The sequence below is a fragment of the Spirillospora sp. NPDC047279 genome (assembly GCF_040643285.1).
Lineage (GTDB): Bacteria > Actinomycetota > Actinomycetes > Streptosporangiales > Streptosporangiaceae > Spirillospora.
Window position 1 is genome coordinate 168762 of the sequence record NZ_JBEYUA010000002.1, and the last position, 55861, is coordinate 224622.

Here is a 55861-nt window from a genome sequence, read left to right on the forward strand (position 1 = left end):
GTTCGGGCGAGGGCCCGGTCACCCACTCCGAGCAGGCCAACTACGCGGCGACGGTGCTCTCGTCCTGCCCGCCGAACGCCCGCCGCGACATCTACCGGATCGACGCGCAGCCCGGCGAGCCCAAGCTGTCCGAGCCGCACATGCCCGGCACCGCCGAGCACGTGATCATCGGCGCCGGCCGGGCGCTGGTCGGCCCGCCGGACGAGCCGGTCGAGCTCGGCCCCGGCGACTACTGCAGCTATCCCGGCGACGAGGCGCACCTCTTCGAGGCGCTCGAACCCGACACCCGCGCGATGATCATCATGGAGCACATCTGACGGCCGGCGGCGCGGCGGTCACTCGGTGCGCAGGGCGACGACCGGATCCAGCCGGCCCGCGCGCCGCGCCGGCACGACGCCGAAGAAGATCCCGACCCCGGCCGACACCACGAACGCCAGCACCGGCGACCACCACGTGACGGCGGCGGGCACCGGCGACAACGCCGAGATCGTGACGGAGAGGCCGACTCCCAGCAGGATGCCGGCCGTGCCGCCGAGCGTGGTCAGCAGCACCGCCTCCACCAGGAACTGCGCGAGGATGTCGCGCTGCTTGGCGCCGAGCGCCTTGCGCAGGCCGATCTCCCGGGTCCGCTCGCGCACGCTCACCAGCATGATGTTGGAGACGCCGACCCCGCCCACCAGCAGCGAGATCGCGGCGATCGCCGCCAGCACGCCGGTCAGGGCGCCGAGCACGGTCCCGATCGTGCCGAGCAGCTGCGTCTGCGTGATCGCCGAGAAACGTTCGCCCGGGTACTTGCGCTGCAGCGCGTCCACGACCTCCTTCTGGAGCCGCGGGATGTCCTCGCTGCTCGACGCCCTGATCGCGAGGAAGTCGACGCGGTCGACGCCGAACAGCCGCTGCGCGGTGGTGACCGGCACGTGCACCTCCGCGTCGCGGGTCTGGCCGAACGTCTGGCCCTGCTCCTCGAAGACCCCGACGACGCGGAAGCGGGTGCCGGTCGCGATCGAGATCTGGCGGCCGACCGGGTCGACGTCGCCGAAGAGCCGCCGGGCGATGTCCGAGCCGAGCACCACGACCCTGCGGCGGGTCTCGACGTCGGTGTGGCTGAGGTACCGGCCGCGGCGCAGCGGCCGGTCGAAGACGTTCTGCACGTTCTCGTTGGCGCCGACGACGCTGGAGAACGTCTGGTTCCGCCCGGCCCGCACGGTCTCGCCGGAGTTGAGCGCGACCGCGATCTGGCCCTCGTCACCGGTCACCCGGCCCAGGTAGTCGACGTCCTCCAGCTGGAGCCGGCTGATCGTGGGCGGGGTGCCGAACGTGAACTCCCCCGGCGCCACGAAGATGATGTTGGACCCGAGGCCCTCGATCTCGCTCTCGACGAGGTTGCGGGCCCCGCTCCCGATCGCGACCAGCACGACCACGGCGGCCACCCCGACCACCACGCCGAACATCGTCAGCGCGCTGCGCAGCCGGTTGACCCGCAGCGCCTCCAGCGCCACCCGGAACGACTCGCCGAGCCTCATGAGACGTCGCGCTCGATCAGGCCGTCGCGGATGTGGATCTGGCGGCGGGCCCGCCCGGCCACGTCCGGCTCGTGGGTGACGAGCACGACGGCCACGCCCTGCTCGGCGTTGAGCCGTTCCAGCAGGTTCATCACCTCGTGGCCGGTACGGGTGTCGAGGTTGCCGGTGGGCTCGTCGGCCAGGACCACGCCGGGGTCGCCGACCAGCGCCCGCGCGATCGCCACCCGCTGCTGCTCGCCGCCCGACAGCTGCCCCGGCCGGTGTTCGAGCCGGTGCTCCAGGCCCACCGTGGTGAGCGCGTCGGTCGCGCGGCGCCGCCGCTCGCCGCGCGAGACCCCGCGGTAGACGAGCGGCAGCGCCACGTTCTCCCGCGCGCTCGTCCTGGCCAGCAGGTGGAACGACTGGAACACGAAGCCGATGTGGGTGTTGCGCAGGTCGGCGAGCTCGGTCTCGGACAGCTTGGCGACGTCCCGGCCGCCGATGCGCAGCAGCCCGCCGGTCGGCCTGTCGAGGCAGCCGAGCAGGTGCATGAGCGTCGACTTACCCGAGCCGGACGGCCCCAGGACGGCGACGAACTCCCCCGGGTCGATGCGGACGGTGACCCCGCGCAGCGCGGGCACCTCGACGCCCTCCATCCGGTACGTGCGGACGACGTCGACCGCTTCGAGCGCCGCCGCGGGGCGGCCGGGGCCGGGCGGGGTGTCCGCGGGGGCGGGGGACGTCACGTGGACAGCTCCTGGCCCTGCTCGACCGAGTCGGCGCCACGGACGACGATCTGCTCGCCCTCCTTCAGGCCGCGGGTGACCTCGACCGAGGTGTCGCCCTGCGCGCCGAGGCGCACCACGCGCCGCTCGGCCTTGCCGCCGACGACGGCCCACACCACCGAGTCGCGCCCGCTGCTCACGATCGCGGCGGACGGGACCGACAGCACGCCGGTGACCTCGCGCACCCGGAGCTTGACGACCGCGCTCATGCCCGGCTTGGGCATGGGCGCGCGGCCGCCGCCCGAGAGCGTGCCCTCCTTGAGCACGAGGGTGACCTTGTAGGTGACCCCGCCGCCGGTCGACTCCTTGGGCGTCACCCCGACGCCGGTGACCTCCGCGGAGTAGGCGCCACCCGGCACGGCGTCGAACTCCACGTCGGCGTCCACGCCCTCCTTGACCTGAAGGACGTCGGTCTCGTCGACGTCGGCCGAGAGGGAGAGCCGCGACACGTCGGTGACGGTGACCACCGCGTCGCCGCCGGAGACGGGCGCGCCGGTGGCGATCGAGGACGCGTCCTTGGCACCGCCGCCTCCCAGGCCGCCCAGCGCGGCCAGGCCGGACGCCGCACCGCCGCCGCCCGCGCCCGCGGCGCCGCCCTGGCCCGCGAGCTGGGGCAGCCGGCTCGCCAGGTCGCCCAGGCCGCCGCTGCCGCCGGCCGGTCCGCCGAGACCGGCGACACCGTCGAACGGGGCCTTGATCGTGAGACCGGCGACTGTGCGCTCGGCGGCCCGTACCGCCGCTCTCGTCTGCACACGCTGCGCCTCGGTGATGGACGAGAACGCGTCGCCGACGCTGCCGAGACCGGCGTTGAGCCGGGAGACGGCGTCACGGGCCGCCGCGGCGGCCATCCGGTACTCGCCCTCGGCCCTGGTGATGCCCGCGAGCACGAGGGCGCGCTGCTTCAGGTCGGGGATCCTCATCGCGACCCGGCGGGCGGCGGTGAAGCCCTGCCGCGCGTTCCGGTCGGTACGGCGCTGGAACGTCGACATGTCGAGGGCGGCGGGCATGTCGACCCCGCCGCCGGCGGCCAGGGACGCGTCCGCCTCACGCGCCTGGGCCAGCTGTTCCCTGGCCACCGGTGAGCTGATCTTGGCCAGCACCTCGCCCTCGCGCACCTGGTCGCCGTCCCCCACGTACAGGCGGGAGATCGTGCCCTCCGCGGGCGCGCGCGACGTGGCGGCGGCCCGCGCCGCGACCGTCCCCGGGGCCTCCACGACCTCGGTCACGTCGCCGCGGGTCACCCGGCCCACCCGGACCCGGTCCGAGTCGTCGTCGCCGCTGCACGCGCTGAGGAGGGCGGCGGCGAGGACGGCGGCCAGGGCCGCGGGGAGGTAACGCCGCACTGACATGCGCGTCATCGTAGGAGCGCCGCCACGCCGCCGTAAGGCCCTCACCACCGGCCGTCCCGAAGGCTGGCCTGTCCCGGCCAACCCGTGAGACTTGCGTCACCACGCCGGGACGGAGACCCCGCGCTCGGGAACGCCCGGGAGAAGGACTCCGCGCTCAGACGGAGGCCGAGTGCGCGGAGCCGGCCGAGTCCCCGCGCCTGGATCCCCTCTTCACGGTGAAGAAGCCGATCAGCGCGGCCACCGAGGCGATCCCCTCACCCAGGGCGCTGAGGGTCTTCTCCCCGTACCAGACCGGCTCGTGCATGTTCGGGATCGGGCCCAGGTCGCCCACGTCCACGTAGTAGTAGAGGACGAGGGCGCCGACCGCGCTGGCCGCCACCAGGAAGGCGATCGCGTAGGTCACCCGGTTGGCGATGACGAGCACGAGGACGCCCGCCACCGCGGCGGCGATGGCCTGGGCCTGGAAGAGCAGCTGGCCGTCGATGCCGTCGCTCCCGACCGACTTCATGTCGGGGGCGAACCGCCAGTGGACGATGGCGTCGACGGCCAGTCCGGCGGCGACGAGCAGGCGGAGAATGATTTGCATACCTACTACACGGCCACAGACCCCTTGAAGGATCAACCGATAAGGGCAAGTTGTCGCCGGTCTTTTCGCCAAGAAACGGACGTAGGGCAATCCGCCCGCCATCCGCCGGTCATCCGCCCGCGAGCTCCCGGCCGCGGTCGCGGGCGGCCTCGATGGCCTCCAGGACCGCCGCGCGCACGCCGTGCTTCTCCAGCTCGCGGATCGCCGCGATCGTCGTGCCGCCCGGCGACGTCACGGCCTCGCGCAACAGCACCGGGTGCTCGCCCGAGTCGCGCAGCATGACCGCGGCGCCGACGGCCGACTGGATCACCATCTCCAGCGCGGCGGCCCGCGGCATGCCGAGCAGGATGCCCGCGTCCACCATCGCCTCGACGAGGTAGTAGAAGTACGCCGGGCCGCTGCCGGAGAGCGCGGTGGCGCCGTCCTGGAGCGACTCGGGGATGCGCAGCACCTTGCCGACCGGGCTCAGCAGCTCCTCGGCCAGCTTGAGGTGCTCCTCGCCCGCGTGCGACCCGGCCGAGATGACGCTCATCGCCTCGTCCACGTGCACCGGGGTGTTGGACATGACCCGGACGACGGGGACGTCCGCGGGCAGGCGGTCCTCGACGAACCCGGTGGTGATGCCGGCCGCCATGGAGATCACCAGCCGGCCCGCCGGGACGTGCCGGCCGACCTCGTCCAGCAGGACGCCCATGTCCTGCGGCTTGACCGCCAGGATGAGCACGTCGGCGGTGGTGGCCGCCTCGACGTTCGTCACGATCTCGATGCCGTACCGCTCGCGCAGCAGCGCGCCGCGCTCCTCGCGCCGGGCGGTGGCCATCAGCTCGGCCGGACGGCGCCCGGCCCGGAGGACCCCGGACAGCAGGGCCTCGCCCATCTTGCCGGCACCCAGAATCGCGATCATTTTGTACACCTAAGTCAGGGGACGTGCGGGGTCCCCAGCCTATCGGCGCGCGCGGCTACGACTTGCTGACCAGCGAACGCATGAAGAACCCGAGGTTGGCGGGGCGCTCGGCCAGGCGGCGCATGAAGTAGCCGTACCACTCGCTCCCGTAGGCGACGTAGACCCGCATCTGCGCGCCGGCGGCCGCCAGGCGGCGCTGCTCCTGCGGGCGGATGCCGTAGAGCATCTGGTATTCGAAGGTGTCGGCGTCCCGCTCGTTGAGGACGGCGAGCGCACCGGCGATGTCGATGAGGCGCGGGTCGTGGGTGGCCAGCATCGGGTAGCCCTTGCCTGCCATCAGCACCTTCATGCAGCGCACGTAGGACTTGTCGACCTCGTTCTTGTCGCCGAAGGCCACGTCCTCCGGCGCCGCGTAGGCGCCCTTGCACAGCCGTACGCGGGAACCCTCGAACGCCAGCTCGGCGCAGTACTCCTCGGCACGCCGCAGGTAGGCCTGGATGACCGCCCCGGTGTCGGGGAAGTCGCGGCGCAGCTCCTGGAGGATCCGCAACGTGGAGTCGACCGTGGTGTGGTCCTCCATGTCGAGCGTGACCGTGGTGCTCGCCTGGCGCGCGGCCGTGCAGATGCGGCGGGCGTTCTCCAGGGCGAGGTCCTCGTCGAACGCCTGGCCGAGGGCGGTGAGCTTGACCGAGGCCTCGGCGCGGGTGCCGAGCCCGGCGGCGGCCAGCCGGTCGAGCAGCTCGACGTAGCCCTTGACGGTCTGCTCGGCCTGCCCGGCGTCGAGCGTGTCCTCCCCGAGCACGTCCAGGGTGACGAGCAGACCCTCACCGGTCAGCTCCTCGGTGGCGCGCAGGGCGTCGTCGACGGTCTCGCCCGCCACGAACCGGTGCACGACGTCGCGCGTGAAAGGCGCGGTCTCCACAAGTTTGCGCACGCCGCCACTGCGCGACGCGACCAGCAGGCCCTGACGAAGCACTTCGATCCCCTTCTCCGGCAGACGACTCTGGCTGCCTTCCCACAGCCCCCCGCCCAACCGCCCTGTCAACGGACGAGCTGCGCTCGGACTGCCTTCTCCAGGTTAATGCCCGGGAGAAGATGGACGATCACGCAGGTCCGGGGGCTGAAAGGATCAAGAAACGGTGCCGACGCGGTTCACTCCGCCGTACTTGCTGACGTAGCCGGCCATCTCCGCGGTCTTGACGGCCTTGAACAACGCTGACGCCTTGACCGGGTCGAGGAGCACCACGCTCTGTTTGGCGCGCTGCGCGCTGCCCTTGTTGGGCGCGGTGATGAACGCGACGTCGGACGGCCGGATGTTGCGCAGGCTGAGGGCCAGCGACCGCAGCTTGGCCGCGTTCACCCCGTCGTCCACGCTGATCGACTTGGTGAACGCCGACAGGAAGCGGTCCAGCTTGAACGGGTTGGAGATGGTCCCGCCGTCGGCGGCCGTCTTGGCCAGCGCGCCGAGGAACGCCTGCTGCCGCTTGATCCGGTCGAAGTCGCCGTTGGGCAGGTTGTAGCGCTGGCGCACGAACAGCAGCGCCTTCTCGCCGTCCAGCTTCTGCCGGCCCGCCTGCCAGCTGACCTTGCGCGCCGGGTCGTACACGCTCTGCTTGATGTCGACCTCGACGCCGCCGAGCGCGTCGGTCATCGCCTTGAAGCCCTCGAAGTCGATGGCGCCGAAGTGGTCGACCCGGGCGCCGGTGAGCTTCTCGACCGTCTCGATCAGCAGCGGCGGGCCGCCGTAGGAGAACGCGGCGTTGATCTTCTGGTTGCCGTAGCCGGGGATGGCCACCCACGAGTCACGGGGGAAGGACACGATGTAGGCCTTGCTCCGGTCGGCCGGCAGGTGCAGGAGCATGATCGTGTCGGAGCGCTGCTGCCCCGGCTTCCAGACCCCGCCGCCGGAGCCGGTCGTGCCCATCTCCGCGCGGGTGTCGGAGCCGACCAGGAGCCAGTTCTCCGTGCCGGTGACGTTGGCGCCGGGGCGGTTCTTGCCGGACGGCATCACGCCGGGGATCCGGTCGATGTTGCCGTTGTAGGACGACTGCCGCTGCCAGATCAGCCCGCCGATGCCCGCCACGACCAGCAGCACGAAGACGAGCACGGCGGCCAGCACGCGCGGCCAGCGCTTCTTGCGCTTGCGCGGCTCGTCACCCCAGAACGCGTCCGCGGCGGACGCCGACGCGGACCCGCCGGGCTCGTCGTCCGGCCCGCCGGGACCACCCGGGCCACCGGCTCCGCCGGAACCACCGGAACCACCGCCCGGCCCGCCGGGTCCGCCGAACCCGCCGCCCTGCCCGGCCCCGGGGTCGGAGCCCGGCCGGGGCGGCCCGGTCTCCAGCCCGACGCCCGACCCCGTGTCGGCCCTGCCCGGCGCGTCCTGGCCGGGGCCGCCCGGCTCGTAGCGGCCGGCCGGCGCGTAGGGATCACCGGCCCCGCTCCTGGAGGGTTGCGACGCCTGGGGACCAGCGGGGTCGTGGGGGCTCATGGCGCCGGAGGTTATCAGCCACTTGGAGTTGTTTTAGCCAAGGTCAGAAGGTTCCGTCGTCACGGGGTGCGGCGGCGGAGGGTGGCGGCGCCGAGCACCAGGGCCAGCACCGCGAACCCGGCGATGACCCCCAGGTCCCGGACGAGGTCGCTGGTGACCTCGACGTTCGCGGTCACCTGCTTCATCGCGTCCACCGTGTAGGACAGCGGCAGGACGTTCGAGATCGCCTCCAGCCAGCCGACCATCTGGTCGCGCGGGATGAAGAGGCCGCACAGCAGCAGCTGCGGCAGCACGAACGCCGGCATGAGCTGGACCGCCTGGAACTCGGTCCGGGCGAACGCGCTGGAGAACAGGCCGAGCGCCACGCCGAGCACCGAGCAGAGCAGCGCCGCCAGGACCAGGGCCCAGAGGGAGCCCCTCAGGTCGAGGCCGAGCCAGGTGAGCGAGATGGCCAGCACGACGCCGACCTGGACCAGGGCGATGAGGCTGAACGCCAGCGCGTAGCCGAGGAGCAGGTCGAGCTTGCCGGTCGGCATGGTCATCAGGCGTTCCAGCGTGCCGCTCGTGCGCTCGCGGAGGGTGGCCACCGAGGTCACCACGAACATGATCACGAACGGGAAGATGCCGAGCAGCAGCGGGCCGACCCGGTCGAAGAGGAGGGGCTCGTCGAACACGTACCGCAGCAGGATCATCAGCAGCGTCGGCACGCCGACGATCAGCCCGATCGTGCGGTGGTCGTGCTTCAGCTGGGTCAGGATGCGCCGCGTCGTCGCCAGCGTGATCGTGAGGTTCATGCCCGCGCCCCTTCCCGTTCGGTGATCAGCTGGAGGAAGGCCTTCTCCAGGTCCTGGACGCCGGTGCGGGCGCGCAGCCCGTCCGGGGTGTCGTCGGCGAGGATCTCGCCCTCGCGCATCAGCAGCAGCCGGTCGGTGCGCCCCGCCTCGTCCATGACGTGGCTGGAGACCAGGAGCGTGGTGCCGCGTTCGGCGAGCCCGCGGAACAGCCGCCACAACTCCTCGCGCAGCACCGGGTCGAGGCCCACGGTCGGCTCGTCCAGCACCAGCAGCTCCGGCTCGCCCAGCAGCGCCACGGCCAGGTTGGCGCGGTTGTGCTGGCCGCCGGACAACGTCGCGACGACCTGGTCACGGTGCGCGGTGAGGCCCACCTCGTCGATGACCCGGTCGGCGTCGCCCTTGGGCGCCCCCAGGACGGCGGCGAAGTAGCGCAGGTTCTCGTGCACGCTCAGGTCGTCGTACACGGCCGGGCTCTGGGTGGCGTAGCCGACCCGGCGGCGCAGCCCCGCGCTCCCGGCGGGTTCGCCGAGCACGGTCACCGTGCCGCTCCTGACGATCTGCACGCCGACGACGGCGCGCATCAGCGTCGTCTTGCCGCAGCCGCTCGGGCCGAGGAGCCCCACGACCGAGCCGGGCGGGACGTCGAACGTGATCCCGTGCACCACCTCACGGCCGCCTCGTACCACCGTCAGGTCGTGCACGCTCACCGCTGCCGGACCAGAACTCATCATGTGTTGAATTTATCCCCGCGGCAGGCGCGCGTCAACGCCCGTGACGGCTCGACGGCGCCGGAACGGCTGGAACGCGGGACGGAACGCGTTGACCGCGGAACGGGGCGGGAACGGGGCGGGAACGGGGCGCGGAACGGGGCGCGGGCGTCAGCCCAGGTAGCCCTGGAGGGTGGGCGCGAGCATCGCGACCAGCTCGTCGTGCGTGGCCGAGGCGAGCGGCTCGACCTCCAGCACGTAGCGCAGGATCATCACGCCGATCATCTGGCCGGCGGCGGCCTGGACCCTGATCAGCGGGATGTCGTTCAGGCCCGCCGCGCGTGCGAAGAGCGCGCTGGTCACGAACTCGCGCATCATCGCGGCGGCACGTTCGTTGGTCATCGCCGAACGCAACATCGCCAGGATGGGCGCGCGGCGCTCCGGGTCCTCCCAGACGGTGAGGAACACCCTGACCATCGACTCGCCCAGCGTGTCGTGCGGCGCCGCGAGGATGCGCGGCAACAGCTCGGCCGGGTCGACCGGGAACCGCATCGCCGCGATGAACACGCCCTCCTTGTTGCCGAAGAAGTGGTGCACCAGGGCCGGGTCGACCCCGGCGGCGCGGGCGATGGCGCGCAGCGAGGCGCCGTCGTAGCCCTTGTCGGCGAACAGCTCGCGGGCCGAGCCGAGGATGGCCTCGCGGGTCTCGGTCGGCCCGGGCCTGCGCCCCGGCGGCCGCCGCGTGGCCTCGGTCACCGCGCGCCCCGGCGGCTGACCTCCCCGCCCGAGGTGACCTCCCAGGTGCGGTCGGCGGCGGCGAGGTGGAGCCGGGCGAACGCGAGCGCCTCGGCGAGGTCCTCCATACGTTCGGCACGGGTGGCGGCGCGCCGGGTGTTGACCTCCAGCACGACGTGGCCGCGGAAGCCCTCGTCGGCCAGCTTCTCCAGCATCGGCCCGCACGGCTGGCCGCCGCGGCCCGGCACCAGGTGCTCGTCCTTGTTGGTGACGCCGACGCCGTCGGCGAGGTGCAGGTGGCGCAGCCGGTCGCCGAGCAGCTCGGCCATCGCGATCGCGTCCGAGCCGGAGACGGCCGTGTGGGACAGGTCCAGCGTCACGAACGGGTAGTCCTGGTCGACGGGGCTCCAGTCGGGGAGGTACAGGCCCGCCTCGGCGCCGCGCGCCTTGAGGGGGAACATGTTCTCGACCGCGAAGAGGACGTCGGTCTCCTCCTGCATGCGGGCGAGGCCCTCGACGAAGTCGCGAGCGTACTCGCGCTGCCAGCGGAACGGCGGGTGGACCACGACCACGTCGGCGCCGAGCTCCTCGGCGACCTCCTTGGACCGCACGAGCTTGCCCCACGGCTCGCGGCCCCACACCCGCTGGGTGAGGAGCAGGCACGGCGCGTGGATCGACTTGATGGGCACCTGGTGGTAGTCCGACAGCCGGCGCAGCACGTTGAGGTCCTGCGAGGAGGCGTCGGTGGAGACCATGACCTCGATGCCGTCGTACCCCAGCAACGCCGCGATCTCGAAGGCGCTCGGCACCTTCTCCGGGTAGACCGACGCGGTGGACAGCGTGATCGGCGCGTCCGGCACGCGAATGCCCGGTGGAACGGCGCCGTTGTGCTGCGGGGTCAAGGCTTCCTCGCCAGATGGTCGCTCGGCAGTCTTCACCGAAAGCCTATGCGTTGGAAGCCGTGGCGAAACCGTCGGCCCCGAGTGATCCTCCTTGCGCCGCGGGCCCGCGCGGCGGCCCGCGGCGCGGCGCTGGCTACGCTCTGTTCTCGTGGTCGAGATCGCGTCCGGCGCCGTGCCCAGCCCCAACATCTGGAACTCCCCGCGGGTCTACGAGATCGAGAACCGCGCCGTCGACCCGGACGGCGCGCTCGAGTCGGCGATGCGCGCCATCAGGCCGTGGGACGGCGCCACCGTGCTCGACCTCGGCTGCGGCACCGGTTTCCACCTGCCGCTCTTCGCGCGCGACGCGGCCCGGGTGATCGGTGTCGAGCCGCACGCGGGTCTCGCGGCGGCGGCGCGGCGGCGGGTGGCGGACGTGCCGAACGTGACGGTGCGTGTGGGCGCGGCGCAGGCGCTGCCACTTCCGGCCGCCTCGGTCGACGTGGTCCACGTTCGCTGGGCGTACTTCTTCGGCCCCGGCTGCGAGCCGGGGCTGGCCGAGCTCGACCGGGTGGTGCGGCGCGGCGGCGCGGTCTTCGTCATCGACAACGACGCGACCCGGTCGACGTTCGGCGGCTGGTTCCGGCGCGGGCTCCCGTCGTACGACCCGGCGGCGGTCGAACGGTTCTGGACACGGCGCGGCTATGGCCGCGAGCCCTTGATGATCCGGTGGTCGTTCGAGAGCCGCGACGACCTGGCGGCGGTGTTGCGCATCGAGTTCCCCGAGGAGCTGGCGGCCGAGTTCCTGCGCGAGCACGAGGGCCTCGAGGTCGACTACGCGGTCAACCTGTGGTGGCGGTACGCCTGAGGGTGGGCACTCCCCCGCAAGTTACTGACTAGTCGGTCACATTCGGTCCCGAGGTATGGCCCCCTACTGAATCGTCGTACAACAATGGCGCCCGAACCGACGATCGTGCCCCCAGGAGGTCGGGACCATGGGCCGTGCCATCCGGACGAGCCGCAACATCCTCGGTGCCGCCGCGCTCACCGCCGGCGTTGCCGGAATCGGCCTGGCCGGCCAGCGCCGCGCCGTACGCCGCATGCAGGTGCGCCCCGACGCGCACGCCGGTGAGCCGTTCGGCTCACTGCGGGGGCGCCCGGTGCCGGTCCGCGCCGAGGACGGCACCCGCCTGTACGCCGAGATCGACGGGGACGACCGCACCGACCTGGCGATCGTCTTCTCGCACGGCTGGACCCTCACCCAGGACTCCTGGCACTTCCAGCGCCGCGCCCTGCGCGGCCTCGGCCGGCTCGTCTTCTGGGACCAGCGCGGCCACGGCCGGTCCGACGGCGGCGACCGCGTCGGCAACGACCTGGACCAGCTCGGCCACGACCTGGCGGCCGTCATCGAGCAGACCGTGCCCGCCGAGACCCCGGTCGTCCTGATCGGCCACTCCATGGGCGGCATGACCATCCAGCGGTACGCCGACGCCTACCCGGAGGCGATGGGCCGCAAGGTCCAGGCCGTCGGCCTGCTGAACACCTCGTCCGGCGGCCTGGGCGAGGTCACGCTCGGCCTCCCGGCCCTCCTGGCCCGGTCGACCCAGCGCGTCATGCCCCGCGCGCTGCGCGCCGCCGGGGCGGGCTCGGGCCTCATCGAGAAGGTCAGGCACCTGGGCAAGGAGGGCACGCTGCTGTTCCTCGACCAGTTCGTCTTCGGCCCCGGCGCGAGCCCGGCGACGGTCGCGTTCACCGAGGAGATGCTGGCCGACACCCGGATGGACGCGCTCATCGACTTCTTCCACTCGATGATCTCGTACGAGGTGATCAGCGAGTGCGCCGAGCTCGGCAAGGTCGACACCCTGGTCCTCGGCGCCGAGAACGACATGCTGACCCCGGTCGGGCACAGCCTCAAGATCGCCGCCTGCGTGGAGTCCGCCCGCCTGGAGGTCATCCCCACGGCCGGCCACATGGCCATGCTCGAACGCCCCAGCGTCGTCTCCGACCACCTCGGCGACCTGATCGAACGCGCCCGGAAGACCTCCGCCGCCGCCTGACGGCCGCCCTCGACCGCCCGCGCGCCCGGCCGCCCGCTCGGCCGCGCCCGGCCGCCCGCTCGGCCGCGCCCGGCCGCCCGCTCGGCGAACGTGCGCGCCGACCGCGTTCTGTCACTGGTGAGCCCTACTGTTGCTCGTCATGGCGAAGGCGAAGACGGCTAAGGCCTCGTACCGGTGCTCGGAGTGCGGCTGGCAGACCAGCAAGTGGGTCGGCCGCTGCGGTGAGTGCCAGCAGTGGGGCACGGTCACCGACGCGGGCTCGGCGACCCCCACGCGGGTGGTGGCGGCCGGGGCCGTCAGTTCCCCGGCCAGGCCGATCGGCGAGGTCGACGTGCGGTCGGCGCAGGCCAAGCCCACCGGCCTCGACGAGCTCGACCGGGTGCTGGGCGGCGGCGTCGTGCCCGGCGCGGTGGTGCTGCTGGCGGGCGAGCCGGGCATCGGCAAGTCGACCCTGCTGCTCGAGGTCGCCGCGCTGGCCTCGCAGGCGCCGCCGGTCCCCGGCCAACGTTCGGGAGGCAACGGCGCCACCGCCGCCTCCCACGTGCTGTACGTGACGGGCGAGGAGTCGGCCGAGCAGGTGCGCCTGCGCGCCGACCGGGTGGGCGCCATCACCGACCACCTCTACCTGGCCGCCGAGACCGAGCTGTCGGCCGTCCTCGGGCACGTCGACGCGGTCGAGCCCAAGATGATGGTGGTCGACTCGATCCAGACCATCGGCACGTCCGAGGTCGACGGCGCGCCCGGCGGCGTCACCCAGATCCGCGAGGTCACCGCCAACCTGATCCGGGTCGCCAAGGAGCGCGGGATCACCGTCATCCTGGTCGGCCACGTCACCAAGGACGGCGCGATCGCCGGCCCGCGCCTCCTGGAGCACCTGGTCGACGTGGTGCTCTACTTCGAGGGCGACCGGCACAGCCGGCTCCGCATGATCCGCGCCGTGAAGAACCGCTACGGCCCGACCGACGAGCTGGGCTGCTTCGACCTGTCCGAGCTGGGCATCGTCGGCCTGCCCGACCCCAGCGGCCTCTTCCTGACCCGCCGCGAGGAGCCGGTGCCCGGCACCTGCGTCACCGTCACGCTCGAAGGCCGCCGCCCCCTCGTGGCCGAGGTCCAGGCCCTGGTCGCCAAGTCCCAGCTGCCCTCCCCCCGCCGCGCCACCTCCGGCCTCGACACCCCGCGCGTCGCGATGGTGCTGGCCGTGCTGGCCCAGCGCTGCAAGATCTCCATGCACGAGCAGGACGTCTACGTCTCCACGGTCGGCGGCGTCCGGTTGACCGAGACCTCGGTCGACCTGGCCCTCGCGCTGGCCGTGGCGGGCTCCACCGCCGAGCAGGCCCTGTCCCCCTCCCTGATCGCCCTGGGCGAGGTCGGCCTGGCGGGCGAGGTGCGCATCGTCCCCGGCGTTCAGCGCCGTCTCGCGGAGGCGGCGAGGCTCGGTTTCAAGCACGCGATCGTCCCGCGCGGCGCGCTCTCCCTGGGCGACGGATCCCCGCTGAAAAAGGCGGATCCCCAGCTCACGAGCCATGAGGGTATGAAGGTGATGGAGGTCGACGACCTCCAGCAGGCGCTCCGGGTGGCCTTCACCGCTCCCTGAGACACCACAGGCCCCGGGACACGGGCCTTTACGGCGTCATTAACAGGGGTCCCGCCAGAGTATTACTTCGCAGGCATCACGCTTGCTACCAGGGGAGGAACCGGCGCTCGGAGCTCCTCGGTAAACTGACGCCGTCCAGCGACCTCCGGGGGCCAGGTGCCAACTTACGACAAGGGTCATGACGAACGACGCCGTGCCACGCTCGCCGCGGTGGCCCCGGGCACGTCGATCCGCGACGGCCTGGAGCGCATTCTGCGGGGGCACACCGGCGGCCTGATCGTGCTCGGATACGACCGGCTGGTCGAGTCCCTGTGCACCGGCGGCTTCGAGCTCGACGTCGAGTTCTCCGCCACCCGCCTGCGCGAGCTGGCCAAGATGGACGGCGCGATCGTGATCGACAACACCCGCAACCGCATCGTGCGGGCCGCCGTCCACCTCGTGCCCGACTCCAGCCTGCCCACCGAGGAGTCCGGCACCCGCCACCGGACGGCCGAGCGGGTGGCCCGGCAGACCCGCCAGCCGGTGATCTCGGTGAGCCAGTCGATGAACATCATCGCGCTCTACCTCGACGGCATCCGCTACGTCATGGAGGACTCGGCGGCGATCCTGTCCAAGGCCAACCAGGCCCTGGCGACCCTCGAGCGTTACAAGCTCCGGCTCGACGAGGTCTCCGGCACGCTCTCCGCCCTGGAGATCGAGGACCTCGTCACCGTCCGCGACGTGTCGGCCGTCGTCCAGCGCCTGGAGATGGTCCGCCGCATCGCCGACGAGATCGAGGGCTACGTGGTCGAGCTGGGCACCGACGGCCGGCTGCTCTCCCTGCAGCTGGACGAGCTGGTGTCCGGCGTCGACGTCGACCGCGAGCTGATCGTCCGCGACTACCCGTCGCCCTCCGACGCCCCGGTCCGCAGCGTCACCGACGTGCTGTCCGCCCTCGACCTGCTGTCGGCCAACGAGCTCCTGGACCTGTCCACGGTCGCCGAGGTGATGGGCTTCGCCGGCTCGGACGCCCTCGACCTGCCGGTCAGCCCCAAGGGCTACCGGCTGCTGGCCAAGGTCCCGCGCCTCCCCGGCCTGGTCGTCGAGCGCCTCGTCGAGCACTTCGGCGGCCTGCAGAAGCTCCTGGCCGCCAGCATCGACGACCTCCAGGCCGTCGGCGGCGTCGGCGAGTCCCGGGCCCGCAGCGTCCGCGAGGGCCTCTCCCGGCTGGCCGAGTCGTCGATCCTGGAACGCTACGTCTGACCGGTACGCCGGGCGCCCCCGCGTTCCTGGAACGCCCCAGGCGGGGCGGCGGGCTCAGCGGGGGCGGCGGGCTCAGCGGAGGCGGAAGACCTGCCGCTTGACCTTGATCTTGTCAGCCGCCTTGATCGAGGCCACGTAGGTCCCGGGGAGCGCGCCGACGCGCCGGCCCTCGCACTTGCCGGTGGACCGTTTCCGGTCCCACGTGACGGTGCCCACGTACGGGATGCCGCGGCGCAACATCTGGATCGACGAGCCGCTGCCCTGATCGCAGGCGGCCGACGACCAGACGCGGTCGGACCCCGACGTCACCCGCACGTCCAGCGACCTGGACCCGACGTCGAACGTGCAGGCGCGCCCGCCCGTGTTGACGACGGTCAGCTGGACCTGCGGCATGTCGCCCTTGGCGTAGGTGTCGCGGGTCATCGTCATGTTGACGACGACGTCGCCCTCCTCGCAGGCGTCGCCGTCCTTCTTGGGGGCCGTCGGGGTGGTGGTGACCTTGGCCGTCACGGTGACCGTGGGGGTCGCGGCCGGCAGGCTGGGGACCGCCGCGCTCGGCGACGCCGACGGGCTCGCCGACCCCACCGCCGCCGCGTTCTTCAGCGGCTGCTTCTGCTCGCCTCCACCGGCGGTGCACGCCCAGGCCACCAGGCCGACGGTGCCGAGCACCCCGCCGAGTGCGATGACGCGCCGCCGCCAGTACTGGTCCAGGCCCAAGCCCTCAGGATCACGCTCGGTATCCGTACCCATACGGGAAGTATGCATTCTTTGATCTTCGTTGGCGTGGCGACCCGCCGGGCCCGATAGGTTCACTCCCGATGGACACCGCCTACACCGACCCGATCCTCGCCTGGTACGGGGCGAACGCCCGGGATCTGCCCTGGCGCGCCCCCGGCGCGACCCCCTGGGGCGTCCTGGTGAGCGAGATCATGCTTCAGCAGACGCCGGTCGTCCGCGTCCTGCCCGTGTGGCACGAGTGGACGACCCGCTGGCCCGCCCCCGCCGACCTGGCCGCCGAACCCTCCGGCGAGGCGGTCCGCGCGTGGGGCCGCCTGGGCTACCCGCGCCGCGCGCTGCGCCTGCACGGCAGCGCCCAGGCCATCGTCGAACGCCACGGCGGCGAGGTGCCCTCGTCCCACGAGGAGCTCCTCGCCCTCCCCGGCATCGGCTCCTACACGGCCGCGGCCGTCGCCAGCTTCGCGTTCCGGCAGCGGCACGCCGTGCTCGACACCAACGTGCGCCGCGTGCTCGCGCGTCTCCTGTCGGGCGTGGAGTATCCGCCGAAGTCGCAGACCAGGGCCGAGGTCGTCCAGGCCGAGGCGCTCCTCCCGCTGGACCCGCCCACCGCCGCGACGTGGTCGGTCGCCGTCATGGAGCTGGGCGCCCTGGTCTGCACGGCCCGTTCGCCGCGCTGCGTCGACTGCCCTGTGCTCGAGAAATGTGCCTGGCAGCTGAACGGCCGCCCCGCCTACGACGGCCCGCCCCGGCGCGGTCAGACGTACGCGGGCACCGACCGGCAGTGCCGCGGCCGCCTCCTCGCCGTCCTCCGCCAGTCCGACGGCCCGGTGGAGAAGCCCGCCCTGGACATCGTCTGGTCGGACGCACCCCAACGCGAACGCGCCCTCGACACCCTCATCGCCGACGGCCTGGTCGACCCCCTGGACGACGGCCGCTACGCCCTGCCCCGCTAGGGCGCGACGTCCCCCGGCCGCTCTCCGGTCAGCTTGCCCTCAACGCGGGGCCGTGGCGTGTCGTCCACGGCGACGCAGATCCCGTAGACCCGGTCGCGGCTCGTCCAGCCGTTCACGCGTCCCCGGTTGTTGCTGATCTGCACCCGCCCCCGGGCGGCGTCGACGGCCGAGACCAGATGCAGGTAGACCGTCCCGGCGACCTTGGCGAGCACGATGTCGCCGACCTCGACCTTCGCCGCGTCCACCGGCGCGACGTCGACGACGTCACGACTATGGATCAGCGGAACCATCGACGACCCCGTGGGCCGGAACCGCACCGTGGCGCCCCCCGCCACCCGAGCCGCGACCGCATCCATCTTCCCCATCACGAGCATGATCCGCGCGCTCCCGCCCACCGTCCACCGATTTTCAGAAGGACTCCCCCTCCGGTCCGGCTTGCTCGGTGAGCACCGGGGCCATGGCCCCGGCCAGCGCCTCCTGACTCGGCAACGTGGCCCGCACGTCCACCGGCAACGTCTCCGTGGCGAAGGTCCCTACCGACATCGGGGAACCCACACGGTTGAGCGAGAACTCGACCGTGACCTCGCTTCGCTCGGCGACCAGCAGGATCCCGATCGTCTCCCCGTCGTACTCGGGATGCCGCAGCCGGGCGTCGACGACGCTGAGATAGAAGTTCAGCTTGCCCACGTACTCGGGCTTGAACTTCCCGATCTTCAACTCGATGACGACGAACCGCCGGATCCTGACGTTGTAGAAGAGCATGTCGACGAAGTACTCCTCGCCGTCCACCAGCAGGCAGTACTGGCAGCCCATGAACGCGTAACCCGCACCCATCTCCTGGAGGAAGCGGGCGATGTTGGCCAGGATCCGCGACTCCAGCTCCCGTTCGGTGTTCGGCACGCTGTTGTCGAGGAAGTCGAGCACCCATGGATCGCGAGCCAGCTCCCGGACGTCGTCTCGTTCCTCCGGGGGGACCGTTCTCTCGAACGTGGCCGCCGAGGCGCCGACCCGCTCGTGCAGCCGCGATCTGATCCGATCGACGAGGAAGCCCCGCGACCACCCTTCCGCCACGATCCGGCGCACGTAGAAGTCCCTGACCTGCTGGTCCTTGACACGGTCGATCAGCACGGTGATGTGGCCCCAGGGAATTTGCCCAACAGGCTGTTGGACAAAGTCCGGCCAAGCCAGAGCGAACGCGCGCATGTAGTGCAGGTTGGCCCGCGAGAGGCCCTTGACCTGGGGGTTCGCGGTCCGAAGGTCGACCGAGAGACGGTCGATGACCTTCGCGCCCCATCCCTCACCGGCCTGGCGATGGAGGATGTGGCGGCCGATGTGCCAGTAGAGCGCGATCATCTCGGTGTTGACCGCGAGCGCGGTCCGGGCACGAGCGGCTGCGATCTCGCGCTTGATGTCGTCGAGCAGGTCGAAGTACCCGGCGGGTACCGGAACCGCGGCGGAGATGATCTCTTCGTGACCAGTCATGTACCGAAAGTAGCGACATCGCAAAGTGTGCGAACGGTTTTCACTCGAACTCATGGCCCAGTGAAATCAAACGCATGTGCCGGGGTCGGCCTTGGGCCAGGTGACGACCTCGAACCAGACGACCTTGCCGCCGTCCGCGTGATACGCGCCGTGGTCATCGGCCTGATGAGCGACGATGAACAACCCGCGCCCGCCCTCGTCCCACTCCTGCGCGGATCCCGGCGCCACCGGCATCCGCGCACAGGAGTCGCGCACCTCGACGCGCAGCCGCTCCGCTGTACGGGTGAGGCACAGCGTCAGCGTGGCGCCGCCCGCGTGCTGGACGACGTTCGTGACGATCTCACTCGTGCACAGCTCCAGCCGATCCACGATCTCCGCGTCCAGCCCGAGCGCACGAGCGGTGAGCAGGAGTTCGTGCCGCGCCTGCGGCGCCGCCTCCGGCCGGTTGACGAGCCACACCTTCTTGAGCGGAGCCGGGAGCACGCTGGACATGCCTGAGTCCCTCCACACGAGTCGACCACGGGTTCTACCGATTCCCGATCAGCGTGTCACCGCTCGATTACGCTGTGGTGGCCAACGACCCGTACACCGGAGTTGTGCAATGCCGACAGCACGCGAGCTCGACCCCTACGCCTCCCTCGCCGCGTTCTTCGGCGCCGAGGTCCGCCGCCTGCGCGAGCGCCTCGGCTGGACGCAGGAACGTCTGGCCGCCGAGCTCGGCTGGTCGCTGTCCACGGTCGCCAGCGTGGAGACCGCCCGCCGCAACCCGCCCGACGGGTTCCCCGAGAAGGCCGACCTCGTCTACGGCCTCCCCGAAGTCCTCACCCACCTCGCCGAACTCGTCCGCTCACAACCCCGTTGGTTCGAGCACTATGTCGATCTGGAGACCAAGGCGAAGCGGATCAGCATGTGGTCAACGCACCTGGTTCCTGGCCTGTTTCAGACCGAGGAGTACGCCCGCGCGCTTCTGGTTGCGGGGCGCCCCATGGATCCTTCGCCGGTCGTGGAGGCGCGGCTGGCCGAGAGGATGAAGCGGCAGCGGATCCTTGATCGCCAAGATCCACCCATGGTCTCGGTCATATTGCACGAGGCAGCTGTGAAACAGCCTGTCCGGAGTGTCGAAGTCACGCGTGCCCAGCTTCAACAGTTGCGCGGGCTGGCTCGACGCCCCAACATCCGTATCCAGGTGCTTCCGTTCGCGGTCGGGGAGCATGCCGGAATCGACGGCGCGTTCACAATCTTCGAGTTCTCGGACGAGCCGCCAGTCGGCTACGCGCTCTGCCGGGACAGTGGCCGCATGATCGAACGAACCGATGAGTTCGAGTGGGTCTCGCTCAACTACGATCAGCTCAAGGCTGAAGCCCTCTCGCCTGAGGCCTCGATCGGAATGATCACAGGAGCGATGAGTGACATATGGATGGATCGGAACCTCTGACTCTCCAATGGCGGAAGGCGCGGCGTAGCGGCTCCACAGGAGAGTGCGTCGAGACCGCCCGCAGCTCCGACCGCGTGTTCGTTCGCGACAGCAAGGATCCGGACGGGCCTCGGCTCGGGTTCGATCGGGGCGCGTGGCGGGCGTTCACTGAGCGGATCAAGTTCGACGGGGCGGCCGGGCGCTGAGCGGGGCGGGCGCCTTGGTGGCGGCCCGGCTTAATTGCGTGGCATCGCCGGATGCTCGTGGCCTACGGTTCGACGGTGCGTGATCTCTTGCTGCTTCCCAAGGCCCACCTGCACGTTCACCTCGAGAGCACGGTCCGGTGGACGACGCTCCACGAGATCGGCACGGCGAACGGCGTCGAGATTCCCGGGCATCTGCGCGACGGTTACGTCTTCGGCGGCTTCGCCGACTTCTTCGCGCAGAACGAGCTCGTCCGCAACTGCCTGCTCACCCCGGACGACTTCCGGCGCATCGCGTACGAGTACTGCGCGGACGAGGCGGCGCAGGGCACCCGTTACGCCGAGCTCTCGTTCACCGCGGCGGCCCATGGCGAGCGCCTCGGCGACCTGTCCATGCCCCTGGCCGCCGTGATCGAGGGCCTGGACCAGGGGCGTGCGGACTTCGGGATCGAGGTCCGGCTGCTGCTCGACCACTCGCGCCGCCGTTCCGTCGAGCGGGCCTGGCGCACGCTCGACCTGGCGAAGCGGTACGAGGAGGTCGTGGCCGTCGGGCTCGCGGGCGACGAGGCGTTCGCGGGCGACCCGTTCACCGAGGTCTTCGCGGCGGCGCGGGACGCCGGGCTGCACGTCGTCCACCACGCGGGCGAGGCGGAGGGCGCCGCGAGCATCCGGCAGGCGATCACCGCGGGCCGCACCGAGCGGCTCGGGCACGGCGTGCGCGTGCTGGACGACCCGGACCTGGTCGCCGAGGTCCGCGATCGCGGCATCCCGCTGGAGGTCTGCCCGTCGTCCAACGTGGCGCTCGGCTTCGCGCCCTCGCTGGCCGAGCACGCGCTCCCCCGGCTCCGGGAGGCCGGACTCAAGATCACCATCAATACCGACATCCCGGTCATGATCGGCACTCCGCTCGCGGGTGAGTACGCGCGGGTCCGCGACACGTTCGGGTATGACGACGACGTGCTGGCGGGGTTCGCCCGCGCCGGAGCGGACGCCTCGTTCGCGCCGGACGCCACGAAGACCCGGCTGCACGCGGAGATCGACGCCTGGCTGGAGCGATGAGTTTCCGGTAGGGGCCTGGTCTCTCCGGTGAGACCTGTTCCCGGACGGAAGGACGGCCCATGTTGCTCGAAGGCAAGAACGCAGTGATCTACGGCGGCGGCGGATCGATCGGCGGCGCGGCGGCCCGCGCGTTCGCCGCCGAAGGGGCCCGCGTGTTCCTCGCCGGCCGCACCGCGGCCACGCTGGAGCGGGTGGCCGGGGACATCCGCGCGGCCGGCGGCGAGGCCGAGACCGCCGAGGTCGACGCGCTGGACGAACGCGCGGTCGACGAGCACGCGGACGCCGTCGCGGCGAAGGCCGGGAGCCTCGACGTCTCGTTCAACGTCATCCAGCATGGCGACGTGCAGGGCACCCCGTTCGCCGAGATGTCGCTCGCCGACTACGAGCGGCCGGTGATCACCGCCCTCCGGACCACGTTCCTGACCGTGCGGGCCGCCGTCCGCCACATGAAGCGGCAGGGGTCGGGAGTGATCCTGGCGTTCGGCGGCTCGGGCGACCCGGTGCGCGACTACCACGTCGGCGGCCTGCAGACCGCGTTCGAGGTGATCGAGGCGATGCGCCGCCAGGTGTCGGCCGAGCTCGGCCGCGACGGCGTGCGCTTCGTGACCCTGCGGACCGGCGGCGTCCCCGAGACCATCCCGGCGGGCTTCGAGGGCCGGGACGCGCTCATCGAGAGCCTGACGGAGCCGACGATGCTCGGCCGCACCGCCACCCTGGAGGACGTCGGCCAGGTGGCCGCGTTCGTCGCCTCCGACCGTGCCCGCACCATGACCGCCGCCACGGTCAACGTCAGCTGCGGCGCCCTGATCGACTACTGACCGCTCGGGTGCGTCGTTCCCGCGCGGATCTCGCGCAGGAACGGGTCGTCGTCCTCTCGCCACTCGCGCGCCGAACGGACCACGGGGTGCACGGGGAGCCCCAGCCGCGCGGTGGCCTCCTGCGCCGCGTCGAAGGCCCGGGCCGGCGAGAGGTCGCCGATGATCAGCACCTCCACGTCGCCGGGCGGCGGCCCGCCGACGCCCTCGTACCGCTCGGCCCAGGCGCCGAACAACCACACGCCCACCACGCCCGGCAGCCGCGCGAACTCCTCGTCCACCACCGCCTTCGGCCCGAAGGTGTGCATGAGGAGCGTCGCCAGCGGCTCGTACAGCGGCGTGTCCGTGTCCCTGCGCACCATCCGGCCCGCCGTCGTCCGCCGCAGCACCAGCAGCCCCGCCCGTGCCAGCCGGTCGACCTCGCGCACCACGGACCCGAGATCGGTCCGGAGCATGACGGCCAGATCGAGCATCGTCGTCTCCCGCTCCGGGCCCAGCAGGAGCCGGGCCAGCAGCTCACCCTGCAACCGCGATCGGAAGATCGGTAGCTGCGGAGGCGCAGGGGTCCTCATGTCCTGGAGGAAGAGTTGCGCCACATCGGAGTGGAGGATCGGCCCGCGCCGCCGCCCTCGCCGGAAGTCCGCCGCCGACCCCATCAGATTCGAACGCATATTCGAATCCTACTGTGTGGGTCCGACAGAAAACAGGTCGCCGAAAGCCCCCGCCGCCGGTTACGTTCCCGCGTATGAAGCGGAGCCCGCAGGAGAAGAAGCGGCTGAGTTACCGCAAGGACCGGCGCAACCTCTACGGCGAGAACGACAAGGCGTCGCGCAAGAACCTGCCGCGCAGCCGCGCGCGGCGACACCGCGCCGAACGCCACCGCGCGTCCCAGACCCTGGACATGGCCCGTGGCACCCCCGACGCGGAGGCCGCGGACGCCGCCGAGCAACGCCTCGCCGGCCGGCGCTCCCAGCACTGGCGGTGGCGCAAGGTCGCCGACCACCCGCTCGGCGAGGCCGTGGAGTTCCACCTCGAACGCCGCGTCGAACGCGGCAACGCCGCCCCCGAGCAGGCCGACGAGCGCATCCGCCGCATCCGCCGCCGGCGGCGCTGACCTCTGCGCACCGGGCGTTCACCCGCCTGCTCGATGTCGCGAGCCGCACCGTCCGAGGCCCGCCGTCACACGCCGCACCGCCACATGCCCGGCCGACCGCGCTGGGCCGTCCCCATGCTTAGCCATCCGCGGCGGGCCGTCATCTGCCCGGCCGTCCGCGCCTCGGCCTGTTACTCCACGACGACCGCGGCCGCGGCCTCGCGAGCCAGGCGTTCCGCGGTCCGCGATGCCTCGGCGGGGGCGTCGAGGCCGCGGGGAGGCGTGTAGACGAGCCAGATCAGAACGTTCGCCCTGCGAACGGAGATCTGGATCTGGGTCACGGTGGCCCGGGTCTTCCCTTGAGCCGAGACGAGCATCACGGCCTCGTCTCCGGCGTCCGGCACGGCCCTCGCGCCCTCGGCGCCCGGGGTCGGCCCGCCCGGACCATCCAGGAATCTTCCCTTGGCCTGTTCGATACCGCCGTCCCGGCCGACCGCGTATTCGTACCGGCTGTACCGGAGCGTCAGCCCATCGCCCCACTCGCACCCGCTCTCATCGGCCGACGATGAACGCTCCGGAGACGACCGCGGGAACGCGGAGCGAGCGACGGGTCCCGACACCGCGCACGCGTCGGGGAGCGTGCGGGCTTCCGGGCGGCCGGGCCACACGGGGTGATGCCAGAGCGGGTCGACCGCCACGAGGACGAACGCCCACACCCCGATGAACAGCGCGCGTGTCACCACCCACCGGCCGGTGAGCGAGCCGGGCCCGCGTTCCGCCGTGACGCCCGCGCGCCGGGCGAGGCCGGCCACGGCGGCGTCGAACGCCGGGTCCCTCCCCAGCCGGGATCGGACCGGAGCGCCCAGGAGCATCGAGGACCCGTCGTCGCGGACGGCCTCCACGGACTCCGTCCACACGTTCCGGCGCACCCGCAGCGCCGTGATCTCTGTCCACGCCGCCGCCTTCCTGTCGGCCACGTCGCGCTTGGTGCGCAACCCCCGGGCGTCGATCCGCACCTCGCCGAGCAGCAGCGGCAGTGGCGCGCCCAGGGCCGCGAACGCCACGAAGGCGACGCAGATGCCGGGCGCGAGCGCCCCCTTCACGAAGACCAGGACCGCCAGCGCGCCCAGAAGGGCGCCCACGGCGATCTGAACGGCCGCGAGGTTCCTGAGCGAGCGTCGCGGTCTGAGGACGGTGACGGGCGTCTCAGGGGCCGCCGCCGGGGCATCGTCGGGCGGCCGCGGCACGGCGCGTGCGCCCTTCGCTCCACCGCCGCGCTCCGACCCGCCGCCGTCCGGCGAACCACCGCCGTTCATCGACCCTCACCGCCGTCCATCGAGCCCGCCGGTCCGGAAGGCTCGATGATCGTAGTGCCCGGCCATCTCCGCGTCCCCGGGAACGCGGAAGGGCCCGCACCGGGTGGTGCGGGCCCTTGCCGGGCGGACTCTGCCCCTGGACGGATCCTCGGCGGATCAGTCCTTGTTGAAGTTGACCGCGCCCTCGATGGGCGGCGGGCTGTCCGGCACGCCGGTCGGCTTCGGCACGCCCTTGAACGTGAACTTGGCCTCCTCGCCGGTGCCCTCGGTACCGACGATCACGATCTGACCGGCCTTGAGCTCGTTGTAGAGGATCTTCTCGGACAGGTTGTCCTCGATCTCCCGCTGGATGGTCCGGCGCAGCGGCCGGGCGCCCAGGACGGGGTCGTAACCCCGCTCGGCCAGCAGGTCCTTGGCCTCCTGCTTGAGCTCCAGGCCCATGTCGCGGTCCTTCAGCCGCTCGTCCACCTTCGCGATCATGAGATCCACGATCTCGATGATCTCCGTCGGGGTGAGCTGGTGGAAGACCACCGTGTCGTCGACGCGGTTGAGGAACTCGGGACGGAAGTGCTGCTTGAGCTCCTCCGAGACCTTGGCCTTCATCCGCTCGTAGTTGCCCTGGTCGTCGTTCGAACGGGCGAAGCCCATCGAGACGCCCTTGGAGATGTCCTTCGAACCGAGGTTCGTCGTCATGATGATGACGGTGTTCTTGAAGTCCACGACCCGGCCCTGGGCGTCGGTCAGCCGACCGTCCTCCAGGATCTGCAGCAGCGAGTTGAAGATGTCCGGGTGGGCCTTCTCGATCTCGTCGAACAGCACGACGGAGAAAGGCTTGCGGCGCACCTTCTCGGTGAGCTGGCCGCCCTCCTCGTAACCGACGTATCCGGGCGGGGACCCGAACAGACGCGAGACGGTGTGCTTCTCCATGAACTCGCTCATGTCGAGCTGGATGAGCGCGTCCTCGTCACCGAAGAGGAACTCGGCGAGCGTCTTGGAGAGCTCGGTCTTACCGACACCGGAGGGGCCGGCGAAGATGAACGAACCGCCGGGGCGCTTCGGGTCCTTCAGGCCGGCGCGGGTCCGCCGAATGGACTGCGAGAGCGCCCTGATGGCGTCCTCCTGCCCGATGACCCGCTTGTGCAGCTCGTCCTCCATGCGGAGCAGACGCGTGGTCTCCTCCTCGGTGAGCTTGAAGACCGGAATGCCGGTGGCGGTGGCGAGGACCTCGGCGATCAGTTCCTCGGTCACCTCGGCGACGACGTCCATGTCGCCGGCCTTCCATTCCTTCTCGCGCTGCGCCTTCTGCGCGAGAAGCTGCTTTTCGGAGTCGCGGAGCGCGGCGGCCTTCTCGAAGTCCTGCGCGTCGATCGCGGACTCCTTCTCGCGCCGCACGTCGGCGATCTTCTCGTCGTACTCGCGCAGGTCCGGCGGCGCGGTCATCCGGCGGATGCGCATCCGCGAACCGGCCTCGTCGATGAGGTCGATCGCCTTGTCCGGCAGGAACCGGTCGCTGATGTAGCGGTCGGCCAGCTGCGCGGCGGCCACGAGGGCGCTGTCGGTGATCGAGACGCGGTGGTGCGCCTCGTACCGGTCGCGCAGGCCCTTGAGGATCTCGATGGTGTGCGACAGGGACGGCTCGGCGACCTGGATCGGCTGGAAGCGTCGCTCGAGCGCGGCGTCCTTCTCCAGGTGCTTGCGGTATTCGTCCAGCGTCGTGGCGCCGATGGTCTGGAGCTCGCCGCGGGCCAGCATCGGCTTGAGGATGCTGGCGGCGTCGATCGCGCCCTCGGCGGCGCCCGCGCCGACGAGGGTGTGGAGCTCGTCGATGAACAGGATGATGTCGCCGCGGGTGCGGATCTCCTTGAGCACCTTCTTGAGGCGCTCCTCGAAGTCACCGCGGTAGCGGGAGCCGGCGACCAGCGCGCCCAGGTCGAGCGTGTAGAGCTGCTTGTCCTTGAGCGTCTCGGGCACCTCGCCCTTGACGATCTTCTGGGCGAGGCCCTCGACGACGGCGGTCTTGCCGACGCCCGGCTCGCCGACCAGCACCGGGTTGTTCTTGGTGCGGCGGGACAGCACCTGCATGACCCGCTCGATCTCCTTGTCCCGGCCGATGACCGGGTCGAGCTTGCCCTCGCGGGCGGCCTGCGTGAGGTTGCGGCCGAACTGGTCCAGCACAAGGGAGGTGGAAGGCGCCGACTCGGTCGGCCCGCCGGAGGCGGCCGGCTCCTTGCCCTGGTAGCCGTGCAGCAACTGGATGACCTGCTGGCGGACCCGGTTGAGGTCCGCGCCCAGCTTGACCAGGACCTGGGCCGCCACGCCCTCGCCCTCACGGATCAAACCCAGCAGGATGTGCTCAGTGCCGATGTAGTTGTGGCCCAGCTGCAACGCCTCACGCAGCGACAGCTCAAGGACCTTCTTGGCACGCGGAGTGAACGGGATGTGGCCCGACGGCGCCTGCTGACCCTGGCCGATGATCTCTTCGACCTGCTGGCGCACCGCCTCGAGGCTGATCCCCAGGCTCTCCAAAGCCTTGGCAGCGACACCCTCGCCCTCGTGGATCAGACCCAGGAGGATGTGCTCGGTGCCGATGTAGTTGTGGTTGAGCATCCTGGCCTCTTCTTGAGCCAGAACGACAACCCGCCGCGCACGGTCGGTGAACCTCTCGAACATCTCGTCGCTCCTCACAGAGCGGTAGGGCAGAGTCCGGAACGTCCGAACCTGTCCTTCCGCATGCTAGCCCGCCCCGAGGAGGCCAACCCGGTGCACTCCCACCAGGAGACGTTCCCCAGCTAAGCGCTGTTCATCCTCATCCAACTACCCCATCGGTGCGTCATGTTCCCGCTACGCCGCAAGCGAACGGGGCTTTTCAGCAGGTCGTTCGCGCAGCGAGCCGTTCGATGCCGCACAACGCGCGGATTAGCCGACTGAGGCCTGTCTACCTCGTCGCGAGCGGCGCAACCCACAGAACGCTACGCCACAAGCGAACGGCCCGCCCCGAGTGTGCCGGAGCGGGCCGCCGAAGCGAGGTGTGTCAGTGAGCCGCCTCGTACTGCTCGACCACGTTCTGCGGGATGCGACCGCGCTCGTTGACCTTGATGCCGCGCTGCTTGGCCCAGGCGCGGATGTCGGCACTCCGCTCGCGACTGGACGCGCCGCGGGGGCGGCGGCGACGAACGGTGCCGGCCTTACGCGACTTCTCCACGAACGGCTGCAGAGAATCCCGCAGCTTCTTTGCGTTGGCGCTACTGAGATCGATCTCGTAGGAGGCGCCGTCGAGCGAGAACGCCACGGTCTCGTCCGCCTCGCCACCGTCGAGGTCATCGACGAGAAGCACCTGAACCTTCTGTGCCATGGGGACAGACCTTTCAGCTGGAGCAAACTGCATTCGGTTGACAAAGATATACCGCGATGTTGGCCGATGACAATTCAACACTCGCGATGAAGTTTCCTTCCCTGGGCGGTAACTCATCGTAATCAAGGTCGCCCAATCCGCCATCCGCCGGATAGCACTGCCCGCCACGGCGCGCGGCGGTCGGCAGGTGCATGAATTGTCCGGCCTCCGCGCCGGGATGTTTTCGAGGGTGACGGGGGTCACCGTGGGCCACCTGACCTGGGCCATCGATCTTGCATTCCTACTGGACGGACATTCCGAGGTGGCCGGTTCGGGGAGAGAAATACTCCCGGGGGGCGCTTAACGGGCAGGGCAACACCGATCCCGGAGCCATCGTTTAACCCCCACGTAACGGTACTTACCGGCACGCTGCGGCACCGAATCACCTCCACCGGGTGATCAGGACCGTACACCTGATGTGGATAGATTCCGGTGTGGACCGTGCCGACGAAATCCTTTGCCGTCCGCGCGCGCAAGGGCCGCCGCGCCCCGCGGCACGGATCGCATCCCTATATCAGCGGAAAAGTCCTCAATACCGTCACACCGCGCGTACCAGTCGACGTCAGCGACCGGACCCCGCGCCGCCCGCGCGTTTCACCACGAGAGTGCCCACCAGCCGCTCGTGCAGCGCCTGGCGCCGTTCCCCCTCGTACATTGCCGCCGCGTTCACGACCCAGAACAGACCGGCCAGTACGCCCAGGATGGGGACGGGCTGGACGGCGATGGGCACCGTGTACACCGCCGTTCGTGGCAGTGACCGCCACCATCCGACAGGTCCCCCGGAATCCATTCGCACGACCTGGACGCCGGCGAAGCGCTTGCCGAGAGTCCGCCCCAGGACGGCGAGCTGAACCCACTCATAAAGAAAGAGGCACGCCGCGATCGCCGGCGGCAGCGCGATCTCGGCTTCCCGCTCCGGCAGAACGGCGCCGACGACCATCACTACTGGCAGACCGACAAGAAGCGTGTCGACGATCCGGGCGAGCAACCGCTGCCCCGGCTCCGCCAGTTCGCCCGGCGGCCCGGAAACGGTGGACGCACCTTCTTCAGGGCCGCCTGGCGGCTCTTCTGGCGCGGGCACGGTGGACTTTCGGGCCTTCAGGCCTCGAACTCGGCGGTCTGGTCATACTCCGCGTACTGGCCCCGTTCGTCGATGACGACGGTGCCCGCAAGACGGTCGTGCAGGGACTGGTGCAGTGGCTGGTCCCAGATCGCCCACAGATAGGCCATCCACGCGCCCGCCCAGACGAGGAGCATCCCGTATGCGAAGTACTCCCAGAACATCACCGCGAGCGCCAGGAACGCGAAGACGCCGATCTGATAGGCGACATTGTTGATGGCCGAACGCCAGACCGCCTGGTACGTGGTCAGCGCCTCGCCCGCCGGCCGCACCTGCACGACGCCCAGCCCCATGATGCGCTTGCCGAGCGTGCGCCCCCACATCGACAGTTGCGCGGCCTCATAAAGGAAAGGCAACACCGACAACACCGTGAACAAGGTGAAGAGGATCGGCCAGTTCCAGACGCCGCCCTCGGTGTTGGCCTTGTCCCCGGCCGTGTCGAGCCCGATCACCCCGAGCGTGATCGGCAGGATGAGCGCGAAGCCGAAGACGGCCACCAGCGTGAAGTCGATGAGCCGGGCCCCGGCGCGCCGCGCGATCGGCGCCAGCGGGAGCTCGGCGGCGTCCGCCGTGTCGTCGTAATGCGGCTCGGACGGCTGCCACTGCTGCTGACCCTGCCACTGCTGCTGCCACTGCTGCTGCGGGGGCTGCCCGCCCTGCCACTGGGAAGGCGCCTGACCTCCCTGCCAGTGCTGCCCAGGGCCCGACTGCGGGTAGGGCCGCCCGCGGTGGGGGGGTTCACTCATCGGTCAGTCCTCCAGGCGAAGCAACATCCGGGTATTTCCCAACGTATTCGGCTTGACCCGGTCCAGGTCCAGAAACTCGGCCACACCGTCGTCATAAGAGCGCAGAAGTTCTTCGTACACCTCGGGCGAGACCGGCGTACCCAAGATCGGCTGGAACCCGTGCCGCGCGAAGAAGTCCACCTCGAAGGTAAGACAGAACACCCGTTCCACGCCCAGTTCCCGCGCGGTCTCCAGGAGCTTGGCGACGATGCGGTGACCGATCCCCCGCCCGCCGTGTCCCTTGTCGACCGCGACGGAACGGACCTCGGCCAGGTCGTCCCAGATCACGTGCAGGGCACCGCACCCGATGACGGCGTCGGCCTGGAGGTCCTCGGCGACCCAGAACTCCTGCACGTCCTCGTACAACTTCACGGTGGTCTTCTTGAGCAGGCGGCGCCCCGGCCCCGAGTACATGTCGACGAGGCGCCTGATGTGCCGGACGTCGGCGGTGCGGGCACGCCTGATCACTACTTCCACAAACAGGCGACATTATCGAACGTCCGGCCTTTACCTGTGGTGGACGTCCCCTTACCGTAGGTAGCTTCCCGGGGTGACTAGATAAAAGAGACCACACCCCCGCCCCGAAGGTGATGTAAGGCACATCCCCACCCCTGTGACATCAGGTGATCACTCTGTGGCGCCTGTGATTTCGCATGTTCTGGTTGGCATCGGGGTCCGACTCCGTTAGTGTCCTGCGCTGACATCGGCCACCGTCACGGCGGCCGAACCGCCGAGTCCACGGGCCGCAAGCCAGCGTCCCGAGGAGCCGGGGACCCACTTTCGGAGGGTTCCGGGGGATCACCCCGGTGCCCGTTACCGACTGGGGTGAATCCGCAGAGCGCGACCATCGCGCCGATCCGCGGAAGGGCTGCTCCGGCCCGAACCCGTCAGCTAACTCGGTAGGCGGACGAGGAGAGGAGAATTAGTGGAGCCATTGCGCCCTGCATCCTTTTCACGCTCGGTTCGCGGCAGGCGGGGTGCTCGATTCCGCGCCCTCGCCGTCACCGGGATGCTCGTCGGCGTGTCGCTGACGGCCCCGCCGGCGCACGCCGACCCCGAGCCGTCCACCAAGGAGCTGCGCTCGCAGGCCCACAAGCTCGCCGACCAGCTCGAGCAGCTGACCGAGCAGTACAACGGCCTCCGCGTGAAGCTCCAGCAGTCGCAGCGCGCCGCCAAGGTCGCCGCCGACAACGCCAAGCGCCAGGAGAAGGCGCTCGAGGGCGTGCGCGAGAAGGTCGGCAGCCTGGCCGCCACGAGCTACATGCAGGGCGGCGCCGACCCCACGGTCTCGTTCGTCGCCTCGCAGGACCCGCAGCGCCTCCTCGACCAGGCTGCCACCCTGCACTACTTCGCCACCCAGGACGGCACCCGCGTCCAGGGCCTCATGCAGGCGATGCAGGCCGCCCAGCGCGCCCGCAAGGCGGCGGAACAACGCGCCAAGCAGGTCTCCCAGCTCCGGACCCAGCTGGACTCCCAGCGCAAGAAGGTCACCGACCTCTACGAGAAGGTCCGCGGCCGCCTGGTCAAGCGCGACCCCACCGAGCTCGCCAAGCTCCCCGTCGTCGGCACCGGCAAGGGCGCCCAGGCCCTCCGCTACGCGATGGGCAAGCTCGGCCGTCCGTACGTCTGGGGCGCCGCGGGCCCGACCTCGTTCGACTGCTCGGGCCTCACCATGTGGGCCTACAAGCAGGTCGGCATCAGCCTCCCGCACTACACCGGCAGCCAGTGGAACGCGGGCACCCACATCTCCCGCGAGCAGCTCCAGCCGGGCGACCTCGTCTTCTTCTACGCCGACCTGCACCACATGGGCATGTACGTCGGCGACGGCAAGATGCTCCACGCCCCGCAGACCGGCGACGTCGTCAAGATCGTCCCGATGTCGGGCCGTCCCTACGCCGGCGCCGTCCGCGTCGCCTGACCGCTCCCAGGAACGCTCTCGACAACCCGCCACACGCCCGAGGAAAGCCGCCGCCATCCCCGCACATCTCCTGCGCCCTCAAAGCGCATCAGGGGCGCTGCCTGACGCACGCCGCCCCATGAACGAACGCGTCGGGGCCGAGCCCAGGTGGACTCGGCCCCGACGACATGAAGCCGCTAGAGACGTGATACCGATCAAGACACCTACATGTGGACGGGAGCGCGTAGGCGTTGGGGGGTCGGGGACGAGAAGGGTGCGGCGGCTTCCCCCGGGAGCGCCGCGCGGCGGGCGAGCCGGAGCTTCGTCCGCGGCGACGTCTGATGCAGGGACCTACCTGTCAGAACGTCGCCGCTGCGGGGATGGACGTAGCTCGTCTCGAACTGCTCAGATGAGTTGCCTTCGGGCCGCCCACACCACGGCCTCGATAGGGGTGTTGACCTCGAGCCGATCGCAGATCGTGCGCAGACGCCGCCTCAACGTCCGCGCGCTCAGCTCGAGTTTGCGTGCCGCCACATCGGCTGTGACACCGCTGGCGATCTGCGCGAGCAACCTGATCTCCTCCTCGCTCAGTCGCAGATCGTCGGTGCCACGACGTGCGAGTGTGGCCTGTTCCACTCCGTCCTCCCTCGTCCGTGGTGATGACCGCGGGGATGCAGCCGTCCGCTGCACAGGCACGGGTAGGCCTCTTACGCGTTGGGTTGCGTGGGTCCGGAGCCTCCGGACTTAGATCATCTGTTTCCTATCCATCTCGCATGCTTGGCCGGAGGTGGCCGATGGGTCGGTTGCGGGGCGTCGAGCGGGAACTCCGGGTGACGATTCACTCGTTGGCCAACCGAACGCGGGCACCCCGTCAGGGAGGTCTGGTTCCGGGACGGGCCATGATCGCCAGCCATCTCGAGCCCATCCCTTCTCGCCCGATTTCGTCGACCCCGTGCCAACGATGATCGTGAATCGTTTCAAGCTACGCTTCGGCTCGGAACGCTAGGCGGCCGGATCCGGCCCGTCAAGCGCCGATTGAGTACCTTGTGTGCTTGTATGGCCACCATGCGTGATGGTTTTCACGGGGGTCCGCAAGGGGGAGCTCAATAACCTGCGAAAACAGCCCCGGGGTCGACGAGGAGTGAGTTGCCGCCCACCAGCATTCGGGAAGTCGCGAGGCGTGCCGGAGTCTCAGTTGGGACCGTTTCGAATGTCCTAAACCGGCCAGACCTCGTGGCCGAAGCCACCCGTGACCGCGTTCGCGCGGCGATCGAGGAGCTCGGATTCGTCCGCAACGAGTCCGCCCGGCGGCTCCGGCAGGGGCCGGAAGAGCCGGTCCCGCGCCGTGCCCGCGCATTCGGAATCGTCGTCGAGGACCTCACCAATCCGTACGCGACCGACGTCGCCCGCGGCGCCGAGATGGCGCTCAACGAGGCCGGCCATGACGCTCTGTGGTTGACCAACGATCACTCGCGCGACAAGGAACGCCGCATCATCGAGTTGCTCGAGGAGCAGCGCGCCGCCGGCGTGCTGATCATCCCGGTCGGGCTCGGCCCGGACGAGATCGCCCGGATGCGCGCCGCGGGCATGACGGTCGTGCTGCTCGACCATGCGGCACCGGACGTCTGCTTCGCCCAGGTCGACCATGTGGCCGGCGGTGACATCGCCGCCGCGCACCTGCTCGGCCTCGGCCGCGAGCGGCTGGCGTTCGTGACCGGGCTCCCCGAGCCGACCCCGTGCGTCGAACGCCGCAACGGCGCCGCCCGCACGCTGGCCAAGGCCGGCGGTGGCGAGCTGATCACGCTCACCCAGGAGGCGCTCACCCCGACCGAGGGCCAGGCCGCGGTGCAGCGGCTCATGGACCTGCCGGAGATGCCGGACGGCGTTTTCTGCGCCAACGACCTGCTGGCCATCGGCCTGATCAACGAGCTGGTGCGGCTCGGCGTGCGGGTGCCCGACGACGTCGCCGTGATCGGCTACGACGACATCGAGCTGGCCAGCAGCGCCGCCGTTCCGCTGACCACGATCCGCCAGCCCCGCCAGGAGCTGGGGTTCGAGGCGGCCGAGCTGGCACTGGCCGAGGCCGCGGAGGGCGAACGGCACCGGCACCGCCAGGTGGTGCTCACCCCGGACGTGGTCATCCGCGATTCCGCCTGAGCCATTGACACGGCGTACAAGACCGGGATGACCTTGGCTCATGGACGCCCCGGCCATTCTCGGCTTCGATCCGTTCGATCCGGCGTTTCGGACCGACCCGTACGCGCACTACCGCCGGTTCGGGCCCCGGTTGCGGCGGACCGAAGTCGGGTTGTGGGTCACGACGTCGTACGAGATGTGCGCGCGGGTGTTGCGCGATCCCCGTTTCGGGCACCGCCCGGAGGGCGCCGGCGGGTTCTGGAGCGGCCAGAACCGGCGGCGCTCGTTCCTGACGCTCGACCCGCCCGACCACACCCGGCTGCGGCGGCTGGTGAGCAAAGCGTTCACCGCGCGCCTGGTCGAACGGCTGCGGCCGCGCGTCGAGGAGGTCGTGGGCACGTTGCTCGCCGACGTCCGGGGCGAGGTCGACGTGATCTCGGCCCTGGCCTATCCGCTGCCGGTGATCATGATCAGCGAGCTCCTCGGCGTTCCGGCGGGTGACCGGGCACGTTTCAAGACGTGGTCGGACGCGCTCGCCCGCGGTCTCGATCCGGACTTCCTGCTGTCGGAGGACGAGATCGCCCGGCGGGACGAGGCGCGCGCCGAGTTCGTCGCCTACTTCACCGACCTGGCGGAGATGCGCCGGAAGGAACCCCGCGACGACCTGCTCAGCGCGCTCGTCGCGGTGTCCGACGGCGACGGCGGCACCGACGGCGACCGGCTGACGGAGGAGGAGCTGCTGGCCACCTGCGTCCTGCTGCTGGTGGCGGGGCACGAGACCACGGTCAACCTGATCGGGAACGGCGCGCTGGCCCTGCTGCGCCACCCCGGCCAGCTCGCGTGGTTCCGCGAATATCCCGAGCAGGTGCCGGCGGCGGTCGAGGAACTGCTGCGCTACGACCCGCCCGTGCAGCTCACCCTGCGCGCGGCGCTCGAGGACGTCGAGCTGGACGGGGCGAAGCTGGAGCGGGGCGCGCTCGTCCTGCTGCTGACCGGGGCGGCCAACCGCGACCCCGCGGTGTTCGCCGAGCCCGACCGGCTCGACCTGAGCCGGTACGCCGCGGGCCCGGACGAGGCGTCCCGGCATCTGGCGTTCGGCCTGGGCATCCACTTCTGCCTGGGTGCCCCGCTCGCCCGGCTCGAAGGTCAGATCGCCCTCGGCAGGCTCTTCGAACGCGACGTCGAACCGATCGGCGGGGACCTCGGCTACCGCGACAACCTGGTGCTGCGCGGCCTGGACACCCTCCCCGTGCGGGTGTCCTGACCGCCGTTCAGCCTTGGCCGTTCTTCAGTCTTGCCCGCTATTCGGGCTTGACCAGCGGGAACAGGATCGTCTCGCGGATGTTCCTGCCGGTGAAGGCCATGATCATCCGGTCGATGCCGGCGCCCATTCCACCGGTCGGCGGCATCGCGTACTCCAGCGCCCGCAGGAAGTCCTCGTCCAGCTGCATGGCCTCCGGGTCACCGCCGGCCGCCAGCAGCGACTGCTCGGTGAGGCGGCGGCGCTGCTCGATCGGGTCGACCAGCTCGGAGTAGGCGGTGCCCAGCTCGGTGCCGAACCCGATCAGGTCCCACTTCTCGGTGAGCAGCGGCTCCTCGCGGTGCTGGCGGGTCAGCGGCGAGGTCTCGACCGGGTAGTCCATGACGAACGTGGGCTGGACGAGCGTGTGCTCGATCAGCTCCTCGAAGATCTCCTGGACGACCTTGCCCTGGCCCCACTTGGGGTCCCAGTGCACCTCACGGGCGTCGGCGTACTTGCGCACCTGCTCGATCGGCGTGTGCGGGGTGACCTCCTCGCCCAGCGCCTCGGAGACCGAGCCGTAGAGGGTGACGCGCGGCCACTCGGGCAGCCCGAGCTCGATCTCCTGCCCCTCGTGCACGACGACGGTGGTGCCCAGCGCGGCGACGACCGCGTCCTGGTACATGCGCTGCGTCAGGTCGGCCATGTCGTTGTAGTCGAGGTAGGTGCCGTACGCCTCGACCATCGTGAACTCGGGGTTGTGCGTCGAGTCGGCGCCCTCGTTGCGGAAGTTGCGGTTGATCTCGAAGACCTTGTCGATGCCGCCCACGACGAGCCTCTTGAGGTAGAGCTCGATCGCGATGCGCAGGTAGAGCTCCATGTCGTAGGCGTTGATGTGCGTCTTGAACGGACGCGCCGCGGCCCCGCCGTGGATCGGCTGCAACATCGGCGTCTCGACCTCGAGGTAGCCCTCGTGGTGCCAGAAGTCGCGGACGGCCCGCACGGTGGCGCTGCGGATGTGCGCCATCTTGCGCGCCTCGTCGTTGACGATGAGGTCGACGTACCGCTGCCGGACGCGGGCCTCGGGATCGGTCAGCCCGGCGTGCTTCTCGGGCAGCGGCCGCAGGCACTTCGAGGTGATCGCGTAGGAGTCGGCCATGACCGAGAGCTCGCCGCGCCGGGACGTGATGACCTCGCCCTCGACGCCCACGTGGTCGCCGAGGTCGACGTCGCGCTTCCAGGCGTCCAGCGCCTCCTGCCCGACCTTGGCCAGCGACAACATCACCTGGATGTCGCCGCTGCCGTCGCGGATGGTGGCGAAGCAGAGCTTGCCGGTGTTGCGCACCAGCATGACGCGACCGGTGACGCCGACCTTGTCGCCCGTCTCGGTGCCCGGCTCGAGCTCGGGGTATTTCTCCCGGACCTCGGCGATGGTCGCGGTCCGGGGGAAGGTCACCGGGTACGGGTCGATGCCGCTCTCGCGGAGCCGGTCGAGCTTCTCCCGGCGCACGCGCATCTGCTCCGGGAGGTCGTCGTAGGTCTCGTCACTCACGCGCCCCAGGCTATCGAGCCCGATCGATGCCCCGCGAACGACTTCCCGATGATCACTGTGCGCGTGCGCGGCGCGACGGCCGTCCGGGGTGCGCCGGGGCGCGCTCAGGGGGTGTTGCGCTCGTAGATGAGCCGCAGGCCGACCAGGGTGAGCCACGGCTCGAACGCGTCGATGCTGCGCGCCTCGTCGAGGACGAGCGGCGCCAGCCCGCCGGTGGCGATGACGGTGACGCCGCCGGGGTCCTCGGCCAGCTCTTCGGACATGCGCTCGACGATGCCGTCGACCTGGCCGGCGAAGCCGAAGATGATCCCGGACTGGAGGGCCTCGACGGTGTTCTTGGCGATCACGTTCCGGGGGCGCTGGAGCTCGATCTTGTGCAGCTGGGCGCCGCGCACCGACAGCGCGTCGATCGAGATCTCGATGCCCGGGGCGATCGCGCCGCCGACGTACTCGCCCCTGGCCGAGACGGCGTCGAACGTGGTGGCGGTGCCGAAGTCGACCACGATCGCCGGGCCCTTGTGCAGGTGGACGGCGGCCAGGGCGTTGACGATGCGGTCGGCGCCGACCTCCTTGGGGTTGTCCATGCGGACCGGTACGCCGGTCTTGACGCCGGGCTCGACGATCACCGCGGCCACGTCGCCGTAGTAGCGACGGCACATTTCCCGCATTTCATGCAGAACGGATGGCACGGTCGAGCAGAGGGCGATGCCGCTGATGTCGGTCTCGGCCAGCAGCGGGCTCTGCTGGACGAGCCCCTGGAGGACCACCGCGATCTCGTCGGCGGTGCGCCGCGGGTCGGTGTTGATCCGCCAGTGTTCGATGACCTCCTCGCCCTCGAACAGGCCGAGGACGGTATGGGTGTTACCGACGTCGATGGTGAGCAGCATCAGGTCCCCGCTGGTCAGGAGAAGTCAAGGCCGATGTCGAGCACGCGCGCCGAATGCGTCAGCGCTCCTACTGCAAGGTAGTCGACGCCGGTCACGGCCACATCTCGGGCCCTGTCCAAAGCGAGTCCGCCGCTCGCCTCGAGCTCCGCCCGGCCGGCCACCAGCGCCACCGCTTCGCGCGTGTGATCGATGCTCATGTTGTCCAGCAGGATCGAACGCGCGCCGACCGCGAGGGCCTCCTCGACCTGGGCGAGGGTGTCGCACTCGACCTGGATGTGCAGCGCCGGGTAGACCCGGCGGATCGCCTGGTAGGCGGCCGTGACCGAACCCGCCGCGGCCACGTGGTTGTCCTTGATCAGCGCCGAGTCGTGCAGGCCCATCCGGTGGTTGACCCCGCCGCCGCAGCGCACCGCGTACTTCTGCAGGGCCCGCAGGCCGGGCAGGGTCTTGCGGCTGTCGCGCACCCTGGCCTTGGTGCCCTCCAGCGCGTCCACCCAGCGGCTCGTCGCGGTGGCGATCCCCGACAGGTGGGTGAGCAGGTTGAGCGCGGTCCGCTCGGCCCGGAGCACCGCCCGCGTCGGCCCGTTCACGGTGATGAGCACCTGGCCGGGCGTCACCCGGTCCCCGTCGGCGGCCTTCGCCGCGTACGCGACGTCCAGGAGTTCGAAGACGACCTCGGCCACCGGGATCCCGGCGACGACGCCCTCCTCGCGGGCGGTGAAGTCCCCGCTCGCGGTGTCCTCCGGCGGGAAGATCGGCGCACTGGTCACGTCGACCGCGCCGTCCTCGTCCAGTGCGACCTGGACGAGGTTTTCCACAGCCTGTGGATCGAGCCCGGCGACGGCCAGCCGTTCCTGGAGTTCCGGCGTCATGTCATCTCCTCGTAGGTGGTGGCCGGCACGGCGTCGCCGGTCAGGCGGGTGATCAGGTGGCCGCGCCAGGCGGCGTCGTCGCGGTCGGGGAAGTCCTCCCGCCAGTGGCTGCCCCGGGTCTCCTCGCGGCGCCGCGCCGCCGCCACGATCGCCGTGGCCACCGTGTGCAGGTTGGTGGCCTCCCAGGCTTCCACGCGGGGCGCCACGCCCCCGGCACCGCCCCGCCGCGCGGCCAGGGCCGCCAGCTCGCGTTCCGCCGCGGCCAGGCCCTCGGCGTTGCGCAGCACGCCCGTGTACGCGGTCATGATCCGCTGGATCGCCCCCCGCACCGCCGGCTCGAGCAAACCCGCGCCCCCACCGGTGCTCGCCGTCTCGCCGCGGCCGTCTTCGCCGCGGCTCGCGTCCCCGCCCTGGTCGAGGGGCCCGGTGCCGCGGCCCGTGTCGCCGTCCTCAGCGGCCAGGTCACCTGCGATGGCCATGGCGATGCGCGCGGCGAAGACCAGGCCCTCCAGCAGCGAGTTGGAAGCGAGCCGGTTGGCGCCGTGGACGCCCGTGCAGGCGGTCTCCCCGCACGCGTACAGGCCGGGGATCGAGGTGCGGCCGTGCAGGTCGGTCCGGACGCCGCCGCTCGCGTAATGGGCGGCCGGAATCACCGGGATCGGCTCGGTGACGGGGTCGATCCCGTGATGGCGGCAGGCCGCCAGGATCGTCGGGAAGCGGTCCTCCCACATGCGGGCGCCGAAGTGGCGGGCGTCCAGGAACATGTGGGACGTCCCGGTCTCCCGCATCCGGTTCATGATCCCCTTGGCGACGATGTCCCGGGGCGCGAGTTCGGCCAGCTCGTGGCGGCCGACCATGAACCGTTCGCCCTGATGGTCGATCAGGTGGGCGCCCTCGCCGCGCACGGCCTCGGAGATCAGCGGCTGCTGCCCGCGCGCGCCCTCGCCCACCCACAACACCGTCGGGTGGAACTGCACGAACTCCAGGTCGGTGGCGGCCGCCCCCGCCCGCAGCGCGAGCGCGACGCCGTCACCGGTCGAGACGGACGGATTGGTCGTGGCCGAGAAGACCTGCCCGAGCCCGCCGGTGGCCAGGACGACGGCCCTCGCGCGGACGGCCCCGACGCCCTCCGGCTGGCCCTCCCCCATCACGTGGAGCGTGATCCCGGCGGCCCGCCCGCGTCCGTCCTTCAGCAGGTCGAGGACGAGCGCGTGCTCGATCGTCTCGATGTCGGCGTCCTTGAGGGCGGCGCGGAGGGCCCGGCTGATCTCGGCGCCGGTGGCGTCGCCGCCCGCGTGCGCGATGCGCCGCCGGTGGTGGCCGCCCTCGCGGGTGAGCGCCACGTCACCGCCGGCCGTACGGTCGAACTCGGTCCCCAGGCCGATCAGCCACCGCACGGCCTCCGGGCCCTCGGTGACGAGCGTCCGGACGGCCTCCTCGTCGCACAGCCCGACCCCGGCGACCAGGGTGTCGGTGAGATGGTCGTCGGGGGTGTCGTCCGGGGCGAGCGCGGCGGCGATGCCTCCCTGGGCCCATCGGGTGGAACCTTCATCCAGCAGGGCCTTGGTGACGAGCAGGACCTTGCCGTGGGGGCGGCACCTCAGCGCGGTGACGAGTCCGGCGATGCCGGAGCCGACCACGACGACGTCGGCGTCCACGGTCCAGCCCGGTTCGGGGGCGGTGAGCAGTCGAGGGATCATGGGCCCTCCTCCAGGGGTGTGTTCTCGTCATTGTGACACTAACCCTGAACGGACATGACGGGCGGGCCCCCCGAAAACGGAACGACCGCAGGTCCGCCCTGCGGCTGACCTGCGGTCGCGTGAGATGTCGCGCGAGATGCGGGCCCGTCAGTGGACGAGGTCACCGCGCAGCTGGTCGCTGCCCGGCACCGGCTCGCCCGGGTCGGAGCCCAGCGAGATGATCTTGTTGTCCCGGTCGACGTGCACGACGCTCGGCTGGAACGCGCGGGCGTCGGCGTCGCTCATCTGGGCGTAGCTGATGATGATCACGAGGTCGCCCGGCTGGACGAGGCGCGCCGCCGCGCCGTTGATGCCGATCACTCCGGAGCCGCGCTCACCGGCGATCAGGTACGTCTCCAGGCGGGCGCCGTTGTCGATGTCCACGACGTGCACCTGCTCGCCGGGCAGCAGGTCGGCGGCGTCCATGAGGTCCTGGTCGATGGTGAGCGAGCCGACATAGTGCAGGTCGGCCTGGGTCACGGTGGCGCGGTGGATCTTCGACTTGAACATCGTCCGGAACATCAGGACTCCTTCGGGGTGCCGGGCGCCCGGGGGTCGTGGGGTGGGGCCACGGGGGCGAGACTGAGCGGAACGTTGTCGATCAGATGGGTGGTGCCGACCCGGCCCGCCACGGCCAGGACCGCCTCGCCGGAGTATCCGGCCGGGACCTCGGTGAAGGTCGACGCGTCGACCAGGACCAGATAGTCCAGCTCCAGGGGCGGCTCGGCGCGCGCCGCCTTGTCGAGCACGGCCCGGGCCGCGCCGGTCACCGCCGCCGGCCCGCCCTGGACCGCGTCGGCGCCGGCCTGCAGGGCCTGCGACAGGGACAGCGCGGTCTCCCGCTCCGCCTCCGACAGGTAGCGGTTGCGGCTGGACAGCGCCAGCCCGCCGAGCTCCCGCACGGTCGGGCCGCCCACGATCCGTACCGGAACGTCCAGGTCGGCGACCATCCGGCGGATCATGGCCAGCTGCTGGGCGTCCTTCTCGCCGAACACGGCGACGTCCGGACGCACCAACTGGAGCAACTTCATGACGACCGTGAGCATTCCGGCGAAGTGCCCCGGCCGGGTCCGCCCCTCCACCACCCGCCCCATCTCGCCGGGTTCGATGGTGACCTGCGGCGTCGCCGGATACATGACCTCGGCGGTGGGCGCGAAGACGATGTCGACGCCCTCGGCCGCGCAGGCCTCGACGTCGTCGGCGAACGTCCGCGGGTAGCGGTCGAGGTCCTCGCCCGGCCCGAATTGGAGCGGGTTGACGAAGATGCTCACCGCCACCACGTCCGCCAGGCCCCGGGCCTTGCGGATCAGCGAACGGTGGCCCTCGTGCAGGGCCCCCATCGTCGGTACGAGCGCCACGGTCCCCCGCACGCCGGAACGGACCGCGGCCAGCTCCTCGCGGGTCTTGGCGATGACGGGCGTCACCGTCCCCCCTCTCGTTCGCAACGGCCGGTCATGGCGTGCACCGCTCAGTCGGCGAGGACTTCGAGCAGGCGCTCGGCGTCCTCGGGCTTGAGCAGGCCGGCGCTGAGCGCGCGGTCCGCGGTGAGGCGGGCGAGCGCCACGTAGGCGCGCAGGCCCGCCGGCGAGACGCGGGCGATCTCGTCCACGTGGTCGGCCACGGTGGCGGCGTCGCCTCGGGCCACCGGTCCGGTGAGGCCGCCGATGCCGAGCCGCAGCGCGTTGTCGAGCGCGGCGCCGAGCAGCGGCCCGAGCATGCGCCCGGGCTCGGCGACGCCCGCGGTGCGCAGCAGGTCCATCGACTCGACCACCAGCGTGACCAGGTGGTTGGCGCCTCCGGCCAGGGCGGCGTGGTAGAGCGGGCGGTGCTCCTCGGTGATCCAGACGGGTTCGCCGCCCATCTCGAGCACGAGCGCCTCGGCGACCGGCCGCAGGGGGTCGGGGGCGGTCACGCCGAACGAGATGCCGGTCAGCCGGTTGAGGTCGTCGGAACGTCCGGTGAACGTCATCACCGGGTGCAGCGCGAGCGGCAGCGCTCCGGCCCGGGTGAGCGGGTCGAGGACGCCCGTCCCGTAGCGGCCGCCGGTGTGGACGACCAGCTTGCCGCCGACGGGCACGTCGGTGGCGACCAGCCCGGCGGCCAGCTCGGGCAGCGCGTCGTCGGGCACGGTGAGCAGGATCAGGTCGGCGGCGGCCACCACCTCCTGCGGGGTGAGCAAATCGGCGCCGGGCAGCCGTTCCTCGGCCCGCCGGCGGGATTCCGCGGAGACCGCGGTGGCCGCGACCACGCGGTGGCCCGCACGGGCGAGCGCCGCGCCGAGCGCGGTGCCGACGCGTCCCGCGCCGACGACGCCCACCGCCAGGCGGGCCGGGCGGTCCTCGGGCGCCGGCGCGCCGTTTTCGGGCGCGCCGGAGGGGGGCGTGACTCCAGAGTCCATCTCTCGTTCCAGTCCTCGGCAGGTAGGTACCGGACGTGCGCGACCCAGCGTACCCGCGGGCTCAAGGGCGCACATCACCGCGCCCACCATCACGTACGGGTGAGCATCCGACTACTGAACGTCATATCAAACACCTGCGTAGCGGTGATATTTCAGCCGTCACCCAGAGTGAATCCTTGCCGACGATCACCCGGCGGAGGTAACTCTGTGTTGTGACCGCTGTCACACAAGGTGAAGAACGCAAGGTGAAAAGGGCGCTCCGCCCCCGACGAGTTGGAGCACACGTGATCAAGGCAGCCCTCAAGACCGGTGTCGTCACCGCGACCATCGCCGGAGCCACCCTCCTGGCCGCTCCCGCGAACGCGGCGTCCAACGACAACTCCCACAACCACGGTCAGGCCAACGGCAACACCGTCAACGTCACGATCGTCGGCGGCTACGGCGTGACGTGCGGCTCGGTCTCCCTCTCCAGCCAGAGCGCCACCAACTGCAACGGCAACGGTGTCAAGAACGGCGGCAACACCAGCGGCGCGGGCGGCTCCGCGGGCTACGGCAACGGCTGGTAACCCCGCCCGCGACCGATGACCGGCGGTGGAGGGCCGAGCCGGGCCCTCCACCCCGCACGGGGCTCGCACGACGCCTCCGCCCCACCGCGTGCCCCGTACAGGCGGTGGGGTGGAGCCCGTCCGGGCACCCCCCGGGCGGGGGACCTGGCGTCCCGCCGCCCGGGCCGGTCGTGACCGGGTCACCGGGTCAGTCGTGGGCGAGGGACTCGACGATCGAGGCCTTGGCGGCGCGCCGGGCGGGCAGCACGGCGGCGACCATCCCGGCCGCTCCCGCCAGCACCATGAACCCGATGACCTGGAGCCAGGGCAGGGCGAAGATCGAGCTGTCGGCCATGGCCGTGGTGGCCGCCCAGCCGAACGCGACCCCCAGGACGACCCCGGTGAACGCCCCGATGATCGCCATCACCAGCGCCTCCACCGAGAGCATCCGGCGCAGCTGCCGCCTGGTGATGCCGAGGGCGCGCAGCAGCGCCGACTCCCGGGTGCGTTCCACCACCGACAGGGTCAGCGTGTTGGCGATGCCGAACAGCGCGATGACGATGGCCAGGCCGAGCAGCCCGCCGAAGATCATCAGGACCGTGTCGATGGCCTTGCCGTACTGCTCGCGCAGCTCCTCGGCCGAGGTCACCCGCACCGTCGGGTACGGCTGCGCGGCGTTCTCCACGGCCTCCCGCGCGCCCTCGCCCGCGGCGCCCTCCTTGGCGTTCACGAACACCAGCGCGGGCGCCACCGCGCCGAAGCCGCGGGCGAAGTCGTCCTCGGTCATCAGCACCGGCGGGGCCGGGGCGTCGGTGGCGAAGACGCCGCTCACCTTCACCCGCACGACACCGTGCCGCGTCGTGATCGCGAGGGTGTCGCCGACCTTGACGCCGCGTTCCTCCGCCAGGTACTCCCGGACGGCGACGGTCCCCGGCCGCAGGGCCGCCAGCGACCCGCTGCTGAACTCGGGCTCGACGATCGTGCCGAGCGACGTCCGGGTGATGGCGCCGACGGACTCCTTCGTACCCGCGACCGCGGTGTCCTTCTGGCGCAGCTCGGTGACGGCGGCGACCTGGGGCAGCCCGCGCAGGCTCGCGGCGAGCGCCTGCGGGACGGGGTCGCTCTCGCCCTCTCCGCCGAACTGCGTCTGGAGCTGGTAGTCCACCGGGAACTGCTGGTCGAGCTGCGCGTCGGTGGTCGCCTTGCCGCTCGCCGCGATCACCGCGAAGAGGCTCATCAGCCCGACGCCGACCGTCAGGGCGATGGTCGTGGTGGCGGTGCGCCGCGGCGACCTGCGCGCGTTCTCGACCGCCAGCCTGCCGGGCACGCCGCCCAGCCGGGCCGGCACGGCCCCGGCCAGCCCGCCGAGCGGCCGGACGAGCGCGGGCATCAGGGCGATCACCGCGAGGAAGACCAGGCCGCCGGAGATCGCGACGGTGAACATCGCGACCTCGCCCTTGTCCATGCCGAGCGCGCCGTACCCGCCGAGCGCCAGCCCGCCGAGCCCGAAGAGCCCGGCGAACGCCAGCCGGAGCCGGCCGAGCCGGAACCGGCCCCCGCCGGGCTCCAGCTCCGAGCGCAGGGCCGCGACGGGAGCCACCCGCGTGGCCGCCCGCGCGGGCAGCAGCGCCGACAGCACCGTCACGACGACGCCGACGAGCAACCCGATCACGATGGTCCGCGGGGCGAGCGCGACGCCCGCCGTCGAGATCCCGGCGCCCAGCGCGTTGAAGATCGCGAGAGCTCCGCCGCCCAGCCCGAGCCCGGCCACCAGGCCGGTCAGTGAGCCGATCAGCCCGACGACCGCCGACTCGGCCAGCACGCTGCCGAAGATCTGCCGGCGGGTGGCGCCGACGCAGCGCAGCAGCGCCATCTCGCGCAGCCGCTGGGCGATGAGGATCGAGAACGTGTTGTAGATGACCAGCGCGGACACCAGCATCGAGACCAGTCCGAAGATCAGCAGACCGTTGCGGATGATCTTCATGTCGGCGCCGGCGTCCTTGGCCAGGCGTTCCCCGAGCGCGGCGCCGGTCAGGACGTCGTACGAGCCGCCCGCCGTCGTGGCGACCGCGGCCCGGCTCCCGCCCGCGACGTCGATCTCCTCGAACGTGCGCTCGCCCGTCATCCGCATCGTGGTCGCCTGGTCGAACCCGACCGCGCCGCGGAAGGCCGCGTCCTGGTCGATCCCGAAGTCGGCGACGCCGACGAGCGTGAAGCGCCGCGGCTCGCGCTTCCGGTCGAGCACGGTGACCGTGTCGCCGACCTCGAGGTCCTCGCGTTCGGCGGTCTTGGCGTCGACCACCACCTCGCCGGGCCCGGCGGGCGCGCGGCCCTTCTCGAAGTCGTACCGGAGCAGCCGCCCGCCCTGGACGGACAGGCCGACGGTCGGCATGTCGCCGACCACCTTGCCGTCCTTGCCGACGAGCGGCGCGTCGCCGCGCACCGCCCCCTGCGCCTCGGTGACGCCGGGCAGCGCGCGGATCCGGGCCAGCAGCGCCTCGGGCAGGCGATCTCCGGAGTTCTTCTTCGGCAGGACGGCGACGTCGACCTTGTCGGCCGACTTGGCGAACTTCTGGTCGACGCCCTTCTGCATGGTGTCGGTGAGGACGAACGTCCCGGCGATGAAGCCGACGCCCAGGGTGATGGCCAGCCCCGTCAGGAGCAGCCGCAGCTTGTGGGCGCGCAGGCCCGCCAGCGTGGTCGTGAACATGCTGATCAGGCCCCTCAGCGCTCGAGGCTCTTGAGCCGGTCGAGCACGGTGCCGGGCGTCGGCTCGAGGATCTCGCTGACGATGCCCCCGTCGCGCAGGAAGACGACGCGGTCGGCGTACGAGGCGGCGACCGGGTCGTGCGTGACCATGATGATCGTCCGGCCCATCTCGCGCACCGACGACCGCAGGAAGCCCAGCACCTCGGCGCCCGCCCGCGAGTCGAGGTTGCCGGTGGGCTCGTCCGCGAAGATCACTTCAGGCCGTGACACCAGCGCCCGCGCGCACGCGACCCGCTGCTGCTGGCCGCCCGACAGCTCGCTGGGCCGGTGCCCGAGCCGGTCGCGCAGTCCGACGACGTCGATGACCTGGTCGAACCACGCCCGGTCGACCTTGCGTCCGGCCAGTTGCAGGGGCAGCAGGATGTTCTGCTCGGCGGTCAGCGTGGGCAGCAGGTTGAACGCCTGGAAGACGAACCCGATGCGTTCGCGCCGCAGCAGCGTGAGCCGCTTGTCACCGAGCCCGGTGATCTCGGCGTCGCCCAGCACGACCCGGCCGCCGGACACCGTGTCGAGCCCGGCCAGGCAGTGCATGAGCGTCGACTTGCCCGACCCCGACGGGCCCATGATCGCGGTGAACGCGCCCCGGGCGAACTCCACGCTCACCCCGCGCAGGGCGTGCACGGCGGCATCGCCGGACCCGTACACCTTGCTCACCTCGGTTGCCACGACGGCCGGCGTGGCGACGGCGGGCCCGCCCGCGGGCGGGCTGGCGTACGTGCTGGTCACGGCGTCTCCTTAGGGGTCCTGAGAGGGACTCTCGAACGTCGCGATCAACGCTAGGGACCGGCGTCGCCGCCGCCATCGACCATGCGTCCACGGTTGGGGTCAGCACTTCGGCTGCCCTGTCCGCCCCTGTACGACCTGAGTCGTACACATCCGTCGGCCCCGTGACCGACCTCCCCGCCGCACGCCCGCACCCATGCGCAGCGCCTGCGGCCCCACGGCCCGCATCGGACGCGCGAGAGCGCCGGAGGCCCGGGGTCTCCGGGCTTCCGGCGCTCTCGCGATCAGTCCTGACGCGCGGTCACACGTCAGCGGGCCGTTGTCAGCGGTGCCCGCCGACGGACGCGCCGCCCTTGCAGCCGGCGCCGGCGATGCCGAGCACGGCCACGGCGTTGCCGCAGACGTTGATCGGGATGGAGATGGGGGCGACCACCTGGTTGCCGGAGAGCACCCCGCCGGCACCGCTGGTGTGGATGTCGGCCTGGGCGGGCGCGGCGGCCAGAACCGAGCCGGCGACGGCAAAGCTGAGGACGCCGGTGGCGGCGAGCTTCTTGATCACGTGAATCCTCCCGTACGTGAGGGCCGAGGGCCCGTCCTGACTTTCACGTCGACCACCCATGGCGAGGGCGGTTTCACTTAACGTAGTTAGTCAGCTACTCATTGGTAAGGGAAACGTGGATCCAAGCCCGAGGACAAAAAGTCACCTCAGGGTAATCAGTTCGTGACAATCAGTGGTCACTTTGACCGCTCTTGACCATTCCTGACTCATACGCGAACACCACCGCCTGCACGCGGTCGCGCAACCCCAGCTTCATGAGGATCCGGCCCATGTGGGTCTTGACGGTCGCCTCCGACACGTACAGCCGTTCGGCGATCTCGGCGTTGGACATCCCGCGGGCGACCAGGTGCAGCACCTCAGACTCCCGGTCGGTCAGCGACTCCAGCACGCCCGTCGCCTGCCGCGCCTGGTCGGGCAGGTGCAGCGCGAACCGGTCCAGCAGCCGCTTGGTCGTGCTCGGCGCGACGACCGCGTCCCCCGAGTGCACGGCCTTGATGGCCTCGATCAGCTGCGCCGGGCCGGCGTCCTTGAGCAGGAACCCGCCCGCCCCCGCCTTGATCGCCGCGAACGCGTACTCGTCGAGGTCGAACGTGGTCAGGATGATGACCCGGGGCCCCTCCGCGCCGTCCCGCGCCGCGATCCGCCGGGTCGCCTCGATCCCGTCCATCCGGGGCATCCGCACGTCCATCAGGACCACGTCGGTCCGCGTGACGCGCAACAACTCCAGGGCCTGCGCCCCGTCGCCCGCCTCCCCGACGACCTCCACGTCGGGCTGGGCGTCCAGCACCATCTTGAAGCCCGCCCGCACCAGCTCCTGGTCGTCGACCAGCATCACCCGGATCACGTCGTGCCTCCGTCCGTCCCGCGCCTGATCGTCATGTCCGGGCCTCCTCGCGTACGGGGATCCGCGCGGAGACCTGGAATCCGCCGCCGGCACGGGGGCCCGCCTCGACGCCGCCCCCGTAGACGGCGGCGCGCTCGCGCATGCCCGCCAGCCCGTGCCCCCGCCCGTCGTCGGCCGCGGCGGCGCCGCGCCCGTCATCGGTGACGTCGATCTCGATCGCCTGGTCACCGTAGTGCAGCCGGACCGTCGCGGCGGCTTCCGGACCGGCATGCTTGAGGGTATTGGTCAGTCCCTCCTGCACGATCCGGTAGATGGTCAGCTGGAGCCCCGCCGACAACTCCGGCGGCACGCCGACGACCTCGAACTCCAGCGGCAGCCCTGACGAGCGGACCTGGTCCATCAGATCGGCGAGCTCTCCGACGCCCGGCTGCGGCGCGTACGACCCGGCGTCGTCGCCCTCGCGCAGCACGCCCAGCAGCCGCCGCATCTCGGCGAGCGCGTGGCGCCCGGTCGCCGAGATCGTCTCCAGCGCCTCCTTGGCCTTCGCGGTGTCGGTCTCGATGGCGTACGAGGCGCCGTCCGCCTGGACCACGATCACGCTGACGTTGTGCGCCACCACGTCATGCAGCTCGCGGGCGATCCTGGCACGTTCGGCGGCCATCGCCATCTGCACCTCGGTGTCGCGCTCGCGTTCGAGCCGGGCGGCCCGTTCCTCGACCGAACGGGTGTAGGCGCGGCGGGTGCTGATGTAGGTGCCGAGGATCCACACGCTCCACACGACGATCGTGAGCATGACGAAGATCGCCTTCAATTCCCCGGGGTTGACCGCGTAGCGCAGGGCCGCCATCACCGCGCCGAGCTCCCCCACCAGGGCCGCCGCGATCCCCCAGACGCGCGGCTGCCCGGCCGCGAGCGTGTAGACGCCCACGAGGATCGCGCCGTTGGCCGGAATCGGCTCGATCGCGGCCCCCCACTGCGCGAACGACACCAGCGCCACGATCGCGAAGACGGTGCGCGGGTAGGACCGGCGGAACACCAGCGGCAGGCAGAGCGCCAAGGTCAGGAGCAGGTACGGCGGGGGGCCGATGTCGTCGTAGGCGTTCCAGGCCATCGGAACGGACAGGACGATCAGCGGCGCCATGAAGACCGCGTCCACCAGAGGCGTCTTGCGCCGCCACCACTCCCAGAGCGTGCCGAGCATGCGTCCCAGCGTACGTTTGCCGAGTTCAGGTGGATATCAGCCGCAGGTCGGACACTCGTCTACGACTCAGGGCCACCCGCGAAGCGCCGGTCAGGCGGTGGCGGCGCGGTAACGTCGCAGGCGTGGCGGGTTGGGTGACCTGGCGCACCGCGATGGAGCGTGCGCTGTACGGAACGGACGGGTTCTACCGGCGGGAGCGTCCCGCCGCGCACTTCCGTACGTCGGTGCACGCCTCCGCCCGCTTCGCGGCGGCGCTCGGCCGCCTGCTCGCCGAGGTCGACGCCGCCCTCGGCCACCCCCAGCGCCTCGACCTGGTCGACGTGGGCGCCGGCCGCGCCGAGCTGCTGGTCAACATCCTGCGGTCCGCCGAGCCGGAGCTGGCGGAACGGCTGGTCCCCGTCGCGGTGGAGATCGCCCCGCGGCCGGCCGACGTCCCCGGCCGCATCGGCTGGCGGTCCGACCTCCCGCACGGCGTCCGCGGCCTGGTGATCGCGAACGAGTGGCTCGACAACATCGCGCTGGACGTGGTCGAGCTGACCCCGGCCGGGCCCCGGATCATGCTGGTCGACCCGGCGACCGGGGACGAGCGGGCCGGCCCCGAGCCGGACCCCGACGACCTCGACTGGCTGGAGCGCTGGTGGCCGCTGCGCGAGACGGGCGACCGGGCCGAGCTCGGCAGCCCGCGCTGCCGGGCCTGGTCGGCGGTCATCGGGCGGCTGGACCGCGGCCTGGCGGTCGCGATCGACTACTCGCACACCCGCGCCACCCGGCCGGTCTACGGCACGCTGACCGGCTACCGCGACGGCGCGACGGTCCCGGCCGTTCCGGACGGCTCGTGCGACGTGACGGCGCACGTGGCCCTGGACGCCTGCACCGCCGCCGGCGAGCGTGCCGGAGCCTCCGGCACGCTCCTCACCACCCAGCGCGACGCGCTCCGCGCCCTCGGCCTGTCGGGCGCCCGGCCGCCGATCGACCTGGCCCACCGCGACCCGCGCGGCTACCTCCAGGCGTTGTGCTCCGCGGGCGAGGACGCCGAGCTGACCGACCCGGGCGGCCTGGGCGGCTTCGGCTGGCTGGCGCAGACGGTCGGCATCCCGGTGCCCGCCGCCCTCGCCCCCTCGCCCGCACTCAACTGAACGTCCGCCGCCGTCGGTTCGGACCTCGACCTGGAGTCAGACCTCGACCTGGAGGGACGTCAGGCCGCGCAGGACGTAGCCGGGCCTCCACTCGGGCTCGCGGACGAGCTTGAGCTCCGGCGCGAGGCGGAGCATCGCCCCGAACGACTCGTTCAGCTCGATGCGGGCGAGCGGCGCGCCCAGGCAGTAGTGGATGCCGAGGCCGAACGTGATGTGCGGGTTGGGGTCGCGGGCCGCGTCGAACCGGTCCGGGCCGGCGAAGACGGCGGGGTCGCGGTTGGCCGAGGCGAACTGCAGGGCGACCTCGTTGCCGCGCGGGATGTCCACCCCGGCCACCTGGATGTCCTCCAGGACCCAGCGCTCGAACATCGGCGCGGACGTGTCGTACCGCATGAGCTCCTCGACCGCCGTCGGGATCAGCGAGTGGTCGGCGCGCAGCCGGGCCAGCTCGCCGGGGTTGCGGAAGAGCGACCACCAGCCGTTGCCGGTGGTGTTGACGGTCGCCTCGTGTCCCGCGTTCAGCAGCAGGACGCAGGTGCCGATCAGCTCGTCCTCGGTCAGCCGGTCGCCCTCGTCGGCGACCTGGGCGAGCGCGCTGATCAGGTCGTCGCGCGGCTCGGCCCGGCGGGAGCGGGACAGCTCGCGCAGGTAGTCCGAGAACTCGACGGCCGCGCGGACGGCGGTGTGCTGGACGTCCTCGGACGGGTTCAGCTCGTACATCCCGCAGATGTCGGCGGACCACGGCCGGAGCAGGTGCCGGTCGGACTCCGGAACGCCGAGCATCTCGGCGATCACGGTCACCGGCAGCGCCTCGGCGACCTCGGCCAGCAGGTCGCCGCCGCCCTTGGCGACCAGCGCCCCGGCCAGGTCCTCGGCGAGGGCGCGGACCATCGGGCGCAGGCCCTCGACCCGGCGGGCGGTGAACGCCTTGGACACCAGCCGCCGCAGCCGGGTGTGCGTGGGCGGCTCGACGTCCAGCATCCCGGCGCGGACCAGGTTCCAGAACGGCTCGAGGAACGCGGCCTCCGGCTCCTGCCCGAACTCCTCGTGGCTCCCCGCGTGCAGGTACGTCCGCCCGAGACGGCGGTCGCGCAGCAGCGCGCCGACGTCCTCGTAACGCGTGATCACCCACTGGCCGGTCGGCTCGTGGAAGAACACCGGGCTCTCGGCGCGCAGCCGCTCGAACGCCGGGTAGGGGTCCGCCACGAAGGCCGGTGACCAGGGGTCATACGCCACGTTGCTCATGACCCGGACAATACGCCCGGCCGACCGGTGTACGGCTCGGCGGGCCGAGCGGCCGGCTCGGGCGGCGGCTCAGCGGGCCGCCCATCGGCCGGCGCCGCCGTCGGCACGACGGGCCGCCAGCGCGCGGCGGGCCGTGGACTCGACGATGGCGCGGGCCTCGCCGAGCTCGCGGTCGGCGGCGGCGACCGCGACCGGCCCGGGAGGCGCGTCGATGTGGACGGTGGCCAGGCCGAGCATGCGCTGGAAGAGGTTGGCGGTGAGGCGGACGCTCTGCGCCCTGGCGTGCGCGATCACGTCCGTACGGCGGCAGGGCCAGCCGTGACGTGAGACGAACACCACGTCGTCGGTGCCCGCGCCGTCGGCCTTGTCGAGCGACACGCCCTTGGAGGACGACGGCAGCAGCGGCACCGCGTCCACGTTCGTCCCCGGGAAGATCTGGGTGACCAGGTGGACGGCCACCTGCCGCGGGGCGACCGGGAGGAGCACCGACGAGAGCGCCTGGCGTTCGCCCGCGTAGCCCGCCACCGTGACGTCGAGCCGGGCCCACCGGCTCGCGCGCCAGAGCGACGGCTCCACGATCCGGATGGCCTGCACCCGGCCGGGCGGGAGGGTCTGCATCCGGGTCTCCAGGAGCCCGTACCGCAGCCGCACGCCGTCCGGCGACATCGCGACGGTGAAGTTGGCGTACATCACCAGTGGCGCGATCACGGCACGGATCAGGCCGAGCAGCGCCGGGATCGCGACCGCCAGCATGCCCAGCTCGGCGTACGCCAGCAGGAACACCAGCGAGAAGACGAAGAGGATCGTGGTCCCGATGACCGGGAGCTTGAACAGCAGCGAGCCGAGCAGCGTGCCGAAGCCCACCCGCCACAACGGCCGTTCGGGCGCCTCGGGCGTGTGGCTCGGCAGGCCCGCCGCGAGCGCGAGCAACTCGGCGCGTAGCTGCTGCGCCGCGTTCTTGCCCAGGTAGCGCAGGACGATCTCGCTCTTCTCGCCGCCGGCCAGCTCCACCCGCACCTCCGCCAGCGCGAACACCCGCGTCACCAGCGGCCGGACCAGGTCGATCGCCTGGATCCGCGACAGCGGGACCTGGCGCTTGCGCTTGCGCAACATGCCGGTCTCGACCACCAGGTCGTCGCCGGTGATCCAGAAGCGGGTGCCCAGCCAGCCCCACAGGCCCGCGCCGACGGCGATCGCCGCGACGGGCACGGTGACCACCAGGAAGCGTGCGATCACCTCGGGGGTGAGCACCAGCGCCGCGCCGTTCTCGGTCCGGGAGAGCAGGAGCGGGAAGCCCAGCAGCACGAAGTAGATGATCAGGATGATGAACGCGCGCAGCGGGCCGGTGGCCCAGTGGAGGCGGTGCACGCCCTGCGAGAAGCGCACCGGCGGCCTCGGCTGCGGCCCGTACATCCCCGGCGGCATCTGAGGGCCGTAGCCCGGCGGACCCGGATACCGGACGGGATATGGACCCTGCGGAGGGCCGTAGCCCGGCCCTGGAGCCCCTGGAGGCCCGTACGGCGGCCCGGCGGGACCGGGCGGCCCGTACGGCGGCCCCTGGGGCCCCTGAGGGCCTTGGGGGCCTTGGGGGCCGTAGGGGCCCTGAGGGCCGTACGGAGGTTGCGCCCCGTATCCCCCTGGAGGGCCGTAAGGGCCCGGCGGACGGTTCACAGCCCCATGCTCCGTTCTTCGCCCTTCTGGGCGAGACGGTCGCGCAACATCGCCGCCTCGGCTGCCGGCAGTCCCGGGATCACGGCGTCGGTGGCCGCCGCGGCCGTGTGCATGCGCACGGTCGCGATGCCCATCCACTGCTCCAGCAGGCCGGCCGTCACGTCCACGAACTGCATGCGCCCGTACGGCACGACGATCAGCCGCTTGACGAACACCCCGTGCGACAGGATCAGGTCGTCCGCACGTTCGGCGTACCCCCACGAGCGGTACGCGAGCTCGGCCACGATCCACGCCAGCCCGACCGACAGCAGGACGGCGACGCCCCACAGGATCGCGCCCAGCGCGCCGCCGCTGCGGGACACCAGGAAACCCCCGATGAGCCCGGCCGGGACGGCCCACGCCAGCGCCGACAGGCGCCGGTGCCAGGTGAAACGCTTGGAGATGTGGACCCACGACAACCCTCCCCCGGGCGCGAACGCCTGGCCCGCCGGGTACTGCGGAGGTTGCGGGTGAGCGGCTCCGGCCGCCGGTGCGGGGTGCGGCTGCGCCTGCGGCGGCCCGTACGGCGGGTGCGCGCCCTGGCCGCCCGGCCCCGGCGTTTGGGGGGGTTGCTCATCATGGGTCGGATTCATCACCGCCTAGTCAACCCGAAACCGGCTGAATCCCGCGAGCCCTTGGCCATGGCACGATGTCAGGCGTGAACAGCCGGACGGCCGGGAAGGCACGACGATGACCACCGAGCGGATCGTCGGCATCGGTGCGGGGGCCAAGGATCTCGCCACCGAGGACATGACCCTCAACATCGGCCCCCAGCACCCGTCGACGCACGGTGTGCTGCGGTTGCGGCTGACCCTCGACGGCGAGCGCATCTCCTCGGCGGAGCCGATCATCGGCTACATGCACCGCGGCGCCGAGAAGCTCTTCGAGGTGCGCGACTTCCGCCAGATCATCGTGCTCGCCAACCGGCACGACTGGCTGTCGGCGTTCTCCAACGAGCTCGGCGTGGTCCTGGCGGTCGAGCGCATGCTCGGCATGGAGGTGCCCGCCCGCGCGACCTGGACCCGTACTCTCCTGGCCGAGCTCAACCGGGTGCTCAACCACCTGATGTTCCTCGGCTCCTACCCGCTCGAGGTCGGCGCGATCACGCCGATCTTCTACGCGTTCCGGGAGCGCGAGCACCTGCAGCGGGTGATGGAGGAGGTCTCCGGCGGCCGCATGCACTACATGTTCAACCGGGTCGGCGGCCTCAAGGAGGAGCTGCCCGCCGGCTGGGCGCGACGTGCCCGCGAGGCCGTCGCCGACGTGCGCTCCCGGATGCACCAGATCTCCGACCTGATCATGGGGAACGAGATCTTCCGCGCCCGCACCCGCGGTGTGGGCGTCCTCACCCACGACCAGATCCTGCAGTACGGCGTCTCCGGCCCCATCGCCCGCGCGTCCGGCCTCGACTTCGACCTGCGCCGCGACGAGCCCTACCTCGCCTACGACCAGCTCGACGTCCGGGTCGTCACCCGCGCCGAGGGCGACTGCCTGGCCCGCTTCGAATGCCTGCTCGACCAGGTGTACGCCTCGCTCGACCTCGCCGACGCCTGCCTCGACCACCTCGCCGACCTGCCGCCCGGCCCGATCAACCAGCGCCTCCCCAAGGTCCTCAAGGTCCCCGAGGGCCACACCTACGCCTGGACCGAGAATCCCCTCGGCATCAACGGCTACTACCTGGTGTCACGCGGCGAGAAGACCCCGTGGCGCATGAAGTTGCGCTCCGCCTCGTTCAACAACGTCCAGGTCCTGTCCGAACTGCTCCCCGGCAACCTCGTCGCCGACATGATCGCCATCCTCGGCTCCATGTTCTTCGTCGTCGGCGACATCGACAAGTAACGACCCTCAGGAGCGACGAGGCGGGAAACGATCCGGACAGGGAGCGACCGCACGCCGAGCGCGGCACCGGGCCGTCAGGCGCGGGAGGCGCCGGGGTGCTGGTCTTCGGCGTCGGGGTCCTTGGGGACGCGGCAGGCGTACTCGAGGAAGTAGGCGGCGCCGACCAGGACCAGGGCGGCCAGGAACGTGCCGCCGCTGACGAAGAAGTCGTGCCGCGGCGTCGGCTTGTCGAGGGCGTCGATCAGGCTCAGCGTGAACCCGGCGAACACGCCCCCGAGCACGGACGCGGCGAGCGCGGTGGCCTTGGCGAGGGCGGCCATCCGCGCCACGACCAGCGGCTCCACCGGCTTGGTGCCGGGCTTGCGGCGGATCCGGCGGAGGATGTTGACGCCCGTGACCGCCTCGCCGAGCGCCAGCAGGAGCAGCGTCGGCAAGGCGGTCCACGGCAGCGGCGGCAACGAGATGTAGGCCGTCCGCAGCACCGCCCAGGTGATCAACGTGGCGATGGCCACCAGGCCGATGAGGAACGGGACGCGCGTGGGTTTCATGCAGGCGGCTGCAGGGTCAGGTCGT

The 55861-nt window shown here is 71.4% G+C and carries 57 protein-coding genes and 1 riboswitch (2 of these 58 only partly in view); of the genes, 17 read left to right on the forward strand and 40 right to left on the reverse strand.

The features are described 5' to 3' along the window. Positions 1-317, forward strand: partial view of an XRE family transcriptional regulator gene (locus ABZ810_RS05005; protein WP_358399349.1) — the 3' portion only. 265 nt of this gene lie to the left of the window's left edge; 317 of the gene's 582 nt are visible here — the last part of the coding sequence; the start codon falls outside the window, past its left edge; the stop codon is at positions 315-317. Between the two features lie 18 nt (positions 318-335). On the opposite strand, the gene ABZ810_RS05010 is transcribed toward ABZ810_RS05005, so the two are convergent. From ABZ810_RS05010 to ABZ810_RS05060, 11 genes are all read right to left on the reverse strand, one after another. Beyond that, positions 336-1523 (reverse strand): ABC transporter permease, encoded by a 1188-nt coding sequence (locus tag ABZ810_RS05010; protein WP_358399350.1) that lies wholly within the window; start codon positions 1521-1523, stop codon positions 336-338. After that, the gene (locus ABZ810_RS05015; RefSeq protein WP_358399351.1) at positions 1520-2248 is read right to left on the reverse strand and encodes an ABC transporter ATP-binding protein; all 729 of its coding nucleotides are present in this window, start codon (positions 2246-2248) and stop codon (positions 1520-1522) included. Before ABZ810_RS05015 ends, ABZ810_RS05010 begins: the two co-directional genes overlap by 4 nt. Then, positions 2245-3636: an HlyD family efflux transporter periplasmic adaptor subunit gene (locus ABZ810_RS05020; protein WP_358399354.1), complete on the reverse strand. Its 1392-nt coding sequence runs from the start codon at positions 3634-3636 to the stop codon at positions 2245-2247. The genes ABZ810_RS05015 and ABZ810_RS05020 overlap by 4 nt, the downstream gene beginning before the upstream one ends. A 154-nt stretch (positions 3637-3790) precedes the next feature. Next, positions 3791-4222: a hypothetical protein gene (locus ABZ810_RS05025; RefSeq protein WP_358399356.1), complete on the reverse strand. Its 432-nt coding sequence runs from the start codon at positions 4220-4222 to the stop codon at positions 3791-3793. A gap of 109 nt (positions 4223-4331) precedes the next feature. Next, on the reverse strand, positions 4332-5126 hold the full coding sequence (proC, locus tag ABZ810_RS05030; RefSeq protein WP_358399358.1) for a pyrroline-5-carboxylate reductase: 795 nt from the start codon (positions 5124-5126) through the stop codon (positions 4332-4334). A 55-nt stretch (positions 5127-5181) separates the two neighbouring features. After that, a complete protein-coding gene (locus ABZ810_RS05035; protein ID WP_358399360.1) occupies positions 5182-6102 on the reverse strand; it encodes a proline dehydrogenase family protein in 921 nt (306 codons plus the stop codon). A 153-nt stretch (positions 6103-6255) separates the two neighbouring features. Beyond that, the gene (locus ABZ810_RS05040; RefSeq protein ID WP_358399362.1) at positions 6256-7617 is read right to left on the reverse strand and encodes an LCP family protein; all 1362 of its coding nucleotides are present in this window, start codon (positions 7615-7617) and stop codon (positions 6256-6258) included. Between the two features lie 59 nt (positions 7618-7676). Beyond that, complete coding sequence (locus ABZ810_RS05045) at positions 7677-8411, reverse strand: ABC transporter permease (protein WP_358399364.1); 735 nt, start codon at positions 8409-8411, stop codon at positions 7677-7679. Then, the gene (locus tag ABZ810_RS05050; protein WP_358399365.1) at positions 8408-9142 is read right to left on the reverse strand and encodes an ABC transporter ATP-binding protein; all 735 of its coding nucleotides are present in this window, start codon (positions 9140-9142) and stop codon (positions 8408-8410) included. Before ABZ810_RS05050 ends, ABZ810_RS05045 begins: the two co-directional genes overlap by 4 nt. A gap of 147 nt (positions 9143-9289) precedes the next feature. Next, the gene (locus ABZ810_RS05055) at positions 9290-9874 is read right to left on the reverse strand and encodes a TetR family transcriptional regulator (protein ID WP_358399367.1); all 585 of its coding nucleotides are present in this window, start codon (positions 9872-9874) and stop codon (positions 9290-9292) included. Further along, complete coding sequence (locus tag ABZ810_RS05060) at positions 9871-10755, reverse strand: sugar phosphate isomerase/epimerase (RefSeq protein ID WP_358399369.1); 885 nt, start codon at positions 10753-10755, stop codon at positions 9871-9873. The genes ABZ810_RS05055 and ABZ810_RS05060 overlap by 4 nt, the downstream gene beginning before the upstream one ends. Positions 10756-10903: 148 nt before the next feature. Between ABZ810_RS05060 and ABZ810_RS05065 the strand changes: the two genes are divergently transcribed. The 4 genes from ABZ810_RS05065 to disA all read left to right on the forward strand — a co-directional run bounded on the left by ABZ810_RS05065 (position 10904) and on the right by disA (position 15627). Beyond that, positions 10904-11602, forward strand: coding sequence for a class I SAM-dependent methyltransferase (locus ABZ810_RS05065; RefSeq protein ID WP_358399371.1), 699 nt, complete (start codon positions 10904-10906; stop codon positions 11600-11602). Positions 11603-11729: 127 nt separating this feature from the next. Then, complete coding sequence (locus ABZ810_RS05070) at positions 11730-12791, forward strand: alpha/beta hydrolase (RefSeq protein ID WP_358399374.1); 1062 nt, start codon at positions 11730-11732, stop codon at positions 12789-12791. A 139-nt stretch (positions 12792-12930) separates the two neighbouring features. Beyond that, positions 12931-14385: a DNA repair protein RadA gene (radA, locus tag ABZ810_RS05075; protein ID WP_358399376.1), complete on the forward strand. Its 1455-nt coding sequence runs from the start codon at positions 12931-12933 to the stop codon at positions 14383-14385. 156 nt (positions 14386-14541) lie between these two features. Further along, on the forward strand, positions 14542-15627 hold the full coding sequence (gene disA, locus ABZ810_RS05080; protein ID WP_358399379.1) for a DNA integrity scanning diadenylate cyclase DisA: 1086 nt from the start codon (positions 14542-14544) through the stop codon (positions 15625-15627). A gap of 72 nt (positions 15628-15699) precedes the next feature. On the opposite strand, the gene ABZ810_RS05085 is transcribed toward disA, so the two are convergent. Beyond that, positions 15700-16377 (reverse strand): hypothetical protein, encoded by a 678-nt coding sequence (locus tag ABZ810_RS05085; protein WP_358399381.1) that lies wholly within the window; start codon positions 16375-16377, stop codon positions 15700-15702. Between the two features lie 68 nt (positions 16378-16445). Between ABZ810_RS05085 and ABZ810_RS05090 the strand changes: the two genes are divergently transcribed. After that, the gene (locus tag ABZ810_RS05090; RefSeq protein ID WP_358399383.1) at positions 16446-17318 is read left to right on the forward strand and encodes an A/G-specific adenine glycosylase; all 873 of its coding nucleotides are present in this window, start codon (positions 16446-16448) and stop codon (positions 17316-17318) included. Here the strand turns inward: ABZ810_RS05090 and ABZ810_RS05095 are convergent. From ABZ810_RS05095 to ABZ810_RS05105, 3 genes are all read right to left on the reverse strand, one after another. Then, positions 17315-17683, reverse strand: a complete 369-nt coding sequence (locus ABZ810_RS05095) for a hypothetical protein (RefSeq protein ID WP_358399385.1) — start codon at positions 17681-17683, stop codon at positions 17315-17317. The two genes, ABZ810_RS05090 and ABZ810_RS05095, sit on opposite strands and share 4 nt — an antisense overlap. A gap of 43 nt (positions 17684-17726) precedes the next feature. Continuing rightward, the gene (locus ABZ810_RS05100; RefSeq protein ID WP_358399386.1) at positions 17727-18800 is read right to left on the reverse strand and encodes a PDDEXK nuclease domain-containing protein; all 1074 of its coding nucleotides are present in this window, start codon (positions 18798-18800) and stop codon (positions 17727-17729) included. Positions 18801-18866: 66 nt separating this feature from the next. Next, complete coding sequence (locus ABZ810_RS05105; RefSeq protein ID WP_358399388.1) at positions 18867-19292, reverse strand: ATP-binding protein; 426 nt, start codon at positions 19290-19292, stop codon at positions 18867-18869. A gap of 109 nt (positions 19293-19401) precedes the next feature. On the opposite strand from ABZ810_RS05105, the gene ABZ810_RS05110 reads away from it, so the two are divergent. From ABZ810_RS05110 to ABZ810_RS05125, 4 genes are all read left to right on the forward strand, one after another. Next, positions 19402-20235 (forward strand): helix-turn-helix transcriptional regulator, encoded by an 834-nt coding sequence (locus ABZ810_RS05110; protein WP_358399390.1) that lies wholly within the window; start codon positions 19402-19404, stop codon positions 20233-20235. Next, positions 20214-20420, forward strand: coding sequence for a DUF397 domain-containing protein (locus ABZ810_RS05115; protein WP_358399392.1), 207 nt, complete (start codon positions 20214-20216; stop codon positions 20418-20420). Before ABZ810_RS05110 ends, ABZ810_RS05115 begins: the two co-directional genes overlap by 22 nt. A 75-nt stretch (positions 20421-20495) precedes the next feature. Next, positions 20496-21476 carry an adenosine deaminase gene (gene add, locus ABZ810_RS05120; RefSeq protein WP_358399394.1) on the forward strand — a complete coding sequence of 327 codons (981 nt, stop codon included), beginning with the start codon at positions 20496-20498 and terminating at the stop codon, positions 21474-21476. Positions 21477-21535: 59 nt separating this feature from the next. Beyond that, the gene (locus ABZ810_RS05125) at positions 21536-22294 is read left to right on the forward strand and encodes an SDR family oxidoreductase (RefSeq protein ID WP_358399396.1); all 759 of its coding nucleotides are present in this window, start codon (positions 21536-21538) and stop codon (positions 22292-22294) included. On the opposite strand, the gene ABZ810_RS05130 is transcribed toward ABZ810_RS05125, so the two are convergent. Beyond that, positions 22288-22962 carry a hypothetical protein gene (locus ABZ810_RS05130; RefSeq protein ID WP_358399399.1) on the reverse strand — a complete coding sequence of 225 codons (675 nt, stop codon included), beginning with the start codon at positions 22960-22962 and terminating at the stop codon, positions 22288-22290. The two genes, ABZ810_RS05125 and ABZ810_RS05130, sit on opposite strands and share 7 nt — an antisense overlap. A 74-nt stretch (positions 22963-23036) precedes the next feature. Here ABZ810_RS05130 and ABZ810_RS05135 point away from each other — a divergent pair, with 74 nt between their 5' ends. After that, the gene (locus tag ABZ810_RS05135; RefSeq protein WP_358399401.1) at positions 23037-23405 is read left to right on the forward strand and encodes a hypothetical protein; all 369 of its coding nucleotides are present in this window, start codon (positions 23037-23039) and stop codon (positions 23403-23405) included. 170 nt (positions 23406-23575) lie between these two features. Here ABZ810_RS05135 and ABZ810_RS05140 read toward each other — a convergent pair whose 3' ends face one another. The 6 genes from ABZ810_RS05140 to ABZ810_RS05165 form a co-directional block, all read right to left on the reverse strand. Further along, positions 23576-24526: a hypothetical protein gene (locus ABZ810_RS05140; RefSeq protein WP_358399403.1), complete on the reverse strand. Its 951-nt coding sequence runs from the start codon at positions 24524-24526 to the stop codon at positions 23576-23578. A 330-nt stretch (positions 24527-24856) separates the two neighbouring features. After that, positions 24857-27370, reverse strand: a complete 2514-nt coding sequence (locus ABZ810_RS05145) for an ATP-dependent Clp protease ATP-binding subunit (protein ID WP_358399405.1) — start codon at positions 27368-27370, stop codon at positions 24857-24859. 361 nt (positions 27371-27731) lie between these two features. Next, positions 27732-28052, reverse strand: a complete 321-nt coding sequence (locus ABZ810_RS05150; protein ID WP_151559200.1) for an Lsr2 family protein — start codon at positions 28050-28052, stop codon at positions 27732-27734. A gap of 601 nt (positions 28053-28653) precedes the next feature. Then, on the reverse strand, positions 28654-29100 hold the full coding sequence (locus tag ABZ810_RS05155; protein ID WP_358400299.1) for an RDD family protein: 447 nt from the start codon (positions 29098-29100) through the stop codon (positions 28654-28656). Positions 29101-29189: 89 nt separating this feature from the next. Continuing rightward, complete coding sequence (locus ABZ810_RS05160) at positions 29190-29957, reverse strand: RDD family protein (RefSeq protein ID WP_358399408.1); 768 nt, start codon at positions 29955-29957, stop codon at positions 29190-29192. Between the two features lie 3 nt (positions 29958-29960). Then, entirely contained in the window at positions 29961-30479 is a 519-nt protein-coding gene (locus tag ABZ810_RS05165) for an amino-acid N-acetyltransferase (protein WP_358400302.1), read from the reverse strand. A gap of 235 nt (positions 30480-30714) precedes the next feature. Further along, positions 30715-30918: riboswitch (cyclic di-AMP (ydaO/yuaA leader) on the forward strand. Between the two features lie 99 nt (positions 30919-31017). Here ABZ810_RS05165 and ABZ810_RS05170 point away from each other — a divergent pair. After that, the gene (locus ABZ810_RS05170; RefSeq protein WP_358399410.1) at positions 31018-31914 is read left to right on the forward strand and encodes an NlpC/P60 family protein; all 897 of its coding nucleotides are present in this window, start codon (positions 31018-31020) and stop codon (positions 31912-31914) included. 384 nt (positions 31915-32298) lie between these two features. Here the strand turns inward: ABZ810_RS05170 and ABZ810_RS05175 are convergent, their stop codons facing one another. Further along, positions 32299-32529, reverse strand: a complete 231-nt coding sequence (locus ABZ810_RS05175; RefSeq protein WP_358399412.1) for a LuxR C-terminal-related transcriptional regulator — start codon at positions 32527-32529, stop codon at positions 32299-32301. A gap of 510 nt (positions 32530-33039) precedes the next feature. On the opposite strand from ABZ810_RS05175, the gene ABZ810_RS05180 reads away from it, so the two are divergent. Together ABZ810_RS05180 and ABZ810_RS05185 are read left to right on the forward strand one after the other, a co-directional pair. Next, on the forward strand, positions 33040-34050 hold the full coding sequence (locus ABZ810_RS05180; protein WP_358399413.1) for a LacI family DNA-binding transcriptional regulator: 1011 nt from the start codon (positions 33040-33042) through the stop codon (positions 34048-34050). Between the two features lie 40 nt (positions 34051-34090). Beyond that, positions 34091-35293: a cytochrome P450 gene (locus tag ABZ810_RS05185; RefSeq protein ID WP_358399415.1), complete on the forward strand. Its 1203-nt coding sequence runs from the start codon at positions 34091-34093 to the stop codon at positions 35291-35293. A gap of 37 nt (positions 35294-35330) precedes the next feature. Here the strand turns inward: ABZ810_RS05185 and lysX are convergent, their stop codons facing one another. The 7 genes from lysX to ABZ810_RS05220 form a co-directional block, all read right to left on the reverse strand. Continuing rightward, positions 35331-36821: a bifunctional lysylphosphatidylglycerol synthetase/lysine--tRNA ligase LysX gene (gene lysX / locus ABZ810_RS05190; RefSeq protein ID WP_358399418.1), complete on the reverse strand. Its 1491-nt coding sequence runs from the start codon at positions 36819-36821 to the stop codon at positions 35331-35333. Between the two features lie 104 nt (positions 36822-36925). Continuing rightward, positions 36926-37708: a type III pantothenate kinase gene (locus ABZ810_RS05195; protein ID WP_358399420.1), complete on the reverse strand. Its 783-nt coding sequence runs from the start codon at positions 37706-37708 to the stop codon at positions 36926-36928. Positions 37709-37722: 14 nt separating this feature from the next. Beyond that, positions 37723-38580, reverse strand: a complete 858-nt coding sequence (gene nadC / locus ABZ810_RS05200; RefSeq protein WP_358399422.1) for a carboxylating nicotinate-nucleotide diphosphorylase — start codon at positions 38578-38580, stop codon at positions 37723-37725. Beyond that, complete coding sequence (locus ABZ810_RS05205) at positions 38577-40280, reverse strand: L-aspartate oxidase (protein WP_358399424.1); 1704 nt, start codon at positions 40278-40280, stop codon at positions 38577-38579. Before ABZ810_RS05205 ends, nadC begins: the two co-directional genes overlap by 4 nt. A gap of 147 nt (positions 40281-40427) precedes the next feature. After that, a complete protein-coding gene (panD, locus tag ABZ810_RS05210; protein WP_358399426.1) occupies positions 40428-40841 on the reverse strand; it encodes an aspartate 1-decarboxylase in 414 nt (137 codons plus the stop codon). Further along, a complete protein-coding gene (gene panC / locus ABZ810_RS05215) occupies positions 40841-41743 on the reverse strand; it encodes a pantoate--beta-alanine ligase (protein ID WP_358399428.1) in 903 nt (300 codons plus the stop codon). The genes panD and panC overlap by 1 nt, the downstream gene beginning before the upstream one ends. A gap of 44 nt (positions 41744-41787) precedes the next feature. After that, complete coding sequence (locus tag ABZ810_RS05220; protein WP_358399431.1) at positions 41788-42717, reverse strand: DUF2520 domain-containing protein; 930 nt, start codon at positions 42715-42717, stop codon at positions 41788-41790. Positions 42718-43001: 284 nt separating this feature from the next. On the opposite strand from ABZ810_RS05220, the gene ABZ810_RS05225 reads away from it, so the two are divergent. Then, the gene (locus ABZ810_RS05225; RefSeq protein WP_358399434.1) at positions 43002-43283 is read left to right on the forward strand and encodes a hypothetical protein; all 282 of its coding nucleotides are present in this window, start codon (positions 43002-43004) and stop codon (positions 43281-43283) included. 187 nt (positions 43284-43470) lie between these two features. On the opposite strand, the gene ABZ810_RS05230 is transcribed toward ABZ810_RS05225, so the two are convergent. The 5 genes from ABZ810_RS05230 to ABZ810_RS05250 form a co-directional block, all read right to left on the reverse strand. Then, entirely contained in the window at positions 43471-45972 is a 2502-nt protein-coding gene (locus ABZ810_RS05230; protein WP_358399436.1) for an FtsX-like permease family protein, read from the reverse strand. A gap of 14 nt (positions 45973-45986) precedes the next feature. Further along, entirely contained in the window at positions 45987-46757 is a 771-nt protein-coding gene (locus ABZ810_RS05235; RefSeq protein ID WP_358399438.1) for an ABC transporter ATP-binding protein, read from the reverse strand. A gap of 319 nt (positions 46758-47076) precedes the next feature. Further along, positions 47077-47313 carry a chaplin gene (locus tag ABZ810_RS05240; protein WP_358399440.1) on the reverse strand — a complete coding sequence of 79 codons (237 nt, stop codon included), beginning with the start codon at positions 47311-47313 and terminating at the stop codon, positions 47077-47079. 169 nt (positions 47314-47482) lie between these two features. Further along, positions 47483-48157 carry a response regulator transcription factor gene (locus ABZ810_RS05245; RefSeq protein ID WP_358399442.1) on the reverse strand — a complete coding sequence of 225 codons (675 nt, stop codon included), beginning with the start codon at positions 48155-48157 and terminating at the stop codon, positions 47483-47485. Positions 48158-48188: 31 nt separating this feature from the next. Beyond that, positions 48189-49358, reverse strand: coding sequence for a sensor histidine kinase (locus ABZ810_RS05250; protein ID WP_358399444.1), 1170 nt, complete (start codon positions 49356-49358; stop codon positions 48189-48191). Between the two features lie 122 nt (positions 49359-49480). On the opposite strand from ABZ810_RS05250, the gene ABZ810_RS05255 reads away from it, so the two are divergent. Further along, positions 49481-50494 (forward strand): SAM-dependent methyltransferase, encoded by a 1014-nt coding sequence (locus ABZ810_RS05255; protein ID WP_358399446.1) that lies wholly within the window; start codon positions 49481-49483, stop codon positions 50492-50494. 36 nt (positions 50495-50530) lie between these two features. On the opposite strand, the gene ABZ810_RS05260 is transcribed toward ABZ810_RS05255, so the two are convergent. The 3 genes from ABZ810_RS05260 to ABZ810_RS05270 all read right to left on the reverse strand — a co-directional run bounded on the left by ABZ810_RS05260 (position 50531) and on the right by ABZ810_RS05270 (position 54042). Next, the gene (locus ABZ810_RS05260) at positions 50531-51739 is read right to left on the reverse strand and encodes a cytochrome P450 (protein ID WP_358399449.1); all 1209 of its coding nucleotides are present in this window, start codon (positions 51737-51739) and stop codon (positions 50531-50533) included. A gap of 69 nt (positions 51740-51808) precedes the next feature. Continuing rightward, a complete protein-coding gene (locus ABZ810_RS05265) occupies positions 51809-53164 on the reverse strand; it encodes a PH domain-containing protein (protein ID WP_358399451.1) in 1356 nt (451 codons plus the stop codon). 242 nt (positions 53165-53406) lie between these two features. After that, entirely contained in the window at positions 53407-54042 is a 636-nt protein-coding gene (locus tag ABZ810_RS05270; protein WP_358399453.1) for a PH domain-containing protein, read from the reverse strand. 97 nt (positions 54043-54139) lie between these two features. Here ABZ810_RS05270 and ABZ810_RS05275 point away from each other — a divergent pair, with 97 nt between their 5' ends. Next, the gene (locus tag ABZ810_RS05275; protein WP_358399454.1) at positions 54140-55288 is read left to right on the forward strand and encodes an NADH-quinone oxidoreductase subunit D; all 1149 of its coding nucleotides are present in this window, start codon (positions 54140-54142) and stop codon (positions 55286-55288) included. A 74-nt stretch (positions 55289-55362) separates the two neighbouring features. Here ABZ810_RS05275 and ABZ810_RS05280 read toward each other — a convergent pair whose 3' ends face one another. Both ABZ810_RS05280 and folK read right to left on the reverse strand, forming a co-directional pair. After that, on the reverse strand, positions 55363-55836 hold the full coding sequence (locus tag ABZ810_RS05280; protein ID WP_358399456.1) for a DUF3180 domain-containing protein: 474 nt from the start codon (positions 55834-55836) through the stop codon (positions 55363-55365). Further along, positions 55833-55861: the 3' end of a 2-amino-4-hydroxy-6-hydroxymethyldihydropteridine diphosphokinase gene (gene folK / locus ABZ810_RS05285; RefSeq protein ID WP_358399458.1), read on the reverse strand. It continues 565 nt past the right edge of the window; the window shows 29 of its 594 coding nt (coding positions 566-594); its start codon lies beyond the right edge, outside the window; the stop codon is at positions 55833-55835. Before folK ends, ABZ810_RS05280 begins: the two co-directional genes overlap by 4 nt.

Coding starts and splice junctions, on each gene's coding strand:
- ABZ810_RS05205 (WP_358399424.1), bottom strand. CDS start 40,280: ATGATCCCTCGACTGCTCACCGCCCCCGAACCGGGCTGGACCGTGGAC.
- ABZ810_RS05125 (WP_358399396.1), top strand. CDS start 21,536: ATGTTGCTCGAAGGCAAGAACGCAGTGATCTACGGCGGCGGCGGATCG.
- ABZ810_RS05010 (WP_358399350.1), bottom strand. CDS start 1,523: ATGAGGCTCGGCGAGTCGTTCCGGGTGGCGCTGGAGGCGCTGCGGGTC.
- ABZ810_RS05090 (WP_358399383.1), top strand. CDS start 16,446: ATGGACACCGCCTACACCGACCCGATCCTCGCCTGGTACGGGGCGAAC.
- ABZ810_RS05105 (WP_358399388.1), bottom strand. CDS start 19,292: ATGTCCAGCGTGCTCCCGGCTCCGCTCAAGAAGGTGTGGCTCGTCAAC.
- ABZ810_RS05135 (WP_358399401.1), top strand. CDS start 23,037: ATGAAGCGGAGCCCGCAGGAGAAGAAGCGGCTGAGTTACCGCAAGGAC.
- ABZ810_RS05040 (WP_358399362.1), bottom strand. CDS start 7,617: ATGAGCCCCCACGACCCCGCTGGTCCCCAGGCGTCGCAACCCTCCAGG.
- ABZ810_RS05270 (WP_358399453.1), bottom strand. CDS start 54,042: ATGAATCCGACCCATGATGAGCAACCCCCCCAAACGCCGGGGCCGGGC.
- ABZ810_RS05230 (WP_358399436.1), bottom strand. CDS start 45,972: ATGTTCACGACCACGCTGGCGGGCCTGCGCGCCCACAAGCTGCGGCTG.
- ABZ810_RS05275 (WP_358399454.1), top strand. CDS start 54,140: ATGACCACCGAGCGGATCGTCGGCATCGGTGCGGGGGCCAAGGATCTC.
- ABZ810_RS05070 (WP_358399374.1), top strand. CDS start 11,730: ATGGGCCGTGCCATCCGGACGAGCCGCAACATCCTCGGTGCCGCCGCG.
- ABZ810_RS05145 (WP_358399405.1), bottom strand. CDS start 27,370: ATGTTCGAGAGGTTCACCGACCGTGCGCGGCGGGTTGTCGTTCTGGCT.
- ABZ810_RS05085 (WP_358399381.1), bottom strand. CDS start 16,377: ATGGGTACGGATACCGAGCGTGATCCTGAGGGCTTGGGCCTGGACCAG.
- ABZ810_RS05265 (WP_358399451.1), bottom strand. CDS start 53,164: ATGCCGCCGGGGATGTACGGGCCGCAGCCGAGGCCGCCGGTGCGCTTC.
- ABZ810_RS05160 (WP_358399408.1), bottom strand. CDS start 29,957: ATGAGTGAACCCCCCCACCGCGGGCGGCCCTACCCGCAGTCGGGCCCT.
- ABZ810_RS05220 (WP_358399431.1), bottom strand. CDS start 42,717: ATGGACTCTGGAGTCACGCCCCCCTCCGGCGCGCCCGAAAACGGCGCG.
- ABZ810_RS05260 (WP_358399449.1), bottom strand. CDS start 51,739: ATGAGCAACGTGGCGTATGACCCCTGGTCACCGGCCTTCGTGGCGGAC.
- proC (WP_358399358.1), bottom strand. CDS start 5,126: ATGATCGCGATTCTGGGTGCCGGCAAGATGGGCGAGGCCCTGCTGTCC.
- radA (WP_358399376.1), top strand. CDS start 12,931: ATGGCGAAGGCGAAGACGGCTAAGGCCTCGTACCGGTGCTCGGAGTGC.
- ABZ810_RS05130 (WP_358399399.1), bottom strand. CDS start 22,962: ATGCGTTCGAATCTGATGGGGTCGGCGGCGGACTTCCGGCGAGGGCGG.
- panD (WP_358399426.1), bottom strand. CDS start 40,841: ATGTTCCGGACGATGTTCAAGTCGAAGATCCACCGCGCCACCGTGACC.
- nadC (WP_358399422.1), bottom strand. CDS start 38,580: ATGACGCCGGAACTCCAGGAACGGCTGGCCGTCGCCGGGCTCGATCCA.
- ABZ810_RS05115 (WP_358399392.1), top strand. CDS start 20,214: ATGGATGGATCGGAACCTCTGACTCTCCAATGGCGGAAGGCGCGGCGT.
- ABZ810_RS05110 (WP_358399390.1), top strand. CDS start 19,402: ATGCCGACAGCACGCGAGCTCGACCCCTACGCCTCCCTCGCCGCGTTC.
- ABZ810_RS05025 (WP_358399356.1), bottom strand. CDS start 4,222: ATGCAAATCATTCTCCGCCTGCTCGTCGCCGCCGGACTGGCCGTCGAC.
- ABZ810_RS05250 (WP_358399444.1), bottom strand. CDS start 49,358: ATGCTCGGCACGCTCTGGGAGTGGTGGCGGCGCAAGACGCCTCTGGTG.
- ABZ810_RS05020 (WP_358399354.1), bottom strand. CDS start 3,636: ATGTCAGTGCGGCGTTACCTCCCCGCGGCCCTGGCCGCCGTCCTCGCC.
- ABZ810_RS05280 (WP_358399456.1), bottom strand. CDS start 55,836: ATGAAACCCACGCGCGTCCCGTTCCTCATCGGCCTGGTGGCCATCGCC.
- ABZ810_RS05045 (WP_358399364.1), bottom strand. CDS start 8,411: ATGAACCTCACGATCACGCTGGCGACGACGCGGCGCATCCTGACCCAG.
- ABZ810_RS05185 (WP_358399415.1), top strand. CDS start 34,091: ATGGACGCCCCGGCCATTCTCGGCTTCGATCCGTTCGATCCGGCGTTT.
- ABZ810_RS05100 (WP_358399386.1), bottom strand. CDS start 18,800: ATGACTGGTCACGAAGAGATCATCTCCGCCGCGGTTCCGGTACCCGCC.
- ABZ810_RS05095 (WP_358399385.1), bottom strand. CDS start 17,683: ATGGGGAAGATGGATGCGGTCGCGGCTCGGGTGGCGGGGGGCGCCACG.
- ABZ810_RS05150 (WP_151559200.1), bottom strand. CDS start 28,052: ATGGCACAGAAGGTTCAGGTGCTTCTCGTCGATGACCTCGACGGTGGC.
- ABZ810_RS05050 (WP_358399365.1), bottom strand. CDS start 9,142: ATGATGAGTTCTGGTCCGGCAGCGGTGAGCGTGCACGACCTGACGGTG.
- ABZ810_RS05195 (WP_358399420.1), bottom strand. CDS start 37,708: ATGCTGCTCACCATCGACGTCGGTAACACCCATACCGTCCTCGGCCTG.